Origin of the sequence: Marinicella meishanensis, assembly GCF_019931145.1 — a bacterium.
Taxonomy (GTDB): domain Bacteria; phylum Pseudomonadota; class Gammaproteobacteria; order Xanthomonadales; family Marinicellaceae; genus Marinicella; species Marinicella meishanensis.
Genome location: NZ_JAIOUV010000006.1, coordinates 230,687 through 288,357, shown reverse-complemented (window position 1 = coordinate 288,357; position 57,671 = coordinate 230,687). Strand labels below are relative to the sequence as shown.

52 protein-coding genes and 3 tRNA genes (2 of these 55 running past the window's edge) are annotated in these 57,671 nt (G+C 52.4%); 19 read left to right on the top strand and 36 right to left on the bottom strand.

The genetic code is table 11. From position 1 onward, the window contains the following. The 9 genes from K7G70_RS18105 to K7G70_RS12140 form a co-directional block, all read right to left on the bottom strand. Nucleotides 1-499: the 5' portion of a thrombospondin type 3 repeat-containing protein gene (locus K7G70_RS18105; RefSeq protein ID WP_223788927.1), read on the bottom strand. 2,591 nt of this gene lie to the left of the window's left edge; the window shows 499 of its 3,090 coding nt (coding positions 1-499); the start codon lies at nucleotides 497-499; its stop codon lies beyond the left edge, outside the window. Between the two features lie 2 nt (nucleotides 500-501). Further along, entirely contained in the window at nucleotides 502-1,404 is a 903-nt protein-coding gene (locus K7G70_RS12175) for a hypothetical protein (RefSeq protein WP_223788926.1), read from the bottom strand. Further along, complete coding sequence (locus K7G70_RS12170) at nucleotides 1,401-1,883, bottom strand: putative periplasmic lipoprotein (RefSeq protein WP_223788925.1); 483 nt, start codon at nucleotides 1,881-1,883, stop codon at nucleotides 1,401-1,403. Before K7G70_RS12170 ends, K7G70_RS12175 begins: the two co-directional genes overlap by 4 nt. Nucleotides 1,884-1,894: 11 nt before the next feature. Next, entirely contained in the window at nucleotides 1,895-3,154 is a 1,260-nt protein-coding gene (locus tag K7G70_RS12165; protein ID WP_223788924.1) for a hypothetical protein, read from the bottom strand. A 9-nt stretch (nucleotides 3,155-3,163) separates the two neighbouring features. Continuing rightward, nucleotides 3,164-3,808: a penicillin-binding protein activator LpoB gene (locus tag K7G70_RS12160; RefSeq protein WP_223788923.1), complete on the bottom strand. Its 645-nt coding sequence runs from the start codon at nucleotides 3,806-3,808 to the stop codon at nucleotides 3,164-3,166. Nucleotides 3,809-4,761: 953 nt separating this feature from the next. Further along, nucleotides 4,762-5,940 carry a trans-sulfuration enzyme family protein gene (locus K7G70_RS12155; protein WP_223788922.1) on the bottom strand — a complete coding sequence of 393 codons (1,179 nt, stop codon included), beginning with the start codon at nucleotides 5,938-5,940 and terminating at the stop codon, nucleotides 4,762-4,764. Between the two features lie 41 nt (nucleotides 5,941-5,981). Beyond that, nucleotides 5,982-7,358, bottom strand: a complete 1,377-nt coding sequence (locus K7G70_RS12150; RefSeq protein ID WP_223788921.1) for a pyridoxal-phosphate dependent enzyme — start codon at nucleotides 7,356-7,358, stop codon at nucleotides 5,982-5,984. Between the two features lie 58 nt (nucleotides 7,359-7,416). Beyond that, the gene (locus tag K7G70_RS12145) at nucleotides 7,417-8,388 is read right to left on the bottom strand and encodes an OmpA family protein (RefSeq protein ID WP_223788920.1); all 972 of its coding nucleotides are present in this window, start codon (nucleotides 8,386-8,388) and stop codon (nucleotides 7,417-7,419) included. Further along, the gene (locus K7G70_RS12140; RefSeq protein WP_223788919.1) at nucleotides 8,385-8,792 is read right to left on the bottom strand and encodes a hypothetical protein; all 408 of its coding nucleotides are present in this window, start codon (nucleotides 8,790-8,792) and stop codon (nucleotides 8,385-8,387) included. The genes K7G70_RS12145 and K7G70_RS12140 overlap by 4 nt, the downstream gene beginning before the upstream one ends. 66 nt (nucleotides 8,793-8,858) lie before the next feature. Here K7G70_RS12140 and K7G70_RS12135 point away from each other — a divergent pair, with 66 nt between their 5' ends. Next, the gene (locus K7G70_RS12135; RefSeq protein ID WP_223788918.1) at nucleotides 8,859-9,551 is read left to right on the top strand and encodes a lytic transglycosylase domain-containing protein; all 693 of its coding nucleotides are present in this window, start codon (nucleotides 8,859-8,861) and stop codon (nucleotides 9,549-9,551) included. A 159-nt stretch (nucleotides 9,552-9,710) separates the two neighbouring features. Continuing rightward, on the top strand, nucleotides 9,711-10,232 hold the full coding sequence (locus K7G70_RS12130; protein WP_223788917.1) for a CPBP family intramembrane glutamic endopeptidase: 522 nt from the start codon (nucleotides 9,711-9,713) through the stop codon (nucleotides 10,230-10,232). On the opposite strand, the gene tadA is transcribed toward K7G70_RS12130, so the two are convergent. The 3 genes from tadA to guaB are packed head-to-tail and all read right to left on the bottom strand — an operon-like array spanning nucleotide 10,217 to nucleotide 13,750. After that, nucleotides 10,217-10,714: a tRNA adenosine(34) deaminase TadA gene (gene tadA, locus K7G70_RS12125; RefSeq protein ID WP_223788916.1), complete on the bottom strand. Its 498-nt coding sequence runs from the start codon at nucleotides 10,712-10,714 to the stop codon at nucleotides 10,217-10,219. The two genes, K7G70_RS12130 and tadA, sit on opposite strands and share 16 nt — an antisense overlap. Further along, nucleotides 10,705-12,258 (bottom strand): glutamine-hydrolyzing GMP synthase, encoded by a 1,554-nt coding sequence (gene guaA / locus K7G70_RS12120; protein WP_223788915.1) that lies wholly within the window; start codon nucleotides 12,256-12,258, stop codon nucleotides 10,705-10,707. Before guaA ends, tadA begins: the two co-directional genes overlap by 10 nt. Before the next feature lie 31 nt (nucleotides 12,259-12,289). Then, a complete protein-coding gene (gene guaB, locus K7G70_RS12115; protein WP_223788914.1) occupies nucleotides 12,290-13,750 on the bottom strand; it encodes an IMP dehydrogenase in 1,461 nt (486 codons plus the stop codon). 51 nt (nucleotides 13,751-13,801) lie between these two features. Here guaB and xseA point away from each other — a divergent pair, with 51 nt between their 5' ends. From xseA to K7G70_RS12100, 3 genes are read left to right on the top strand one after another with little or no spacing between them, the layout of a single operon-like run. Continuing rightward, nucleotides 13,802-15,142, top strand: a complete 1,341-nt coding sequence (gene xseA, locus K7G70_RS12110; RefSeq protein ID WP_223788913.1) for an exodeoxyribonuclease VII large subunit — start codon at nucleotides 13,802-13,804, stop codon at nucleotides 15,140-15,142. Nucleotides 15,143-15,191: 49 nt separating this feature from the next. Then, entirely contained in the window at nucleotides 15,192-15,635 is a 444-nt protein-coding gene (locus K7G70_RS12105) for a hypothetical protein (RefSeq protein WP_223788912.1), read from the top strand. Then, nucleotides 15,625-16,209 carry an IMPACT family protein gene (locus K7G70_RS12100; protein ID WP_223788911.1) on the top strand — a complete coding sequence of 195 codons (585 nt, stop codon included), beginning with the start codon at nucleotides 15,625-15,627 and terminating at the stop codon, nucleotides 16,207-16,209. The genes K7G70_RS12105 and K7G70_RS12100 overlap by 11 nt, the downstream gene beginning before the upstream one ends. Before the next feature lies 1 nt (nucleotide 16,210). Here the strand turns inward: K7G70_RS12100 and K7G70_RS12095 are convergent, their stop codons facing one another. The 4 genes from K7G70_RS12095 to K7G70_RS12080 form a co-directional block, all read right to left on the bottom strand. Beyond that, nucleotides 16,211-17,254, bottom strand: coding sequence for a lipoprotein N-acyltransferase Lnb domain-containing protein (locus K7G70_RS12095; protein WP_223788910.1), 1,044 nt, complete (start codon nucleotides 17,252-17,254; stop codon nucleotides 16,211-16,213). Nucleotide 17,255: 1 nt separating this feature from the next. Then, nucleotides 17,256-18,101, bottom strand: coding sequence for a CorC family transporter (locus tag K7G70_RS12090; RefSeq protein WP_223788909.1), 846 nt, complete (start codon nucleotides 18,099-18,101; stop codon nucleotides 17,256-17,258). 116 nt (nucleotides 18,102-18,217) lie between these two features. After that, on the bottom strand, nucleotides 18,218-19,303 hold the full coding sequence (locus tag K7G70_RS12085; RefSeq protein ID WP_223788908.1) for a TFIIB-type zinc ribbon-containing protein: 1,086 nt from the start codon (nucleotides 19,301-19,303) through the stop codon (nucleotides 18,218-18,220). A gap of 17 nt (nucleotides 19,304-19,320) precedes the next feature. Continuing rightward, nucleotides 19,321-20,430, bottom strand: a complete 1,110-nt coding sequence (locus K7G70_RS12080) for an SPFH domain-containing protein (RefSeq protein ID WP_223788907.1) — start codon at nucleotides 20,428-20,430, stop codon at nucleotides 19,321-19,323. Nucleotides 20,431-20,487: 57 nt separating this feature from the next. On the opposite strand from K7G70_RS12080, the gene K7G70_RS12075 reads away from it, so the two are divergent. After that, nucleotides 20,488-20,970, top strand: coding sequence for a GNAT family N-acetyltransferase (locus K7G70_RS12075; RefSeq protein ID WP_223788906.1), 483 nt, complete (start codon nucleotides 20,488-20,490; stop codon nucleotides 20,968-20,970). A 57-nt stretch (nucleotides 20,971-21,027) separates the two neighbouring features. Here the strand turns inward: K7G70_RS12075 and K7G70_RS12070 are convergent, their stop codons facing one another. The 3 genes from K7G70_RS12070 to K7G70_RS12060 form a co-directional block, all read right to left on the bottom strand. Then, nucleotides 21,028-25,185, bottom strand: a complete 4,158-nt coding sequence (locus K7G70_RS12070; RefSeq protein WP_223788905.1) for a S8 family serine peptidase — start codon at nucleotides 25,183-25,185, stop codon at nucleotides 21,028-21,030. A gap of 174 nt (nucleotides 25,186-25,359) precedes the next feature. Continuing rightward, complete coding sequence (locus K7G70_RS12065; RefSeq protein ID WP_223788904.1) at nucleotides 25,360-27,288, bottom strand: CBS domain-containing protein; 1,929 nt, start codon at nucleotides 27,286-27,288, stop codon at nucleotides 25,360-25,362. A gap of 48 nt (nucleotides 27,289-27,336) precedes the next feature. Further along, nucleotides 27,337-29,181, bottom strand: a complete 1,845-nt coding sequence (locus K7G70_RS12060) for an SLC13 family permease (protein WP_223788903.1) — start codon at nucleotides 29,179-29,181, stop codon at nucleotides 27,337-27,339. 218 nt (nucleotides 29,182-29,399) lie between these two features. On the opposite strand from K7G70_RS12060, the gene K7G70_RS12055 reads away from it, so the two are divergent. From K7G70_RS12055 to kbl, 3 genes are all read left to right on the top strand, one after another. Next, on the top strand, nucleotides 29,400-31,055 hold the full coding sequence (locus K7G70_RS12055; protein ID WP_223788902.1) for an AMP-binding protein: 1,656 nt from the start codon (nucleotides 29,400-29,402) through the stop codon (nucleotides 31,053-31,055). Between the two features lie 116 nt (nucleotides 31,056-31,171). Beyond that, nucleotides 31,172-32,194 (top strand): L-threonine 3-dehydrogenase, encoded by a 1,023-nt coding sequence (tdh, locus tag K7G70_RS12050; protein ID WP_223788901.1) that lies wholly within the window; start codon nucleotides 31,172-31,174, stop codon nucleotides 32,192-32,194. Between the two features lie 10 nt (nucleotides 32,195-32,204). Beyond that, on the top strand, nucleotides 32,205-33,371 hold the full coding sequence (kbl, locus tag K7G70_RS12045) for a glycine C-acetyltransferase (RefSeq protein ID WP_223788900.1): 1,167 nt from the start codon (nucleotides 32,205-32,207) through the stop codon (nucleotides 33,369-33,371). A gap of 63 nt (nucleotides 33,372-33,434) precedes the next feature. On the opposite strand, the gene K7G70_RS12040 is transcribed toward kbl, so the two are convergent. The 7 genes from K7G70_RS12040 to K7G70_RS12010 all read right to left on the bottom strand — a co-directional run bounded on the left by K7G70_RS12040 (nucleotide 33,435) and on the right by K7G70_RS12010 (nucleotide 41,689). Then, nucleotides 33,435-34,718, bottom strand: coding sequence for a DUF1501 domain-containing protein (locus tag K7G70_RS12040; RefSeq protein WP_223788899.1), 1,284 nt, complete (start codon nucleotides 34,716-34,718; stop codon nucleotides 33,435-33,437). 13 nt (nucleotides 34,719-34,731) lie between these two features. Next, entirely contained in the window at nucleotides 34,732-36,546 is a 1,815-nt protein-coding gene (locus tag K7G70_RS12035; RefSeq protein WP_223788898.1) for a DUF1800 domain-containing protein, read from the bottom strand. 259 nt (nucleotides 36,547-36,805) lie between these two features. Continuing rightward, on the bottom strand, nucleotides 36,806-37,189 hold the full coding sequence (locus K7G70_RS12030; protein ID WP_223788897.1) for a DUF423 domain-containing protein: 384 nt from the start codon (nucleotides 37,187-37,189) through the stop codon (nucleotides 36,806-36,808). Beyond that, the gene (locus K7G70_RS12025; protein WP_223788896.1) at nucleotides 37,182-38,177 is read right to left on the bottom strand and encodes a DUF4340 domain-containing protein; all 996 of its coding nucleotides are present in this window, start codon (nucleotides 38,175-38,177) and stop codon (nucleotides 37,182-37,184) included. The genes K7G70_RS12030 and K7G70_RS12025 overlap by 8 nt, the downstream gene beginning before the upstream one ends. Next, on the bottom strand, nucleotides 38,167-40,014 hold the full coding sequence (locus K7G70_RS12020) for a Gldg family protein (RefSeq protein WP_223788895.1): 1,848 nt from the start codon (nucleotides 40,012-40,014) through the stop codon (nucleotides 38,167-38,169). Before K7G70_RS12020 ends, K7G70_RS12025 begins: the two co-directional genes overlap by 11 nt. A gap of 2 nt (nucleotides 40,015-40,016) precedes the next feature. Next, nucleotides 40,017-40,751 carry an ABC transporter permease subunit gene (locus tag K7G70_RS12015; RefSeq protein WP_223788894.1) on the bottom strand — a complete coding sequence of 245 codons (735 nt, stop codon included), beginning with the start codon at nucleotides 40,749-40,751 and terminating at the stop codon, nucleotides 40,017-40,019. Next, nucleotides 40,748-41,689, bottom strand: coding sequence for an ABC transporter ATP-binding protein (locus K7G70_RS12010; protein WP_223788893.1), 942 nt, complete (start codon nucleotides 41,687-41,689; stop codon nucleotides 40,748-40,750). Before K7G70_RS12010 ends, K7G70_RS12015 begins: the two co-directional genes overlap by 4 nt. 380 nt (nucleotides 41,690-42,069) lie before the next feature. Between K7G70_RS12010 and K7G70_RS12005 the strand changes: the two genes are divergently transcribed. The 5 genes from K7G70_RS12005 to K7G70_RS11985 all read left to right on the top strand — a co-directional run bounded on the left by K7G70_RS12005 (nucleotide 42,070) and on the right by K7G70_RS11985 (nucleotide 48,327). Further along, nucleotides 42,070-43,125 carry a M14 family metallopeptidase gene (locus tag K7G70_RS12005; protein WP_223788892.1) on the top strand — a complete coding sequence of 352 codons (1,056 nt, stop codon included), beginning with the start codon at nucleotides 42,070-42,072 and terminating at the stop codon, nucleotides 43,123-43,125. Between the two features lie 9 nt (nucleotides 43,126-43,134). Further along, the gene (locus K7G70_RS12000) at nucleotides 43,135-43,905 is read left to right on the top strand and encodes an SDR family NAD(P)-dependent oxidoreductase (RefSeq protein WP_223788891.1); all 771 of its coding nucleotides are present in this window, start codon (nucleotides 43,135-43,137) and stop codon (nucleotides 43,903-43,905) included. Between the two features lie 158 nt (nucleotides 43,906-44,063). Further along, on the top strand, nucleotides 44,064-45,887 hold the full coding sequence (locus K7G70_RS11995) for an assimilatory sulfite reductase (NADPH) flavoprotein subunit (RefSeq protein ID WP_223788890.1): 1,824 nt from the start codon (nucleotides 44,064-44,066) through the stop codon (nucleotides 45,885-45,887). Between the two features lies 1 nt (nucleotide 45,888). Further along, a complete protein-coding gene (locus K7G70_RS11990; protein WP_223788889.1) occupies nucleotides 45,889-47,592 on the top strand; it encodes an NADPH-dependent assimilatory sulfite reductase hemoprotein subunit in 1,704 nt (567 codons plus the stop codon). 9 nt (nucleotides 47,593-47,601) lie between these two features. Further along, nucleotides 47,602-48,327 carry a phosphoadenylyl-sulfate reductase gene (locus K7G70_RS11985; RefSeq protein ID WP_223788888.1) on the top strand — a complete coding sequence of 242 codons (726 nt, stop codon included), beginning with the start codon at nucleotides 47,602-47,604 and terminating at the stop codon, nucleotides 48,325-48,327. A gap of 16 nt (nucleotides 48,328-48,343) precedes the next feature. Here the strand turns inward: K7G70_RS11985 and K7G70_RS11980 are convergent, their stop codons facing one another. Continuing rightward, nucleotides 48,344-49,060: a hypothetical protein gene (locus K7G70_RS11980; protein ID WP_223788887.1), complete on the bottom strand. Its 717-nt coding sequence runs from the start codon at nucleotides 49,058-49,060 to the stop codon at nucleotides 48,344-48,346. A gap of 7 nt (nucleotides 49,061-49,067) precedes the next feature. After that, nucleotides 49,068-50,426 (bottom strand): signal recognition particle protein, encoded by a 1,359-nt coding sequence (gene ffh / locus K7G70_RS11975; protein ID WP_223788886.1) that lies wholly within the window; start codon nucleotides 50,424-50,426, stop codon nucleotides 49,068-49,070. A 101-nt stretch (nucleotides 50,427-50,527) separates the two neighbouring features. Here ffh and K7G70_RS11970 point away from each other — a divergent pair, with 101 nt between their 5' ends. Continuing rightward, a complete protein-coding gene (locus K7G70_RS11970; RefSeq protein ID WP_223788885.1) occupies nucleotides 50,528-51,280 on the top strand; it encodes a cytochrome C assembly family protein in 753 nt (250 codons plus the stop codon). 2 nt (nucleotides 51,281-51,282) lie between these two features. After that, nucleotides 51,283-52,548, top strand: a complete 1,266-nt coding sequence (locus tag K7G70_RS11965; RefSeq protein WP_223788884.1) for an HlyC/CorC family transporter — start codon at nucleotides 51,283-51,285, stop codon at nucleotides 52,546-52,548. Nucleotides 52,549-52,553: 5 nt separating this feature from the next. On the opposite strand, the gene K7G70_RS11960 is transcribed toward K7G70_RS11965, so the two are convergent. After that, the gene (locus tag K7G70_RS11960) at nucleotides 52,554-53,738 is read right to left on the bottom strand and encodes an MFS transporter (RefSeq protein WP_348525083.1); all 1,185 of its coding nucleotides are present in this window, start codon (nucleotides 53,736-53,738) and stop codon (nucleotides 52,554-52,556) included. 313 nt (nucleotides 53,739-54,051) lie between these two features. Here K7G70_RS11960 and K7G70_RS11955 point away from each other — a divergent pair, with 313 nt between their 5' ends. Further along, nucleotides 54,052-55,035: a polyprenyl synthetase family protein gene (locus K7G70_RS11955; protein WP_223788882.1), complete on the top strand. Its 984-nt coding sequence runs from the start codon at nucleotides 54,052-54,054 to the stop codon at nucleotides 55,033-55,035. 80 nt (nucleotides 55,036-55,115) lie between these two features. On the opposite strand, the gene K7G70_RS11950 is transcribed toward K7G70_RS11955, so the two are convergent. From K7G70_RS11950 to K7G70_RS11930, 5 genes are all read right to left on the bottom strand, one after another. Continuing rightward, nucleotides 55,116-55,191, bottom strand: a tRNA-Glu gene (locus K7G70_RS11950). Nucleotides 55,192-55,253: 62 nt separating this feature from the next. Continuing rightward, nucleotides 55,254-55,329: transfer RNA gene (locus K7G70_RS11945), tRNA-Glu, on the bottom strand. A 49-nt stretch (nucleotides 55,330-55,378) separates the two neighbouring features. Then, nucleotides 55,379-55,454 (bottom strand) — tRNA-Ala (locus K7G70_RS11940). Between the two features lie 140 nt (nucleotides 55,455-55,594). Further along, on the bottom strand, nucleotides 55,595-55,951 hold the full coding sequence (gene queD / locus K7G70_RS11935; RefSeq protein WP_223788881.1) for a 6-carboxytetrahydropterin synthase QueD: 357 nt from the start codon (nucleotides 55,949-55,951) through the stop codon (nucleotides 55,595-55,597). After that, on the bottom strand, nucleotides 55,952-56,350 hold the full coding sequence (locus K7G70_RS11930; protein ID WP_223788880.1) for a Fur family transcriptional regulator: 399 nt from the start codon (nucleotides 56,348-56,350) through the stop codon (nucleotides 55,952-55,954). Nucleotides 56,351-56,421: 71 nt separating this feature from the next. Between K7G70_RS11930 and K7G70_RS11925 the strand changes: the two genes are divergently transcribed. Beyond that, entirely contained in the window at nucleotides 56,422-56,757 is a 336-nt protein-coding gene (locus tag K7G70_RS11925; RefSeq protein ID WP_223788879.1) for an outer membrane protein assembly factor BamE, read from the top strand. A gap of 3 nt (nucleotides 56,758-56,760) precedes the next feature. Here K7G70_RS11925 and K7G70_RS11920 read toward each other — a convergent pair whose 3' ends face one another. Together K7G70_RS11920 and K7G70_RS11915 are read right to left on the bottom strand one after the other, a co-directional pair. Further along, on the bottom strand, nucleotides 56,761-57,042 hold the full coding sequence (locus tag K7G70_RS11920) for an RnfH family protein (RefSeq protein WP_223788878.1): 282 nt from the start codon (nucleotides 57,040-57,042) through the stop codon (nucleotides 56,761-56,763). Next, nucleotides 57,029-57,475 carry a type II toxin-antitoxin system RatA family toxin gene (locus K7G70_RS11915; RefSeq protein ID WP_223788877.1) on the bottom strand — a complete coding sequence of 149 codons (447 nt, stop codon included), beginning with the start codon at nucleotides 57,473-57,475 and terminating at the stop codon, nucleotides 57,029-57,031. The genes K7G70_RS11920 and K7G70_RS11915 overlap by 14 nt, the downstream gene beginning before the upstream one ends. A 92-nt stretch (nucleotides 57,476-57,567) precedes the next feature. Here K7G70_RS11915 and smpB point away from each other — a divergent pair, with 92 nt between their 5' ends. Continuing rightward, on the top strand, nucleotides 57,568-57,671 hold the 5' portion of the coding sequence (smpB, locus tag K7G70_RS11910) for an SsrA-binding protein SmpB (protein WP_223788876.1). The gene runs 370 nt beyond the window's last position; 104 of the gene's 474 nt are visible here — the first part of the coding sequence; it begins with the start codon at nucleotides 57,568-57,570; its stop codon lies off the right edge, out of view.

The following is a 57,671-nucleotide window of genomic DNA, read 5'->3' as shown; positions in this document are numbered from 1 at the left end:
GTTCCAACAAGGCGTCTTGTTGTCGTTGTAAGCCAGCCAACTCGCCGTCCTTACCCGGCAACACCCGGTGCCGGTAGTTGGACTGGTCTTGGATATAACGACTCCACACCGCCCTGATTTTTTCATTGATTTTGATGTTTGAGCGGTATTCAGCCCCACTGTTTTTCCAATCGGCACGGGTGCGCGTGGGGTATTCTGCCCGCCATTGTTCGAAAGCCGCTTCTCGTTCGGCTTCCAAAGCCGCCAAATCTTCGTTCAATTGCTGTTGCCGACCGAGGATCTTGCCCAGCCCCACCAATTGCCGATCGGCCACGTTGGTGACTTTGTGCTCCAGGTGGTGCTTGATTTTACCGGACAGCTTCCACCAATCACTGCGGTTTTTTTGCAGCTGTTGTTTGATGGTGTCGATGGCCTGTTGCCGTTCACTGCTGGCCCAAACCGGAGCTGGCAGCACCAGCAACAACAACCACAAAAGATGGAACCGACAGCGGGCAGGCATGATCAATTCCCAGGCGCTTGGCCTTTGGGCGGCAACACCCGTTTTTTCTTCTTGATCGGGGCTTTGGGCTGACCGCTGACTGCGGTGCTCTGACTCCGTGGGGCAAATGGCCGATTCAAGGCTTTGGCCAACAACGGCGCCGCCATTTGAAAACCCACATCGCCGTGCTGCAACAACACGGTTTGCAGTTGCTCGTAGCCGTCGCCACCGGCCACCCACTGCTCTTTGACTTGGTAATATTCAGGTCCCTGGCCCACATGCTGTGAAACCGTTTCAAAGGTGTCCAGGCGGGTCACATTGACCTGCACCCGATCCACCCGCTGACCCAGCACTGTGATGGATCCGGCATCCAAGATTTCCACCAACACATCCACCTGTTGCATGATGGCATCAGCTTCCACTTCACGCAAATCGGTGCTGCGGTCGATGGTGCCTGACAGTTCATTCTGCCGTTGCGCCTGGCGCACAATTGAGTCGTAATTGACCATGCCCATGTTGGCCGCTTGCATGTAATCGGTGAAGCCCTGATAAAAAGCCCGCATGCCGGGGGTCACGTTGACTTGAATCACCTGGCGATTTTCCGTCATGCGGTGGGTGTCACGGGTGTCCTTGGCTTGGTGGCTGCCTTGGTAGGCCCGGTTCATGGTGGTGATGGTGTCGCGGGTATCGGCCTGCCATTCAGACAAGTCACTGCCCAAGCGTCGGCCCAGTAACAACAAAATTTTGGGGCTGCCCATTTGGCGGTATTGCTCACCCAAGGCTGGGCTGGCATAGCGCTGCGAGGCGGTGGTGCTCGGCTCTTGATCCGGGTTCATCACCGGGGGTAAATCTTGCCGGTATTGGGCGGTACCCAACAGCGGCCAGGCCAACAGCCAAGCAAGCAGCCAATGAATCAACGTTTTCATAACTGTTCCCTCAATTCAATCAAGAAGGTGTCAGGCATGGGCTGTCTGATCGAGGCTTCTTGGTAATTACCCAGAGTTCGGGCAGGTAAATACAGGCGCTTCCACCCAGTCACTGGTTCAGCAATCACTTGCTGGGCGTCCAAATACTGGGTTCTGGCCTCCAAAATGATCGGATAATCGGTGCAATTCACAATCCGGGCATACACATTCAGCTGCCCGGTTTCACTGCGCATGGCTTTGACGTCTTGCACCACGATGCGCCGCAGCAAGGCGGTGTCGGTGATGCTGACAGTGGACAACGCAATCGGATGCAGGGTGCCTTTGATGGCAGGCACCAACACACCATAGCCACGTGGTGACGAGCCATATGGGGCCTTGGAGAAGTCACAGCTTGGGAAGGTGACTGGCGGGGCGGTTCTGGGCTTGGAGGCACAAGCGGCCAACAGGACCAATATCATCAGGATGGAAATGTTTTTCATGAGACACCTCTTCATTGGTTGATGTGCCGCAGGTTCAAATACCCCGGCTCGCTGTGGATGTAAAGCACATCACAAGAACCATCGGACTCGATGCCTTGTTGTGCCTGATGCAGGAACGTGCTGGTCATGTCCCACGGGTTTTGTTGCTGGGCATCGACAAAATGGAACTGCACAGCAGCTTGTTGTATGGCTGCTTTGTCGTGGGCTTGGAGGTACACAAAGGCGGGTAGATTGTCCCAGTATCGGATGTCAGCGGTGGGTTTGGTGGCCCGTGACACGCCTTTGGACACCAGGCCAAACAAGGCCATCACCGCCCCGGCATTACCTAAATTGCGGTTGTTGCGACTCAAACCGGTGTTCATCAAAGCGGCGCCGGTGTCGGTCAGGGCCGAGCCCATTTGATTGGTGTTTTCTTTGAACACCGCTTTGCCTTGGTTGATCACGTCAATGGTGCGGCCGCCGCGGGTGGTGGCCTGCCAGTGGATGTTCTCTGCCGTGGCAAAATGCCGGTTGTCTCCGTTCAACTGTAAAATCGGGCGACGCAAACCAGCGGCTGATTCAATGCTGCTGGTGTCAAAGGCCATCATCTCATTGTATTTGCCCTTGCGGAACTTCGCCGGTCCACGGCCTGAAGTGGCCAAAACCAGCAGGTTTTCGCCGTTGACCGGTCGCCGCAATGACGCATTCAAGGCTTCGGCCTGACTGAAATAATCATCCGCTTGCGAAGGGTTGTTGTTGCATTGGGAGGCCCAACCGGCGAGGTAGAAATGGCTGGCAAAGTCTTGCTCATAGGTTTGCTCCTCGGCCATAGAATCATGCAACAACCCGCCCAACATGCTGGCCCGGGCATTTTCATAGTCATCGTGGTGCAGGTATATCAACCCCCGGTAAAAGTACACCATGGCCCGTTCATACGGCTCACCTTTGAAATCTTTTAAGGCTTCTTTTTTGAATTTGGAGCGGGCTTTTTTGGCGGTTTTGTTGTCGGCATAGATGGTTTCAATTTTGTTGATGGCCCGATCGAACAACCAAGCGGCCAGATCCAAGTCACCGTTTTGCATGGCCAACAAGCCGATGCGCATTTCATTGAGCACTGAATTGCGTGCGCCTTGTCGCAGGTAGACTTCGAAGTAAGGACGGTATTGCGGTGGTTTGTCCTGCATGAAAGCATCCAGTTGAGACGCTTCCACCGCCCGCTCATGGGCGTATTTGGGGGCCGAAGAACAAGCCACCAACAGGGCCGTCAGGACCATTGTGATCAGCGGTTTCATCATCACCTCCTAGCGATAGATCGCATCGTCCTGGGCAAATTTTGAAAACTCAAAATCATCGGCCCAGACGATGGTGCCGTATTCCAGGTCGATCAATTCAAAAGTGATCTGCGAATAGCGTTGGATGGCACCGGTGTTGCGATCACGGGCATCCAAGGACTTGATGCTGCCGGTCAATCGATAATCACCGCCGGCGGTGGCTTGGGTCATGCCGGCAGTGCCCTGGTCCACTTGGCCATCGCGTTTCAATTGTCGCTCCTTTTCGACCATGGCGATGTTTTGCCGGGCCACGAACATCATGCGACCTTGCGAGGCCCTAATCAAGCCGGTGCGCAAACGATCTACGATCAGGTTCTTGTTGATGGGCTGCGAGCTTTGGTTTTCGAAATAGGCCGCATCCATGATGATGCGGGGCGGCCGGCTGCGGTTATTCAGGATGCCACTGGAGATGATGCTGCGCATCATTTGCTCGGTCATGGACAGGATGTCCTGGGACTCAACCCCCACCCCACTGACGATGCCACGACTGCCCGGATCCACATAAGTGGTGGGCCGACCCGCCACATTGTCCACGGGCCGATGGTTGCTGCTTCCCCCACAAGCCACCAAAGCCCATGTGGCACCCAGAATGAGAATGATTGATTTGAATTGCACTGCTCGCTCCCGATTTTGCTGTTGTTATACACAGATTCGGAAAGCAGCTGGGAAACGGCTCAAAAAAGTTTGTTTTTTTATTTGGGGGTTTATTCTTATGATGTATAGAGTCATGTTGTTAAGTTAGCAAATATGGCCAATATACACCGACATCCTCGGGCTTGGCTTACATGGATGTAAGTCCTAGAATCGAGACGGGATCGGAGATCGTGACCCGGGGATCCATTAACCCCAAACCCGTCATCCTCGGGCTCGACCCGGGGATCCATTAACCCCAAACCCGTCATCCTCGGGCTCGACCCGGGGATCCACTATTCAAATGAATGCAGTTGGAATGAATGGCCATATCAGAACTCAGCCAAAGAGTGAACTGATGACATGAAAGGGACGTCTGACCTGCTGCGCAGGTGTCGTCGACTGAAGTCGACGCTCCAAGGCAGCCAGCTACCTGGGTGAATACAAATAACTCAAAGACCGCCATCCTCGGGCTTGATCATTGCCACATCCTGCTCGCACGACACACCCACATCTTTGTAGGCGACCTTGGGATCTGCCTTTATTGGAAGAAAATCGAATGAAGAGATTCTTAAATTTTTGGATTAAGATCAAACACCAAACCCGTCATCCTCGGGCTCGACCCGGGGATCCATTAACCCCAAACCCGTCATCCTCGGGCTCGACCCGGGGATCCATTATCCCCAAACCCGTCATCCTCGGGCTCGACCCGGGGATCCATTGTTCAAATGAATGCAGTTGGAATGAATGGCCATATCAGAACTCAGCCAAAGAGTGAACTGATGACATGAAAGGGACGTCTGACCTGCTGCGCAGGTGTCGTCGACTGAAGTCGACGCTCCAGAGTGGTATTGATTGAAATGATTCAGGCATAAAAAAACACCCTGAGGCAGGCTCAGGGTGTTTTCATGAAGGTGTTGCCGTTCGTCAGCTCAAGATCAACCCAAGGCGTGATCCAGCTCGGCGATCAGGTCTTCGACGTCCTCGATGCCGACAGACAGGCGCACCAGGTTGTCGGTGATGCCGATTTTGGCGCGTTGTTCGGCGGGGACTGAGGCGTGGGTCATGATCGCAGGGTGGTTGATCAGGGATTCAATGCCGCCGAGTGATTCGGCCAAGGCGAACAGGTGGCATTTTTCCATCATCGCCGCGGTTTCGGCCAGGCCGCCTTTGATCAATACGGTGATGATGCCACCAAAGCCGCGCATTTGTTTTTTCGCCAATTCATGTTGTGGGTGCGATGGCAGTCCGGGGTAAATCACTTGTTCCACCCGAGGGTCATTCTCCAACCACTCGGCAATGGCTTGGGCGTTTTGGCAGTGTTTGTCCATGCGCAGTGGCAAGGTTTTGAAGCCCCGCAAGGCTTGATAGGCATCGAAGGGACCCGCCACGCCGCCGATGGCGTTTTGTAAGAAACCCACCTGCTCGGCCAATTCAGGGTCATTGACTGCGACAAAGCCGCCGACCATGTCGGAGTGGCCATTGATGAATTTGGTGGCCGAATGCATCACCAAATCCACGCCCATGCTCAAAGGGTTTTGTAAATACGGTGAGGCAAAGGTGTTGTCGACCACGGTCAACAAACCGTGTTGTTGGGCAAAGGCCACAATCTTTTCTATGTCCACCACCTTGAGCATCGGATTGGTGGGGGTTTCTACCCAAATCATCTTGGTATTGGGTTTCAGAAATTGGTCCAAGCGATCAATCTCGGCAGTCAAATCCACGTAGTCAAAATCCAGGTTGGCCGAGCGTTTACGCACCATGCGGAACAAGCGGTTGGTGCCACCATACAGGTCATCCATGGCGATCACGTGGTCACCCGAGTCCAGTAACTCAATGATGGTGGCCGTGGCCGCCATGCCCGAGGCAAAGGCAAAGCCATGACTGCCATTTTCCATTGCCGCCACCGCCCGCTCATAGGCAAAGCGTGTGGGGTTGTGGGAACGGGAATATTCAAAGCCCTGATGTTTGCCGGGACTGCTTTGCACGTAAGTCGAGGTGGTGTAAATCGGTGGCATCACCGCACCGGTGGTTTCATCGACAAACTGGCCGGCGTGGATGGCTTTGGTTTGCAAGCCTTGGTATTCGCGGCCTTTCTTGTATTCGTTGTTGTTCATGGCGTTCTGCTGATTGGGTTGGAAGGTCTGATATCAGGTCATCACTGGTTGATATCAACCCTGCGCAAGTAATTGAGTAAGTCAATGCGGGTGATCAGACCCAAAAATTGGTTGTTTTCTTTCACAATGGCCACTTTGCCGTCATCAAAAATCGGCATCAATTGGTCCAATGGCGTCTTGACGCTGAGGAATTCCAGGTTGCTGGTCATCGCCGATTCCACCGTGTCATCGAAGGCTTTGGCATCCCCAAACACCTTCAACAGCACATCCGACTCATCGATGATGCCAACGATCTGATCGCCTTCCATCACCGGCATTTGTGACACGTCATACAACTTCATGCGCTGGTACACGGTGGCCAGGGTTTCTTGGGGGCGCATAACGATCGTGTCGTTGGACTGGTAGGGGCGCGAAATCAAGTCACGCAAATCGCCGTGTTGCGGCGTTTCGATGTAACCATTGTCCATCATCCAATAGTCGTTGTACATCTTGGACAGGTATTTGTTGCCGGTGTCACAAACGAACACCACCACATTTTTCGGCTCGGTGGCTTCTTGGCAATAATTCAACGCCGCTTGCATCAATGTGCCGGTCGAAGAGCCACCCAATATGCCTTCCTTGCACAACAATTCCCGACCGGCGGCAAAACTGCGCTGGTCACTGATCGCATAGGCTTTGGTGACGTGGCTGAAATCACTGATGCTGGGCAGAAAGTCCTCACCAATGCCCTCCACTTTCCAGCTGCCACTGTCTTCACTGAGCACACCTTCGTTGATGTATTGGGCCAGGATGCTGCCCACCGGATCGGCCAAAATCAATTCGGTTTGGGGGTGGTGTTCTTTGACGTATTGGCTCAAGCCGGTGACCGTGCCACTGGAGCCGACCCCAAACACGATGGCATCAACCTGGTTGTCCAACTGTTCAAAAATCTCTGGCGCGGTGGTTTGGTAATGGGCTTTGGGGTTGTTGGGGTTGGCAAATTGATTGATGAAGTATGCCCCCGGGGTTTCCTCTGCAATGCTGGCGGCCAAATCTTGATAGTACTGGGGGTGGCCCTTTGCCACATCGGACCGGGTCAGGACAATCTCTGCACCCATGGCTTTGAGGTTGAAGATTTTTTCCTTGCTCATTTTGTCTGGAATCACCAGGATCAATTTGTAGCCTTTTTGCGCCGCCACCAAGGCCAAACCGATGCCGGTGTTGCCCGCGGTGCCCTCGACCAGGGTGTCACCGGGTTTGATGTGCCCTGCTTTCTCAGCCTCTTCAATCATTGACATGCCAATGCGGTCTTTGATGGAACCGCCTGGGTTCATGTTTTCCAATTTTAAATACAGCTTACATGGTCCGGTGTCCAGGTGGTTGACTTTGACCATGGGCGTGCGACCAATCAGGTCAAGCACTGAATTGACTACTTGCATGTGTGTCCCCAGTTGTTTTCGAGTTGTTTTCGAATTGTGTTCCAGTCGTCGCTGGTGGTTATTGTTGATTCAGAATGATGATGTCAACACGGCGGTTCTTCGCCTTGCCTTCTTCGGTGAAATTATCGGCCACTGGCAGTGATTCGCCCATGCCGATGGCTTCGATGCGTGAGGTGTTGATGCCATAATCCACCAACAATTCTTTGACCGCATCGGCCCGTTGTTGAGACAGGTTCAGGTTAAACGCATCGCTGCCAGATGAATCGGTGTGGCCTTCGATGCGAATTTTGCGATCGGGATAGCCATCAATGAAATCCAACACTTTGGTGAAGTTGTTGACCGCCGCTTGTTTGATGTTGGCTGAGGCCGAATCAAACACAAAGTCGCCCAAAGTCATCACCAAGCCATCGGCGGTTTCGCGGGCCGCCAGGGATTCCAGTTGCTTGCGCAAGGCATCGATTTCTTCAAACGCCAAATCGGCTTCTTGTTTGGCCAATTCGGCCACTTTTTTCTGGGCCTGGGCATATTCTTTGGCCGCCGCCAATTCGGCTTGGGTCATTTCGGCTTCGTTGGCTTTTTGGTTGGCCAACTCCAAGGCCCGCTGTTTTTCCAGGCGTTCACGTTCCACCTCTTCTTCCTGCAAACTGAGCAACAGTTGCGCCCGGTCGGCTTCCAGGCGGGCCACGGTCGCCTCGGTTTTCAAGGTTTCGATGTTGAGGGCTTCCAAGCTGTCATTTTCGGCCGCAATTTGGGCATCCAAATAGCCGGATTCAGCGGCCATTTTTGCCATGTTCAAATGGTGGCGGGCCATGTACACGGCGTGTTCTTTGACTTTGCCCCGCTGGTTATACAGGGCTTCAATGGCGGCCTTGGCCTGGGCTTTTTCGGACGTGCCATAAGGCCGGTATTTGTCGTCGGTGATGAAGTTATCAAATTCCAAGCGCAAGGCTTCCAGTTCCAGGTTTTTCTTTTGCGCCAAGGCATCGACTGCCACCAACATCAATCCCAACAGCATCATATGTTTAATCATTGCAAGCGCTCCTTCAATTCCATCAGATAAACCTGGGCTGATGAGACCTGATCTCGCAAGTCCAGCAAATCATTGTTCTTTTGTTTCAATTCAGCCCGCTTTTTGGCCAGCTGGATGTCGGCATAAATTTGTTCGGTGAGCTGGGCTTCGGTGCGTCGATCGCGGTCAGCCTTGGCTTTTTTCGCCAGCTGCAGTTTTTCCTGAATGCCTTTGATTTCCAGGGGGGCGGCATCAGCCACCGCTGAATTGGCCACAGCGGCCACATCGGCTTCCAATTGGTAAAAGGTGTCGTCGTCAATTTTTGTCGCCCCGGGTGAACCGCAGCCTGACAAACCGGTCAAAATGAGCAAAATCAGGGCCAATGAGCCCGTTTTTGTCGTTTGGAGCCTGATATTCGGCTTCATCAGTTTGTTAAAACCCTTTGATTTCTTTATAATTTGATGATTCATAAACTGGTTGTTACTTCACATATGCCTTTGCTGCGTTTGACCCACAATCGATTGATCTGGTGCTTGCTGTTGTTGTTCATGAGCCAGTTGGCCGTGGCCAGCAAAAACATGAAAGTTTATAAGCATGTTGATAAACAGGGAATTATACACTATTCATCGAAAAAGCCTGCGGGTAAATCCTACTCCATCCTCAATGTCCGCTGCCCCGAGTGTCGGGCTTGGAGAAACTCCATCAACTGGAACACCACGCCATTGATCGAGAACAAATTCAACCTGGAAATTGCCAGCGCAGCACGCAAGCACAACATCAAAGAATCCCTGTTGAAAGCTGTGATTCACGCCGAGTCGGCCTTCAAACCCAAGGCAGTCTCGTCAGCCGGAGCCCAAGGTTTGATGCAGCTGATGCCCTTGACCCAACAAACCTATCAGGTCAGCAACCCATTTGATCCATTACAAAACATCAATGGCGGTGCCGCTTACTTGCGCCACTTACAAAACACCTACAGCAGCATGGATGTGTATTTGGCGGCGTATAACTCAGGTGAAACCGCGGTTGAACGCTATGGCCGCACCATCCCACCATTTCCAGAAACCCAAGAGTACGTGCGTCGGGTGAAAATCCTGTATGCCCGCTACCAGCGTTCGGCCCAACAAGCCGCCGCCACGGGTCGCAACTCGAACAGCACCACCTTCTCCAGCGCCTCCAGTCGCTGATTGGCCACACTGAAGCAAACAGACCCAACCCAGACCATACCATGGTGGCAGGCCTCATTGTCACTGGCCCACACACTGGGCTTGGTGTTTTTGTGGTTGTTGTGGACTGGATTGTTTTTGTGGCTGCTGCCCCGCCTACCACCCAGTCCAATGACCCCAATGTTGCTTTACCAATCCATTTCCTTGGGCTTGGTTGCTTGGACCATTTGGCGCTTTGGGCGGCCGCTCAAGAGGGCCTCAGGCTCCGATCAGCCAATCACCAGCTGGTTGCTGGTCGCTGTGCTGCTGGCGGTGTTGTTGTGGGTTATGGACCAATGGTTGATCACCGCCTTTGGTGGTGAACAAGCCAACGACATCAAGCGGTGGCAAGCGGCCCAACAAAATTTTTGGTTGATTTCCGTGTTAATCAGCACCGTGTGCCTGACGCCTTGGCTGGAAGAATGGTTGTTTCGTGGGTGCTTATTCAGGGGCTTTCAGACCCACATGCCCGTGTGGTTGGCGGCGGTGATCAGTGCCATGTTGTTTGCTTTGATTCATTGGCAGTGGCCGGCTTTCATCAGTTTGTTCTTGGCTGGCTTGCTGTATGCATGGTTGACTGTGCGCAGCGGCCGTTTGCTGCCAGCGGTGCTGGCTCACATGACCCACAACGCCCTGACCTTCGGGTTTTATTCGTTGTCTTGACGTTGTTGTGCCTTGTGCTGCAAGCGACGGGCGGCAAAAAAGTCAGTCAACATCTGACCACAGGCGGTGGCTTCCACCCCACCCTGTGCGTCGACCCGATGGTTGTGGTGGTCTCGCTCTAACAGCTGATCGACACTGGCCACCGCACCGGTCTTGGGATCACTGGCGCCATAGACCAAGCGTTTGATGCGGGCATGGATGCAAGCACCAACACACATGGAACACGGCTCCAATGTCACGTACAAGGTACAATCCACCAAACGGTAGTTGCCCACCCGCTGTCCGGCTTGGCGCATGGCCAGCACTTCGGCATGGGCGGTGGGGTCGTGTAAAGTGATGACTTGGTTGTGCGCCGCAGCGATGACTTCACCGGCCAACACCACCACCGCGCCCACCGGCACTTCGCCGGCGGCAGCGGCCTGCTGGGCCTGGGCCATGGCCAGTTGCATGAATTCGCGGTCTGTGGCGGGGCTTATTCCCATTCAATGGTGGCAGGTGGCTTACTGGAAACATCATAAACCACTCGAGAAACCTTATCTATCTCATTGATAATTCTACGAGAAACCAAATCAATAAATGCATATGGCAGGTGCGCCCAACGGGCTGTCATGAAATCGATGGTTTCCACCGCCCGCAAGGCGATGACATACTCATAACGGCGGGCATCGCCCACCACGCCCACCGATTTAACCGGCAGGAACACGGCAAAAGCCTGGCTGGTTTGGTCATACAAATCGTGGTTCCTGAGTTCCTCGATGAAGATGTGATCGGCCCGGGCCAAGATGTCGGCGTACTCGGCTTTGACTTCACCCAAAATTCGCACCCCCAGGCCGGGACCTGGGAATGGGTGGCGGTAGACCATTTCCGGTGCCAGGCCCAATGAGACACCGAGTTTGCGCACTTCATCCTTGAACAAGTCTTTCAAGGGCTCAATCAATTTCAGCGACAAATCTTCGGGCAAACCACCCACATTGTGGTGCGATTTGATGACGTGGGCTTTGCCGGTGGCCGAACCCGCTGATTCAATCACATCCGGATAAATGGTGCCTTGGGCCAGCCATTGGATGTCATCCAACTCTTGGGCTTGTTGTTCGAAAATGCGGATGAACAACTCACCAATGATTTTGCGTTTGCGCTCCGGATCGGTGGCCCCGGCCAGGGCGTCGAAATACTGATCCTGGGCATTGACCCGAATCACGTTGATGTCCATTTTATCGGCCATGGTTTGCATCACTTGATCGCCTTCCTGATAACGCAACAGGCCGGTGTCAACAAACACACAAACCAGTTGGTCACCGATGGCTTTGTGCATCAAGGCCGCCACCACCGAAGAATCAACCCCGCCGGACAAGCCCAACAAGACCTTTTCATCGCCGACCAACTCGCGGATGCTGTCGACATGGGTGTCAATGATGTTGTCGGTGCGCCACAATTTTTCACAGCCACAAATGTGGTGCACAAACTGACCCAGGATTTCCCGCCCGTCGACGGTGTGCTCGACTTCGGGGTGGAACTGCACACCATACAGCGGCAAGTCTTGGTGGGCAAAGGCCGCATAGGGTGTGGAGCTGGTATGGGCAATGGATTCAAACACTGGGGCCACGGTGTGCACTTTGTCGCCATGACTCATCCACACGTCCAATTGCTGGTGCTTGACTTGATCAAACAACACCGATTGTCCGGTCATGTTGACTTGGGCATAGCCAAATTCTTTTTCATCGGAGCCAGCCACTTCACCGCCAAAATGTTGGTTCAACAGCTGCATGCCATAGCAAATGCCCAAAACGGGTACATTCAGGCGCAGCACCACCTCATTCAAGGTGGGGGCATTGTCCATGTGCACCGATTCCGGGCTGCCCGATAAGATGATGCCCTGAGGGGCAAAATCCTCGATCGCCTGGGTTTCGGCATCCCAGGCATAAATTTCACAGTATACGTTCAACTCACGCACCCGGCGGGCAATCAACTGGGTGTATTGTGATCCGTAATCCAGGATCAGGATTTTGCTGTGTTTGATGTCCATCATGGCCAGGCCCTCATGTGCAATGTGTTTGGGTTCAGGTGCGGGTGCGGTAGTTGGGGGCTTCTTTGGTGATGTGCACATCATGCACATGCGACTCTTTGACCCCTGAATTGGTGATGCGAACCATGCTGGGCTTGGTCTTCATTTCTTCGATGTTGCGGCAACCCACATAACCCATCGAAGCCCTCAAGCCTCCCATCAATTGGTGCACCACTGGGGCCAAAGCCCCTTTGAATGCCACCCGGCCTTCGATGCCTTCAGGCACCAGTTTTTCGGCATCCACTTCGTCTTGGAAGTAACGGTCTTTGGAACCTTTGTCCATGGCGCCCAATGAGCCCATACCGCGGTATGATTTAAATGTCCGGCCCTGATACAGTTCCACTTCACCGGGCGACTCTTCAGTACCAGCGAACATGCCACCCATCATGATGGTCGATGCGCCGGCCACAATGGCTTTGGCCAAATCACCTGAATAACGCACGCCACCATCGGCAATCAAAGGCACGCCGGTGCCCTGCAAGGCTTTGGCCACGTCATCAATGGCAGAAATTTGCGGCACCCCAACCCCGGCCACAATGCGGGTGGTACAAATGGAGCCAGGTCCCACGCCCACTTTCACCGCATCAACCCCTGCTTCGACCAAAGCCAAAGCGGCTTTGCCGGTGGTGATGTTGCCAGCAATCACATCGACGTCGGGGTATTGTTGTTTGATTTCCCGCACCCGCTCAATCACGCCTTTGGAATGGCCATGCGCGGTGTCCACCACCAACACATCGACCCCGGCTTTGACCAAGGCATCAACCCGGGCCACCGAATCACCACCCGGACCCACGGCCGCAGCCACCCGCAATTGTTCACTGCGGTCCTTGACGGCCAATGGAAAATCTTGTGATTTTTGGATGTCCTTCACGGTGATCAGCCCTTTCAGTTTGAAGGCGTCATTGACCACCAGCACCTTTTCAATGCGGTTTTGGTGGAACAATTTCAACACCTCGCTGGCCTCGGCGTCTTCGCCCACGGTGACCAAGTCTTCTTTGCGGGTCATGATGTTGCGCACCGGATCGTCCAACACCGTTTCAAAGCGCATGTCACGGCTGGTGACGATGCCCACCAATTCCTCGCCATCGACCACCGGCACCCCGGAAATGCGGTGTTTGCGGGTGATGTCCAACACCTCACGGATGGTGGTCATGGGATTGACGGTGATGGGGTCTTTGATCACCCCGGATTCGAATTTTTTGACTTTGACCACTTCAGCACACTGTTCCTCGATGGACAGGTTTTTGTGGATCACCCCGATGCCGCCCAATTGGGCCATGGCGATGGCCAAACGGGCTTCGGTGACGGTATCCATGGCGGCAGAAACCACCGGAATATTGAGTTTGATGTTGCGGGTCAGTTGGGTAGACAAATCAACATCCTTTGGTAAGATGTCTGAATAATCCGGGACCAGCAATACATCGTCGAAGGTTAAGGCATCGTAAAGAACTCTCATGGTGGCCACCTCTGGGTCGGAAAAATTAGCGGCGTATTCTAACACAAAACCATGTCTTCAACACCAGGAAATACAGCACAAAATCCATTCACCCCGAGTGCCTTGAATCAAATGTTAAAAAAGCATTTGACCACTCAGTTCAACAGCTTTTGGCTGACCGGTGAAATCTTTGAGCATTATCGCTCCCCGGCAGGTCACAATTACTTTTCTTTGAAAGATGCCCAGGCCACCATCAAATGTGTGTTGTTCAAGCAACAACAAACCCTGCCATTAAAGCCAGGCATGCAAGTCATGATATTGGGCCAAATGACGGTTTATACCCCCAAAGGTGACATGCAAGTCAATGCCTTGCGGGTCACCGAAGCCGGGCAAGGTGATTTGGCCCAGCAATTCTTGTTGCTGAAAGACAAACTGGCCAAGCTGGGCCTGTTCGATGCCTGTCGCAAACAAGCCATTCCGCAAGTGATCGGCAGTCTGGGGATCATCACCTCATCCCAAGGGGCCGCCTTGCAAGACATTTTGCGTGTATTCATCAAACACAACCCATTGTTGGAAGTCAGCGTCTATCACACCCCGGTGCAAGGGGCCGATGCACCGCCGCAAATCAACCACGCCCTGCGCACCGCCGATGCCGCCGAGCATGATGTGCTGTTGCTGACCCGGGGCGGTGGCTCCAGAGAAGATTTGTGGGCCTTCAACGATGAGTTCCTGGCCCATCAATTGGCCCAACTCAACACCCCGATCATCAGTGCCGTGGGCCATGAAACGGATGAATCGATCAGTGATTTGGTGGCCGACATGAGTTGCATCACACCCACGGCGGCTGCGCACCTCATCGCCGGTGATTTTGGCCAGCTGCAACAAACCCTGTTGCACCAGTCACGCCTGCTGCACTTGCTGACACAAGAACGGCTTAGGGTGTTTCAACAACACCTCGATCGGGCTGAGCACCAACTGGAAAAACGCCACCCTGAACGGGCCTTGGCCAGACTGCAGGAACGGCAGTCAAACCAATCTCAGAAACTGCAACAAGTGATCAAGCAACGATGGCAAGCCCAGCACCACCGCTGGCAACAAGCCCAACAACGCCTGCTCAGCGCCTTACCCAATTTGGCTTTGCAACGACAACTGCTGCAAAACATGGACCAACAATTGCACTGGCACATCCGCCAACAGCAAGCACATGCCAGCCAACAATTGGCCTTGAAAGCCAGTGAACTGAATCACCAAAACCCGCTGGACATCTTGTCTCGTGGTTACAGCGTCACCACCCGCCTGGACGATGACCGGGTGATCAAAGACGCCGCCGACGTGAATCTGGGTGATGAGGTAGCAACGCGGCTGAAATCTGGTAGAATACACGCCAAAATTTTTGAACGTTTTGATGATTAGGTGATCTAATCGCTCCGTTTGAAACACCACACTACGAGGACTTAAAAGCATGACTACCCAATCTAAATCTGTATTGGTACCCTTTTTGATCGTTGCCGGCTTGTTGTTTGTGGCCGCATTGGGCTGGAAATTCATGGCCGGAGACGGTGACGAAACAACTGCCAAATCGGCCACAGTGAGTGCCGATCTGCAACCTGTTGATGAAGTCAAACCCACCGAACAATTGGTGGCTGAACCCACCGTCACGGTGGTCCAGCCGGAGGTGGATCGCGAAGCCTTGCAGGCCATGACCCAACAAGAAAAAGAAGCGGCCATGGCCGAAGCACGGATGCACATGAGCATGGCCATGCGTTACCAAACTGCCGATAAAGCACTGGAAGCCCTGGAACGTTTCCACAATGACGGCAACCTGGAAATGGTCAGAAACATCGTTGGCTTCATGGGCAAGGCTTATCCAAACACCGCCATCCCGGCCAAATTTCTTGACCAATAAGGTCATCACCCAAACCCACACCAATGAAGCGGTGATCAAAAAGAGCCTCTTCATTGGTGTTTGCGGCCCAGTCGACTCCCCCACAGACTTTTTCCACTTCCTGGAACAACATCAAGACCTCAATGCCACCCACAATTGTTGGGCCTACCGCATTGGCAGTGAATACCGATTCAATGATGACGGTGAGCCGTCTGGCACAGCAGGCAAGCCCATTTTGGCCGCCATCGATGGTGCCGGTTTTGACTGCATTGGGGCTTTGGTGATTCGCCATTATGGTGGCATCAAACTCGGCACCGGTGGTTTGGCCAGGGCCTATGGTGGCACCATCGCCAAAAACCTGCAACAGGCCCCTTGCGCCCATCATGTGCCGATGGACACGAGTCAGGTGTTGGTCCCCTTCGCTTGCAGTCAACCGTTGTTCAAATTGGTCAGCGATTTGGGCGGTGCGGTGATCAGTCAAGAGTTTCAGGCCACCGGTGTGCAGTGTGTCGTGTCCATCCCGACCTCGGCCAGCAAGCCTTTCAAGCAGAATGTGCAAAACCTCAGTAAAGGTCAAGCGGTGTTTGCCGATTGAATCAGGTCTGGTGGGGCACAGACAGCCGACGCCAAGCCAAGCCAGCCGGTAACAACAGTGGCAACAAATACCAGGCCCCCAGCCAAACACTGATCAGCAACCACAACAGCCACCCCAATCCCACCGCCAATTTGAGCCGCGGCCACCAGGCCGTGAACCAACCCAAGGGGGTGAACAACAGGATGTTGGCATTCCAAGCCATCACTTGATGGGGCGTCAACCACCACCCAGCCAACAGCACCACGCCGATCAAGCCATGCACCCAAAACCAGGCTTTGGCCGCCGCAACCCAGGGGCGTGACAACAACAAAGTCCACAACAGCAGCCAGGACAGCAAGGCCCAATGGGTCAGCCAGTAATACCTCAAACCTTGGGCATGATGGGCATCAAACAGCAAATCCCGTTCACCCACTTGGGGCAAGCCCATTTGCAGCAGATGCCGTTCCAAATGTACCGGAAATGCCATCAGTTCCCAGTCTGTGCGGGGCGCATAGGCAGCCGGGCCATAGCCCATCGCCAAGCCCAAATTCATCAAACCTTGATGGCGGGCAGGAAAAGTGAGGTCAAAATAACTGCTCTCAGTGGTTTGTTGACTGTCCTGCTCCCAACGATTCGGCCAAGCCAGGATCAGCAAATCGCGGATCTTGGTGGCACAATTTTGCAAAAAGTAGTCGTAGCGATAGGTTTGGTTTTCCGGTCGGTAATGCCATTGCAGGTAATGGCTGATGGCCGCCACTTGAGCAGGCTCCAAGTCCAAGGTGATGACACTGAAATCGCGGTTTTGTGATCGTGCCAAATGGTGTTCGTGGTTGCTTGAACTGAGTCCCAGCTCATACATCATCTGGTTGTTGATGAAGGCCTTGATGGTTTCCAAATCGAAACTGAAATAACCAAAACCGTACACCTCATCATCAATGGCAATGGCGGTGTGGCCATAAGCTGACCAGAACGCATCACCCGGACCGATGGTGATCAGCCGCACTTGTTGGGCCGCTGCTGGCACGGCACCAAGCACACAAATCAACAACAGCAGCAGGCGTTTCAAATCAATTCAAGTCAATTTCAACGAATTCAATGCGCCGCTTGTCTGCCTTCACCACTTTGAAAGCGATTTCGGCCACTTCGATCACCTCACCGGTCTCGGGTAAACGCCCTGCTTCACTGGCCACCAAACCGCCAACCGTGTCATATTCGGTGTCATCGAAGTCAAAATCGAACTGTTCATTGAATTCGGTGATGGTGGTCAAGGCATTGATGCGAAAGACTTGTTCACTGACCTTCATCACATAAGGGTCTTCTTGATCGTCGTATTCATCATCGATTTCTCCCACGATTTCTTCCAGGATGTCTTCGATGGTCACCAAACCAGCCACCCCACCATATTCATCAATGATGATCGCCATGTGGTTGCGCGTGGTGCGAAACTCATTCAACAAGATGTTGACTTGTTTGGACTCAGGAATCACCACCGCCGGCCGAATGATTTGCTTCATATTGAAATCGGCTTCACTTTTGACGAAAGATTTCAACACGTCTTTGGCCAGCAAGATGCCTTCCAATTCATCTTTGTCTTCACCCACCACCGGGAAGCGTGAATGGCCCGATTCGACAATGATCGGCAAGATGTCTTCGATGTCCGAGGCCAGTGGAATCACCACCATTTGGGCGCGCGGCACCATGACTTGGCGCACTTGCAGCTCAGACACCTTCAAAGCACCTTTCATCATGCTCAAAGCGTCGGCATCAACCAAATCGTTGTGATAGGCTTCTTGGAGAATTTGTATCAGATCGTCGCGATTTTGCGGCTCATCGGTAAACAGGTTGGCCAATTTGCTCAGCCAAGACTTCTGAACGTCCGGATCAGAATCTTTCCTACTCTGGTCTTCTGTCATTAAGGTTTTTTAAAACACCTTGTCGTTGTTGTACATGTGCTAAGTTTAAAGCCTGTTTTCGGTCTTGTCTATCGCTATTCGGTGATCAATCCGGCAAAATCCCGGAATGGTCGTGGCTATTGGTTGAAAATGGCATAACCACCACCCAACAAAGCCAACAGTGTCAGCACAAAAGCGGTGATCTTGATCCAACTGTAAGGCCGTTCTCCGTGGGCTTTGCCGTTTTGCCCATTGATCACATAGCGATAGGTTTTTTGCTTGAAATTAAAGGCCGAAATCCACATGGGCGCCAACAACAGTTTGTAACCCACTTGGCGGTAATCTGAGTCGACGTGGTGGATGCGCTGGTGATCACCACCGATGTCACGCCGGATGGTGGCCCGTATGGTGAATAGCATCACCTCTTTGGCCATTTGAAACCCTTCAGGCAGACCAATTTGATACAGCTCAGAACGAAAGCCGCTGAGGTATTTTTCGTTGTAATTTTGGGTTTGGCCCATGTCCCATTCAGACAAAAAACGCTGGAATTTGATTGGCAAAGTGTTGGTGCCCAATGCAATCACATCATCGAAGCTGTTGTGTACCCGACCTGACACATGACGCCACCTGATTTTGACCACGGTTTTGGTTTTCATCACGGTTTTGCCGTTGACGGTGGTTGGCACGCGCATGGTGGTGCGGTAATTGTCACCCCGTTGGCCACTGTAGCGGCTGTTGACTTCGGCATCAAATGCCCACAGCGGCATGTAGGCACCCAGAATCGGCCGCGCCTGGATGGCCTTGCGCTTCAGTGCGCTGGGGGCAAACCACAATCCACCAAGCCATTTTTTGAAGGAGGCCTCGGCTTGGTGTTGGTGAATCATGAATGGCATCACCCCATCAGGCTGCAGCTTGCGTGACAAGTCCACCGGCACCACCACATTCAAATCACAATAAGGGCATTCCTCGGCATGGACGTTGGCGGGCAGCATGAAATTGGCTCCGCAATTGTCACATTGCAGTTCATGACTGACGGTTTGCGGATCAAAATAACTCAAGTCACTGATGGCCGCCTTGTAGTCATGCGCCAAATACAGGTCCAATGGCGACGCTTCAATGGGATCAACGGCACCACAGCTGACACACTTCAAAGTGTGCAAGCCAATGGCATAATCCAAATCCGAACCACACTCATTACACTTGAAGTGTGTGTAATCTATCATCAATGAATGCCTTCAGGTCAACTGGGCATCGGTGGTGGTTGGTTGTTCAACAAAGGCAACACATCACTGAGACTTTCAGCAGTCGCCCAATCATCCATACCGGCGGTCCACATCAAGGTGTCGCCATCGATTTGGTGCTGGCCAATCATGTCAGCCACGGCCGCCAAATTAATCGGTCCAACCCGCTCGCCATCAACGATGGCAAAGTAGTGTTTAACCACTTGAGTCGGCACTGGCGGCGGTGGCGGCTGTAGCGGGTCGGTGTCATCGCCTTTGGTCAATGCTTGCCCAAATGACTGGGCCATGCCAAAGCCCATGCCCATGGCCATGCCACCGCCTGCGGCACCGGATTCATTGTTGGCGGCATCGCGCATGGCTTGGGCTTGTTGGTAGCGGGTGAAACGGTTCAAATCACCCACCGCGATGGAACTGGCCCGTTCATCCAAGGCTTTTTCCACCGACGCCGGCACCGACACATTTTCCACCAACATGGTTTCCAGCTGCAGGCCATAAGCCGCAAACATGGGTTCGATTTGGCTGGTCAAAAACCGCCCCAAATCATCATAACTGGCAGCCAAGTCCAACACCGGAATGCCCGACTGGCTGACCACTTGGGCAAAGCCCGTGACCACCAGGTTTTTCAATTGGCCAATGATTTCCTCCAACACAAAATGGCCATCGGTGCCGACAATTTCAGACATCATCTTGCGCGGATCATTGATGCGGAAGGCATAGCTACCAAACGCCCGAATGCGAATCACGCCAAATTCTTGGTCACGCAAAATCAAGGGGTTGCGCAAGCCCCATTTCATGTCGGTGAAGACCTTGGTGTTGAAAAAGTACACCTCGGCTTTGAATGGGCTTTCAAAACCATGCTTCCAGCCTTGTAAAGAAGACAAAATGGGCACATTGGCGGTGGACAGTTCATACAAACCTGGGGTGAACACATCGGCCACCTCACCTTCATTCACCAACACCGCCAGCTGGCCTTCTCGCACGGTGAGCATGGCCCCATTTTTGATTTCATTGCCATAGCGTGGAAAGCGGTAAACCAGGGTGTGACGCGTGTCATCAGTCCACTCGATCACATCGACCAATTCACCAAATAATTTATCCCAAATACCCATAAACGCTGTCCTTTAAGTAAAATAAAGATTATACATCATAACCACCTTGGAAACTCAGTGCAAAAAGTCACCACACTCACCCACCAAGCCCATTTGGCACCCCATTTTAAGCGCCTCAATGAAGAATGGCTGGTCAAGTATTTCGAGATCGAACCGATTGATCAACAGGTGCTGTCTAACCCACAGGACATCATCGACCACGGGGGCCAAATCATCTATGCCCTGTTGGGTGATGAGGTGGTGGGTTGCGTGGCATTGAAACACCATGGCGAAGGCGTCATTGAATTGACCAAAATGGCGGTTACAGCAGTCCACCAAGCCCATGGCATCGGGGCCAAACTGATGGCCCAAAGTCTGCAAGAATTCGCCAAACTCGGTGGCAAGCAATTGTATTTAGAAACCCATTCTTCCTTGCAACCCGCTATCAAGCTCTATGGCCGTTGGGGCTTTGTCAGCAAACCATACCCTTTTGCTTCAGAATACGCCCGCAGCGATTATTACATGGAATGGGCCGGTCACATCGAAGCCTTCAATGCATGACCCCAACCACTTGGATTGGGGTCTTGTCAGTGATCACAGACTCGGTAACAACAGGAATCAGTAACAGCCGCGCCCTTTCAATTGGGTCAACTTGGCTGCGGTGACTTGGCCATTTTGATACCCAGGCAAATCCGCTTGCCAACTGACTGACAAGGTGTTGAGCACACTGAAGTCCAATTGCAAGGTGCCCCATGGCACACTGTCGACATCGGCTGAATCGAATTGCGGCGGAAAATCAGGACCAGAGAACAGGCTGACTGGCACGGTTGCGGTGTCGCCATTCAGTTCACCGGTGCCGATCAACCAAATTTGGTTGCCGGCGTTGTCATAACTGTACCAAGTCATCAACACCACTTCACTGCCTTCTTCACCAATGATTTCCACCACATAGCCATGGCCTGATTGGGCCGGGTCACTGTAAGAACCGCTCAAACAAGAGCGTGGCGAATCACTGATGGCCGCCAGTTTGGTCATCGGCATGCTGCCGCTGCTGAACCCAGCCACATCACTTTGCCAGCTGATCTGACCGTTATTTTGGGTGGTGAAATCAAAAGTCAAGCTGCCCCAGGGTTCAATGTTGACGTCACTTGGATCGAAATTGGGCGGTGCAATGCCACCAGAAGTGGTGAACATTTCAATGGTCGCGGCATCACCCTCACTCAGTCCAGTGCCGAACAACCAACGGGGTTGGCCATCCACATAGGCATACCAGAATGTGGTCACCCGGTCTTCACCCGAGCCGCCGCCATCGGACACCTCAACAAACAAGCCATGACCTGACTGTTCGGCATTGAACCATGGGCCAGCGGCGTTTTTGTTCAATCCTTTCAGTTCACAGACACCCGGAGCACTGGCGTTGTCGATTTGGATGTTGTCCACATAAAAACCAAATTGTTCCACCGCTGGATCCGAGGAGAAGGCCCACCGGATCTTGACTTTATCGCCGGCATAAGCCGACAGGTCACTGCTGAATGAGGTGAATTGATTTTGATCGCCACTGAAGGCCCCTTGAGTGGCAGGAAAACCACAGGCATTGACTGGCGTTCCTTGTGGTTCGGTGTCTCTGAACGACGAAGGATAGCCACCATCGGGAGGCAGGTCTTGCCAACTGTCGCCACCATCGGTGGAAATCTGCACCACGATGCCATCCCAAAACTCTTCCATGTTGTAAGCGGCATCATAGGTCAAAGTCGATGATCCAGACTGCAATTCAATTTCTGGTAAAGTCAGGTAGGCACAGGTATCGGCCTTGTAGCGGGCACCATCTTCGGCATTGTGGAAACTTTGTTCACCGGTGGAACTGCGGAAACTGGTGATTTGCCACGGTGTGCCTAAAGTGGCTTGGGTGGTGCTGTCCGGGTCATCCACGTAGTCACCGGGTTCAAACACGGAACCGGTGGTGAACACACCAATGCCGTTTAACTGTCTGGATTCATTACCGATGGGATCAACCGCAGTGACTTTGTAGAAATAGGTCTCATTGTTGGCCACGGTGCTGTCCATGTAATTCAAGCCCAACACCCCACTGGCCACGCGGTTGTGGTCGCCAATTTGAAAATCAGCCACCGCATTCCGATAAACGTTGTATTTCATGTTCGCGTTGGCCTGACATTGACTGCTGCCTGCGGCCCAATCCAACGTCACGGAACAACCTGCGGAACCGGTGTTGTTGACATTCACCGCAGCGGTGTTGAACTGCGGCTCAATGGCGCACAAGGCATTGGATTCAATTTCCACGCACGCGCTGAATTCACCTTCGCCACAGGCGTCCACCCCTTTCACGGCATAACCGTAGGTTTCACCATTGACTGAGTTGCCATCGGCAAATGTCAACAGGCCACTGCCACTGGTTTGACCAATGAAGCGGTAACGGGCATTCGGCGCGGCACAGCCACCGGGCTTCTTATAAATTTGGTAATCAGTGACCCCACTGATGCTTTGGATGTTGATCACCGGTTCCAAGCGATTGGACTCGCTGAGGCTGATTTGTGGGGCACCACTGACCTGTGAGTTGCACTGTGCCTGCGAGGTCACCAAGGCAAAACCTTGTTTCTGGGTGTCCAAATCATTGCTGTGTCCATTGACCAACCCCGCTTTGACCACCACCTCATAAGTGCCAGCCTCAGGTTCGGACAAATGGATTTGCTCCACGTTGTTCAAAGCATCAGCTGCCCCGCCCTCCTTGGACTCGCTGTTGGACCAGTTGTTGCCTTTGAACACCTGTCCATTGAAACGCACTTCCAGGTTCAGGTCATTGATCAAGGCCTGACCAGAAGACGTCAGTGGCGGCGGATCGAACCAAGTCAAGGTGGCGCGAAAGGGCTCTCCGGCCGCCACTTGTACATCGAACTTGAGTTCGTCACCTGATTTCAAACCATCGGCATTGGGCATGTCCCAAATGCGCAGGGTGCGGTCATCACCATCGAAATACAGGTTGTTGTCCAAGAAAATGCGGCCCCAGCCCTGGTCAATAGATGGTGATCGGGTCAACAAAGTCCCATTCAACAAGGTGGACTTCAACAGTGAGCCCGAAGGTTCAATGGCATGCGCGCTGTTGCGGTTGCCGCTGGGGTAAAAGCCGTCGGTGAAGTATTGTCGCATCAACGCCAAACCACCTGAAACCGTGGGTGTCGCCATGGAAGTGCCCGATTTGGCGGACAGGCCGTTGTTGGTGCCACTGGGTGGCACGCTGTTGTCCAAATCACCATCGGCCGAAATGATGCCCACGCCTGGGGCCATCACATCGGGCTTGATGCGGTCATCATGGGCATATCCCCGCGATGAAAATGACGCCGTTTGTAAAGATGAACCATGACCCAAGGCCCCGACAGTGACCACATTTTTGGCGTGACCTGGGTGCGACAAGCCTTGATTCGCCTCATTGCCGGCAGACACCACAATCAACAGGTCTTCCAATTCATAACTGGCCAAATCAAACTGATAATCGCTGAAGTAATAGGCTTCATCAGCCGGGTCTTCCACCGTGAAGCCATAGCTGTTGGATGAGATCGAGGCACCAGCGGCGGCCGCTTGCAAATGCATTTCGTAGCGGGTATCGCCAGCGGTTAAACAACCGGTTTCGGTGTTGCCAATGTCTTGAAACAAAATCTGAGCATGCGGTGCCATACCATCGCCGTTGTCGTAGTTGGGTGAGGTGGCGGTGGCGGCGGTACCAGAATCACCGGCCACGGTGCCCGCCACGTGGGTGCCATGAAATCCGGTTGGGGTGCCATCTTCACCGCATGACGAATCATCGTCATAGGCAGAAGCACCGGGTTGGATGTAATAGGCTATGATTTTGTGATCTTCATTGATTTCGCCCACCTGGCCCACAGGTGGGGTGGAGGCATCGGTGTATAGTTTGCCGACACTGCCTGAACCGGTGTTGTATTGGCTGAAAAAGTCTTGGTTGCGGTCCAAGCCACTGTCGACCACCGCCACAATTTGCCCCGTACCGATCAAGTCCTGATCCCAGATGGTGGCGGCAGTGATGTCTGGATTGTTGGCTTGAATGGGGCCAACCGAGTCAATGTTGTGGTACTGATCTGGCTGGTGTTTGGCGACCCACATGACATCTGCCATGGCCACCAATTTCAACAAATTATTTTGTCGGTCATGGTCCACCGACAATTGCAGATACGATTGTTGCTTCAGGTCTCGCGCAGCCAACACGGCAAAGTCTGGCGCCAGCTTGGCAATGGTTTGTAGCAACCGCTCACTGGACACCCCTGGAAAGCCCATCAGCTCCAGCTTCATGGGTGATTGGGTGGCTTTGTCCTGGCTGGACTTGGCAGACTGCCACAATCCTGGACTGAGCTTATAGGCGTTGCGGTAATTTCCGGCAAAACGGAACGATTTGTCTTGTTGTACCGCCTGCTTTTGTTTGGGGCTCCAGCGCACCAAATAGGCCTGGCTGGGCATGTATCCCAGCACATCCACACCCATCGCCGTCAAACGCTGCACGACTTGGGAGTCGTCGCGGTGAAATTGCACCAAGCCATAGGGGCTGTGAGCGGTGCTTTTTTCTTGAATCAAGCCGTGTACCAATTGCTCTTGCAACGGGTCAAAACTGGCGGCATTCAACTTCAATTCCACGCGTTCATGGTTCGCATTGGCTGATAAGGACTTATCCAAAGGCAGACTGATGACTGAAAAATCAGTGGCCCAACCATTGGCTGACAATAACAAAAGGGTAAATATAAAAGCAGTTCTCATGGGTAATTTTTCTCAGATTAGCTCAATAAGCAGACACAAACCGGGTGATTTCGTTCACCGATTGATGCCATGTACCAACGCCGCCAGTGCAGACGTGCTCGGGTTCAGTGACTACAATTGTTCATGCTGACCAAGTCTTCCATTTTAGCCAATCGGCCCCAAAAAACCAATCAATCAAGCAGAATCTGATGCTTTGTTTTTGTAAGCCTTGAGGTCGGCTTCCAGCACATGACTGGCCACTTTGATCAAGTCGTATTCAGTGATCACCCCCACCAGCTTGTCATTTTCCACCACCGGCAAGCAGCTGACCCGTTTTTCTCGCATGATCTGAATTGCTTCTACCGTGGTGGTTTTGGGGTGAGCAAAAATGGGCTGGTCATTCATGATTTCCTTGATCGCCGTGGCTTTGTGGTCATCGCCGTCGACGATTTTCTTGAGGATAGAACGGTGTGACACCAAGCCGACCAACTCCCCTTCGTCATTCTCCACGGGCACGTGCCTGACCCGCTTCCAGTCCATGATGCTGGCGGCCAAATCCATTGAATCATCGGGCCTCACAGTGAGTAACTTGGTGGTCATGAATTGACCAATCAACATGAATCCGGCCCGCCAATCGGTGCGTTGTGACGCGGTCGCCAACGGCCATTCATGAATCGGCTTGTCTTCCAACTGCTGTTGGTGCATTTCGGCCACCACCGAACGGACTTTCTCATCGGGGTGGATGTCTTTGTTCATTTCCGTGATGGATTTGATGGCCCAACGGGCACCGGTTTGTTTGCTGTCTACGCGTTTCACGATGGTGCCCAAGTAGCGTTCGATGTCATCCTTGTCGATACCCGCGGACTGCAAGCCGGAAGCTGCCAGGGGCAACAATTCTTGCTTGATCAAGCGGGTGGCTGAAATGCTCTCGCCATCAATCCAATTGAAATGGCATTCCAAGCCTGTGCGACAGGCTTGCAGGAAGTTATTGCGCGCATTGGAAAAGCGCATGACTTGGGTGATGTCACTGATTTTTTGGCTCATGCCTGACATCAGACCAAAGTAAAACGCGGCATTGGACACCTCATCAATGACCGAAGGACCCGATGGCAACACCCGATTTTCAATGCGCAAATGCGGGATGTTGTCTTTCACCCCATAGCAAGGTCGGTTCCAACGGTAGACGGTGCCATTGTGCAGCATCAAGGCTTTGAGCTTGGGCATGATGCCGGCATTGACCATGCCCACGGGGTCCTCTTCATATTCCGAGGTCAACACCACCGAAAAGCGTGAAATGTCATCACGAAACACGTCCACGATGCTTTCAATCCACTCATTACCAAAATGCACCCGGGGCTGGGTGCCGCGTTTTTGGTGGGTGGTGGAACGGGTGTCAATGGAGTTTTGAAACACCGCAATTCTGGACTCATGCCACAAGCGGTAATGGTGAATCAACCCGGAATTCACCGACACCGCCATCAGCGGGCCGGTCACCGCCTGTGACAGATTGTACATGTCGACGAATTCATTGCCGCTGACTTGAAAATGCACCTGAAAACTGGTGTTCATGGCTTCCAGCAGGAAATTGTCATGGGTCACCGACAACTCATCCACCCCACGAATGTCCATGCGAAAATCAGAACCCCTGATTTCTTTCAGGCGGTCATTCAATTCATAATAGCGGTCTACCGGTGTGATGCTGTCCATGGTCAAATCCAGTTGTCGCAAAGTCGGCAGAATCCCGGCCAGAATGATTTTGGATTCGTGTTCACCCGCATGTTTTTTGGCGATGGAAATCACCTCTTTGATTTCCTCTTCCATGGCTTGCAAACACTTGCCTTCAAAACGCCTTGGTGTGAGGTTGGCTTCGATGTTGAACAGCGCGATTTCATTGGTGAATCGAGGGTCCTTGATGTCACCCAGGATGTCCAAGGCGGTGAGGTTTGGGCTGTAGTCCTGGTCAGTGATGAACATTTCTTGTTCGGCCCCGATGCGCCGGGCACCGGATTCAATCATGCCCTTTTCGATCATCAGTTCCAGGGCCCTCAGGTCATTGAGCACGGCCCGGGTAAACAGTCGTTTGGCTTCGTTGTCGCCGCCTCTGGCGATGTTTTGTTCACCCATTTGACTCCTCTCTTTTTTGGTTATGATCTGCGGATGTTTTCAGTCATTTTAATACAATTGATAGATCCACGTCAGCATGCCAGTGAGCATGGCCCATACAATCAAGGTCAATGGCACACCGACTTTGACAAAATCGGCAAATTTGTAACCCCCGGCATTCATCACCAACAGGTTGGTTTGATAGGCCATGGGTGTGGCATAGCTGAGGTTGGCGCCGAACAACACCGCCAACACAAACGGTTCAACCGGCATGCCCAATCGTTGGGCAATGCTGACGGCAATTGGCGTACCGATCACAGCCGCCGCATTGTTTGAAATCACGTTGGTCATCACCGCCATGGAGAACATCAAAATGCCCAACACCACGCCAGGAGGGAAACCGGAGGTGGAGACCACGAATAAATTGGCCAGATAATCGGCCCCACCCGTGGCCATCAAGGCCGCACCCAAAGCCAGTGACGCCACAATGATGAAAATCACCTGGGCACTGAGGGCATGGGTGGCATCGCGCCAGCGCAGACAGCCGGTGGCGATCAACACAAAACAACCGAGCACCGCGCTGATGGAAATGGGCACCACATTGAAGGCGGCCAAACCCACCACGCCGGCCATCACCGCCAAAGCCAGGGGTGCTTTTTTGGTGTGTGGTAATTCTTCCCCGCCATCCAGCACCAACAGCGAACCGGTGCGTTTCACCGATTGAATGGCTTGGTGGGTGCCTTGCACCAACAGCACATCACCCGGCCGAAAAATCAAGTCATCCATGCCTTTGGCGGTGGCGGCGGTTTCTTTACCTTGGGAGTGCACCGCCAATAAGGTCAAACCATATTTACTGGTCAGGCGGGAATCCCCCACCCGAACCCGATCGAGCAAAGAGCCGGAGGTAATGACCAGCTCGGCAATGGATTGGTCGCCGGCTGACAGGGGGTGTGATTCATCCACCGGGTGTTCACCGGCATACAGGGAACCACCCAATTCAATTTCATACTCGCGCAGGTTATCAGCAGTGTCGGACACCACCAGCCGATCTCCGGCTTTGATCACCACATCGGGCAAGGTGGCAATTGACAAGGACTCACCCCGCACAATGCGCTGGATGGAAATTTTACCGTCCACTTTTTCCCGGATTTCTGCCAGGGTTTTGCCATCGGCAAAGCCCCCCTCGTTGATTTGAATTTCGGCCGAAAACATGCGCGGCGAGGTGTCTTTCAAAGGCGGTGTGCGGTCAGGGATGATTTTGGGTGCCACCAGCCACAGGTACATGATGGCCACCACCCCGGCAATGGCCACCGGAAAAATAAAATCAAACATGCCAAATTCAGGCACGCCCAGCCCTTCGGCCACTTTCACCACCAACAAATTGGTCGAGGTACCAATGGTGGTGGCCATGCCACCCAACAAAGTGGCCAAACCCATCGGCATCAAAGTGCCTGAGGAAGACTGACCAGTGCGCAAGGACACACTGATCAAAACCGGCAACAACAACACCACAATCGGCGTGTTGTTCACAAACGCACTGAGCACCGCACCGGTGATCAGGGTCAACAACAAAGACAATGAAGGGCTGACTTTCCATATTTTGGCCAGGTACCGGCCGATGGGCTCCATCGCCCCGGTGCGGACCAAGGCTTGACCGGCCACCATCAAGGCACACACCGCGATCAGGGCTTCGTTACCAAATCCCAGAAAAAAGGTTTGAATCGGAAAGACGCTGCCGTCATTCAATTGGTAAGGGAAAATGTGAAACCCCAGAATCAAGGCACACAGCACAAACAAGCTGGAGGTTTGCAATGGAATGCGGTCATTGGCAAACAGGATCAAAGCCAATAAGGTCAACATCAACACGCCCAAGGCGTGTGGTTGCAAGGCATTGGCCAACAGTTCAGATTCCATATACGCTTCGGTTAAGGGTCCGCTCAAAGTCTATCAAATTGGTAGATAAAAGTCATAAAAATAGTTATCATGATATGAATTTTTACGCCCAGGTCACCTGGCCCGTGGTGTAATTGTTGAGGCGGTTAAGACCGTATTTTCAGTGGGGACTGAAGGCACATCTGAACGGGTCGATTCATCCCCTGCCATCTATAATTTTGACATCGATAAGGGGTGCTATGACTACCGAAAGACCTTGGCTCAAACAATACAAACCAGGCGTGCCAGCCGAAGTGGGCGAGTTGCCTTACCAATCTGTGGCGGACATGATGATCGCGGCTTGCGACAAGTACAGTGACCGCGAAGCCTATGTGAATTTTGGCAAATCACTGACCTACCGGGAGTTGGACCAATACAGTCAACAACTGGCAGCCTACCTGCAAAGCAAGTACCAAACCGGTGATTCCATCGCCATCATGATGCCCAATGTCTTGCAGTACCCGATTGCGGTGCTGGGCATCCTCAGGGCCGGTATGGTGGTGACCAACGTCAATCCCTTGTACACCCCCCGGGAATTGAAACACCAACTCAATGATGCCGGAGCCAAGGCCATCATCGTGATTGAAAACACCGCCTGCACTTTGGCAGAAGTGGTGCAAGACACCGGCGTTGAACAAGTCATCACGGCCACCATCGGTGAAATGATCGGCGGCTTGAAAGGGTCGATCATGGATTTCATGATCAAGCGGGTTAAAAAAATGGTGCCACCCTTCGATTTACCGGGTGCGATTCGCTTCAAAGCCGCACTGAAAGCCGGTCAGTCATTGACTTATACGCCGGTGCAGAGAAAGCTGGATGACATCGCTTTCTTGCAATACACCGGCGGCACCACTGGGGTCTCCAAAGGCGCCATGTTGACCAACAAAAACATGGTGGCCAATGTGACCCAAACCACGTTGTGGATTTCCAGCGAAATCACCGAAGGGCAAGAAATCGTGATCACGGCTTTGCCGCTGTATCACATCTTTGCCTTGACCGCCAATTGCCTGACCTTCATCCAGTATGGTGCGAAAAACATCCTCATCACCAACCCCCGCGACATGCCTGGGTTTGTTAAAGAATTGTCACAACACAAGTTCACCGTGTTGACCGGGGTCAACACCTTGTTCAATGGACTGTTGAACACCCCGGGTTTTGCCGAACTGGATTTTTCGGCGTTCAAATTCTCTCTGGGCGGTGGCATGGCCGTACAAAAAGGCACGGCCACCAAGTGGAAAGAAGTCACTGGGGTGACCTTGGCCGAGGCCTATGGTTTGACCGAAACGTCTCCGGCAGCCTGCATGAACATCGTGCCGATGAAAGAATACAACGGCACCATTGGCTTACCGATCCCGGGCACCGACTGTCAGATCCAAGATGATGACGGCAACCCCTTGCCCATCGGCGAAGCCGGCGAGTTGTGCATCCGCGGTCCACAAGTCATGTTGGGCTATTTAAACCGGCCTGAAGAAACCGCCAAAACCATTGTTGATGGCTGGCTCAAAACCGGTGATGTGGCGGTGATGGATGAACAAGGTTACTTCAAAATCGTCGACCGCAAAAAGGACATGATCTTGGTTTCAGGATTCAATGTCTATCCCAATGAAATTGAAGACGCGGCCTGTTTACATGACGACATCATAGAATGTGCCGCTGTCGGCGTGGCAGACGACAAATCGGGTGAAATCGTTAAATTATTTGTGGTCAAAGGCAATGATGAGATGTCTGAGAAGGATGTGATTGACCATTGTCGCACCCATTTGACGGGCTATAAAGTACCGAAACTGGTCGAATTCAGGGAGGAATTGCCAAAAACCAATGTCGGCAAAATACTGCGCAAAGATTTGCGTGAATGACCCGCATGGGGTCAGCATTCATGGCGCGCATGAACTTTGAAAAAAGTTTATAATACACGCCCCTGAAATTCACCAACCACCGGCCCAGCGCCGGTGGTTGCGGTTCAAGATATAACATGAAAGCACTGGTAAAGATACGCCCGGAAACCGGCATTTGGATGGACGAGGTGGCCCAACCCGAGATGGGTCATAACGACGTCCTGATCAAAGTGGAAAAAACCGCCATTTGTGGCACCGACCTGCACATTTACAAGTGGGATGAATGGTCAGCCAAAGTGATCAAACCCCCGTTGGTCATTGGCCATGAATTCGTGGGCCACATTGTGGACATGGGCAGTGAAGTCAAAGGCTATGAGGTGGGGCAGCGGGTCAGCGCCGAAGGTCACATCGTCTGCGGTGTGTGCCGCAATTGCCGTGCAGGCACCCAACACCTGTGCCCGAACACCCAAGGCATTGGCGTCAATCGCAATGGGGCTTTTGCCGAATACATCAGCATGCCGGTACAAAACTTGTGGCCCGTGTCAGACCGCATCCCATCCAAATTGGCCGCTTTTTTTGACCCATTTGGCAACGCCGCTCACTGTGCCCTGGAATACGACATGGTGGGCGAAGATGTGCTGATCACTGGGGCTGGACCCATCGGCATCATTGCCACCGGCATCTGTAAGCACGTGGGTGCCCGTAATGTGGTGATCACTGATGTCAATGATTACCGCCTGGATTTGGCCCGCTCCATGGGCGCCACGCGAACCGTCAATGTGGCCAAAGAAAAACTCGCTGATGTGATGCATGAAATGAACATCACCGGTTTCGATTTGGGCATGGAAATGTCCGGCAACCCCATGGCCTTCAATGACATGCTTGACAGCATGTACAATGGCGGCAAAATCACTTTGTTGGGCATGTTGCCCGACAGCACCCAGATCAATTGGGACAACATCATTTTCAAAGGCCTTTCGGTCAAAGGCATCACCGGTCGCAAAATGTATGAAACCTGGTACAAAATGACCCAATTGTTACACTCGGGCTTTCCCTTGGAAAAAGCCCTCACCCATGAAATTCACATCGACGATTTTCAACACGGATTTGACCTGATGTCATCAGGCCAATGCGGCAAAGTCGTCTGCAGCTGGAGCTGATACACATCACATGAAAAATTATTCTGCCATCATCCAAGGCATCAAAGACGACGGACTGTATAAATCCGAGCGCATCATCACCAGCCCACAGTCGTCTCACATCGAGTTACCCGGTGGACAAAAAGTCATCAACTTCTGTGCCAACAACTATTTGGGCCTGGCCGATCACCCGGCCATCATCAAAGCCGCCAAAAAAGCCCTGGACACCCACGGCTTTGGCATGGCCTCGGTGCGCTTCATCTGCGGCACCCAAGATTTGCACAAACAACTGGAACAAAAAATCAGTGATTTTTTTGGTACCGATGACACCATCCTCTACACCTCCTGTTTCGATGCCAATGGCGGTTTGTTTGAAACCATTCTGGACCAAGACGATGCGGTGATCAGTGATGCCTTGAATCACGCTTCCATCATTGACGGGGTGCGCCTGTGCAAAGCGCAGCGCCACCGCTACCCCAACAACGACATGGCGGCCTTGGAACAAGCCCTCAAAGACACCCAGTCCTGTCAACAACGCTTGATCGTCACCGACGGCGTGTTCAGCATGGATGGCACCATTGCTGACCTCAAACGCATCACCGAATTGGCCGAGCTCTACAACGCCCTGGTGGTGGTGGATGATTCGCATGCCACCGGCTTTGTCGGCCCCACCGGCCGCGGTTCGGCCGAACTGGCCGGGGTCTTGGATAAGATTGATGTGTTCACCTCAACTTTGGGCAAAGCCCTGGGCGGCGGTTCTGGCGGTTTCACCACCGGGAAAAAAGAAATCATTGAGTTGCTCAGACAGCGATCCAGACCCTATTTGTTTTCCAACACCCTGCCCCCACCCTTGGTGGCAGCCAGCATCAAGGTGTTTGACTTGCTGTCAGAATCAACCGCTCTGTTGGAACGGTTGTCGGAGAACACCCGCTATTTCCGGGAAAAAATCACAGCCATGGGCTACACCGTCTCGGGCGACGCCCACCCCATCACCCCGATCATGTTGGGCGATGCCAAATTGGCCCAAACCATGGCCGACCGCTTGTTGGAGTTGGGCATTTATTGCATTGGTTTCAGCTACCCTGTGGTGCCCAAGGATCAGGCCAGAATCAGGCTGCAAATCTCCGCCGCTCATTCCAAAAATGATCTGGACTTGGCCCTGGATGCCTTTGCCCAAGTGCAGCAAGAATTTCTCTGATTCACAAAAAAGCCAAGCGATGACGTGTCAACGCTTGGCTTGATGCATGCTTGAATTCTTACCTTACTCGAATCCAGCTTTGAAGATGATGTCAGATGAGGTGAAGTCCATGCTGACGTGGTTCTGGTAGCCTGGGAACACGTGGTTGAGGTTTGAATTGCCCAAGATTTCTTGCACAATCGTGCCATACACTTGTCTGAAGTCAACCACTGGGGCAATGTCTTCGCCACCAAACAACTGTTCATTGCTGAGACCGACGAATTCACCATAGGATTGTCCGCCATTGATTTTGCCACCAATCACAAACATCACATTGCCTGAGCCGTGATCGGTGCCACTGCCACTTTGGCCATTTTGTCGGGCACGCCGGCCGAACTCACTGTGCACCACAATCGTCACTTGATTACCCAGACCCGAGGCATTGAGGTCTTGCCACAAGGCTTTCACGGCATCGGACATGTTCTGAACCCGGCCGTAAAAGTTACCGCCACCACCATCTCCTTGGCCGTTGTGGGTGTCCCATCCACTCAAATCAGCGGTGGCCACATTGATGTCCAAATCCTCTTTGATCAACTGCGCGATCAACATCAATTGGTCACCAAATGATGAATCAGGATAGACCGCGCCACCAGCTGGGTTGTAGTCATCCAGGTCCAGGGCATCGATGATGGCCAAGGTATCCATGGCGCCTGTTACGGACAAATCCAATGCACTGTTGCCTTGATACATGTTACCGATGGCTTCGGCGTGTTTCTCTGCCAAAGAACCTGAGTTGGGATGATAGCCACCCACTTGATCCACCGTTAAGGCGTTGTAATAGGCTTGTAAGCTGATCGGATTGGAATCATTGGACACCAACACCGGAATGATTTCGGTACCGGTGATGTGCGGGGTCGACTCCAGATGACGGGTCAACCAACCACTGGTGGTTGACAAACTCGCTGGGGTACCCAGTTCACGCAATTTCATGGCATCAAAATGGCTTCTGGTGACATTTTCTTGGGGTAAACCCGTGCCATGGATGATCGCCAAATCGCCGTCCACATACATGTCTCGCAAGCCAGAGGCTGCCGGATGGAAACCCAGGGCTTCACCGACATCCAACACCGCATTGCTGCCAGTCAAAGGCACTTGGATGTTGGGCCTTAATTGTTCATAAAAGGTCCGGTTGGGTCCTGAGATGGGCGGGATCACATTCAAGCCATCCATGCCTCCCCGCATGAACAAATCAATGATGATGGGCTGACTACCCGGTGAAGTACCACCGGCCCGGGCGAAATTCACCGTGGAAAATGCACCCAAAGCGGCAGCCGATTGTAAAAATGCTCTTCGTTTCATTTTTTTCATGTCTGTGCTCCCGTTATCGTTGCATGAAGTAAGGTGATGCCAAGATCAAACTGACCGCACCACGCAGTCGTTCATGCCATCGGTAAGGCCATGAATTGTCTTCCAAGTCTTCCATGGGGATGGTCAAATCTCGAGGCCAACCCGGGAAGGTTGTTTGATCGGGTGGCTGTTGCGTCAGGAACGTCACCACGCTTTCAAACACCGGATCACCCATCCAACCACCGGTTGGGGCTGTGTTGAAAATCCGCGTCATCCACCAACTCACCAAATTCTCTGGCGTCATGTCATCCGGATTCGGGGTAAAGACTGAAACCGTCAACTGCCGCAATGGCGTGATGTAATTGCCTGAATTGCTGCGGTCCATGACCCAGTCCACTGTTTTCCAGGTTTGGATCAAGGCCGTCGAACTCATCCAATAATTCGATTGCACCGGAAAACCATCGGGTGGCTGCCATTCAAACGGATAATGTCCGGTGTCGTCCATGCGCCATTCGAAGTTGTTGCTGTTGTCATCATCGGGTTTGATGGTGAAATTGGTTTGCACCGCCCGCATGGCAGAAACCACGGTGTCAAAGGGCCGTTTCAATTTGGTTTGCCAATTGGCAGGATTGACAAATTCAGCGTGGTTGAACAATTCGGTGAAGACCAATTCCAATTGATTCGCTTGGTAGCGGTTCTGGTAGAACACATCTGCCACGTCATCAATCAGGTTTTGCGGTGGGTCATCTGCGACAAAGAAACGCGCCAGTTTGCCGGCAATGTGTTTGGCGGTTCCTGGGTGGTTGGCCAACAAGCGAATCACGTCGATGCCATCTTGCATGCCTTGGTTGGCAGGGATGTTGATCATGCCACCACTGAGCACTGATTTTTGGAACCGGTCATGGCGGTCATCATCGTACATGAAGGCGCCGGTGTCGCCGGTGCTGCTGGAGTCATTGACCCGCCAACCGGTCAAACAGCGGGTGGCTTCATACACATCATTGTCGACATAAAACTCTTGCACGATGCCATCACTGCCCCACGGGCCACCCCGTTCGGTAACTTGAATGGTGGGCACTTGATTTTGGTCTTCCAAACCGTAGTAGTTTTCCACGCCCAAGGTGTGCAATTCGATCAACTCCCGGGCATAGTTTTCATTCGGCTCTGAGACAGAGTTGTTGTAATTATCCAAGTAATACAACATGGCTGGATGACGGGCTGTGGCGTATAAAAACGCCTGGAAGTTGCCCAACATGTGGGTTCTGATCACATCCCGGTCCCAGCTGGTCAAAGTGGACCTGGCGTAAAAACTGTCGCCATTCAAACTGAAATGGTTGTGCCAAAAATCGGCAATGCGCTCACGCAAGGGGAACAATGTGTAAGTCGCTCTGAGGAATTTCAGGCGTTGCATTTCATAGCGCGGCCTGGATGAGCTGCGTTCGCCAGATCCTGGATTGACATGGTGGTGGTTCCACAACAAAGCCAAGCTCTTGTCCAAAGTGACGTAGTTGCCTGCCTGTGCAATGCGGGTGTCCACCGGTCCATCGACGCCGCCGGCCAATTGTTGGGCCACGAAGTTGGACAATCGCTGGGTGTCATTGGCGCCCAGCTGATTCCAGTGGAATTGGTCAAACACCCCAGGGGTGATGCCATATCCCAGTCTGGAGTAAACCATGTGAGAAAATCTTTGCTGTGGCAGGTTGGCTGCCTGGATGGCATCCACCAACTTGTGACGCCTGATTCCAGACGAATTGGTGGCGGTGTGGGAGGTCATTGGCAAGGCCGCCAACAAGGAGGTTGCCACCCCACCTGCCAGCAGTTGCCTGCGTTGTTGATTGGTCTTTTTCATCATACCCCTGATTGGTTGTCGTGATTCTGATTGTAGGAGAAAATTGTTGGGTATCTGTGATTGCGGTCTCAAATTCCCCTTAATGAGAACGCTACTTAGATGTCTTTAACACTAATTTTCTGCGCTTTAGGCGTTCAAAGATCTTAACACAACAACCACAAGGGGGCATTTTTATCGGGTGAAAAAATTTGTCACCTGCCAGCCAAAAACTTTTCAGGCAGGCATGATGAGGCCCCATTTGGCGCCTCAAAGCATGAAACTATTTGTTTTGTTTGATTTTACTGAATCCATGGATCACCAGGTTCAACCAGGCCAGGATGATCAAACTGCCACCCACCGGAGTGACCCAGGAGATGGCGGTGTTGCCGTGCCAGATCAACAGATACAAGCCACCACAGAACAACATAATACCGAAACTCAAGGCCAAGGCGGCAAACCGAATCATCACCCCTTCGGTTAATTGTGTGGCCAGCCACATCAACAACACCGCATGACTCAACTGGTAAAACACCGCCATCTGAAACAAGCTGTATGATCGGGCATCATTCTCAATGCCGAACAGGTGTGTTCCCATGGCCCCCAAGGCGACAGCCGTCAAACCATAGACGGCTGCCACCACCAAATAAATGGCCTTGTTATTCAATAACTGGATCCACAGGATCATCTTCAGACTCGGTTGTTGCAGCGGCCTCTGCTGCGGTCACAGGCTGGATGAAATCAGACAGTTGTTGGTTGAGGGCGGTGAATTTGTACGGTGCAATTTGCATCATCCATTCGGCATACTCAGGATGTTGCGCTGAGACCACCTGCAGCCAATGCTGTTCATCGGCAGCTTGCTGCACGACCAGAGTGATCTCGCCACCACCAAACATACCATAGGTGGCTGACAACAAGGTCGTTTTATCGGTCAAATCCACCGGCTCGGCGGCATCGATCATCAAGCGAGTCAAGCCCCCGGCCAAACTGTCAAAGGCCGCATTGGCATGCACTTCTTGCCCAGCAGGGAGGTTCAACAATTCCCATGGACTGGCCACATCGGCCCGTTCAATATGGACCGCTTCACCGTCTTCTGGGCTGATCAGCACCGATTTGATTTGTTCGGCTGGCACATCCAACACCGTTTTCAATTGCCATGAATCCAAGTTGAATGTGATGCGCTCCAAACCGCTGACGGTGTACGTCTGATCGGCCTCGGCAAAGCGCACAAAAGTCAAACCGGCGGTGGTCACTTTACCCACATGAATGGCTTGCATCAAACCATTTTGATCATGCAAAGACACTTTCAAATCGCTGGTGGACAAGAACACTTGGGCATGGTTGTCCGGATTGGCGGTTTTGGCTTCGACGATCGCGGCATTTTTGAATGATTGCAACAACATAAACAAGGGGTCAATGTTGGCATAGAAACCCCCATTCAACACCCAGCGCTGGCCTTGACGTTGTAATTCGATGCGTTCACCCCCTTGTTCCAGCACCACCTGTTTTATGGCGGTGATGGGATCATCACTGGCTTGCCAGTCTGGCAACAAAGCCGTCGATGGCGCGGTTGATGACCCATCGCGCAAGACCCAGAATGCGCCGGTGGCCACCAACAACAGAATGATCAACAATACTTTCATGTTACTTAACATACTGACGCTCCTTTCGCTTTGATTTTCGCCATGACAAAAACACAATCAACACCGTCAATAAGATCGGTACCAAAGCAATGTTGATGAATTTCAACCGGGTACCCAAGGCCTCGATGTCTTTGTTCAAGTTGCGTTTGACTTCCCGCAGGCTCTTGCGCACTTCCAGCTTGCGTTGTTTGAAGCGGTTGATTTCTTGTTGTTGCTCCTGACTGATGATCAATTGATTCTCTTGTCCTTTGATGCGCTGCAGTTCATTCAGTTTGTTTTCGGTTTCACGCAACTGTTGCAACAATTGGTTTTCCGTTTCGCGGTACTTCTGTTCACTGACCCGCCTGATCTCTTGCACCTTATCAAAGGGCCGATTGGAAGTGCCACGGGCGCGAACCTGGATCAAATCAGCACTGCCGGTCATGTTGTCGATCAAATTATTGACCAATGCACCGTTGTCAGCAAAGTTGGAGTAAATCTGCCGACCAAAAAAGTTTTGGGCCCTGACCCACATGCGGTCGAACAACACATCCACGTCAGCAAACAACACCACTTGAGGTTGTTCGATTTGCGCCAGAGCCTCAGACTGCCCTTCTATTCCGGTGGGGAAGGCGCTGTTGATTGGACCATTCAAGCGCGCCGCAATCACATGGCTTTGCTCATCCGCTGCAAAATTTTGGAACAGGGCATTGGGATTGAACAACAATGACATGGCGTCGTTGTTGGTCATCATGCTCAATTCAGATGAGGTCAAAATGGGCAGCAAATGCCCTTCTTCGGCGGTCAATGCCCCAGCCAGAGCGGTGTTCAAGGTGTTCAGGTCCGAAGTCACGATGTCACTCTCATTCATGTTGCCCTGACTCCATGAGCTGATGCCCAAATGCCGAATGGTTTGGCCTTGGGAAGCTTGGATGGAAACCGCGTGCTGGTTGTCCAACAACACCTTGGTTTTGTCAAATCCAACACCCCAGGCATGGAACAACACCGCCAAATCAGACGAGCGATCGGCCTGCAGTTGGGCCATGGGGTTTTGCGGATCGGCCGGTACCTCCTCGGCTTGGGCCATGGGATCAACAAAAGCCATCAAGCGCCCCCCGCCCATGACGTACTGATCGATGGCAAACAAGGTTTGCTCGGTCAGATTTTTCGGGTGCACCACCAACAACAAATCAACGTCATCGATGCGATCGGTGTCACTGGCCACCGGCACCACTTGGTACATTTCTTGCAGCTGTGCGAACACGATCTGCCCAGGCACCTGGCCCGCTTGTGGATCAAAACTGCCGAGCAACGGCAAATCACTCATCACACCCACGGTGCGTTTTGCCGGGTGGTTGAGGTTATACACCAATTGCGCCAAGTCGTATTCCAGGAATGCCTCGCGGTCGGGTTGCAAGAATGGAATCACTTCGACATCATCAATGGCATTGGTGCCGGCGATGCCAAAAAAGACATTTTCACCCCCCTCGCCCACCGGCAATGCTTGCAGGCCATATTGTGAAGCCTGGTCTTCCTCTTCAGAAAAAGTCACCGGATCGATGAAACTGACGGTGAGCTTGCCACCACCATAACGTTCCAATTCTTCCAAAAAGTCCACCACCCGGCGGTGGTAGGTCCGCAGCAAGGGGATGTTTTGGGTCGCTTGATCAGAAAAAAACAACCGCAGGTGGATGTTTTCGTCGATGTCTTGCAGGATGTTGACCGTACCCTCATTCAAGGTGAACAGGTCATTTTCAGTCAAATCGACCCGCAGTCGCGAAAACAACCCGCTTTGCGCGATGATCACCGCTGCCAGGAAAAAGATGGCAGCCAACATGAATAATTGTGTTTTATGAGCTTGTTTTTGCATGATTAATTCGCCTTTTTCATATCAATTACCAAAGTGGTGGCATACAACCACAACCCAATCACCATGCCAAAATAGCAAACGTCCCCCAAATCCAACACCCCTTTGGTGATGGAATCAAAATGGGTCAGAAAGCTGGTGGAAGCGATGGCATCGACCATCACCTGTGGCATGAACAAAGCAAAAAAGTTCAGCACCATCGGGAAGCCCGACAACAAGAACAGGAAGCAAATCACCACCGACAGTATGAATGCGATGACTTGATTCTTGGTGGCGGCCGACAGACAACTGCCAATGGCCAAAAAGCCACCAGCCAGTAAAAAGCTGCCCAAATAACTGGCCACGATCAAGCCATTGTCGGGATCACCCAGGTAGTTGATTGAAATGACCATGGGAAAGGTCAGCAACAAGGCCAAGCCAATGAACAACCAGGCGGCCAGGAATTTGCCGATCACCCAATCCATTTTCTTCACCGGCAAGGTCATCAACAACTCGATGTTGCCGCTGTTGCGTTCTTCGGACCACAAGCGCATGGCCACCGCTGGCACCAAGAACAGGTACAGCCAAGGATGAAAGTTAAAAAACGGTATCAAGTCAGCCTGACCCCGTTCATACAAATTGCCAAAATAAAAGCCGAACACGCCGCTCATGATCAAAAAGATCACGATGAACACATAGGCAATCGGGGTGGCAAAATAACTGTGCAGTTCGCGTTTGACGATGGATTTGATTGAGCTCATTTGACCACCTCCCTTTCTGCGGTGTTGATGGTGATGTTGCGGAACACCTCATCCAAGCGCCCAGCCTCCATTTTCAAACTCTTGACTTGGATGGACTCCTTGCGCAAGAAATCGCTGATTTCATCAAAGATGAACAGCCCTTGGGTGGGAAACACGGTGGTTTCCTTTAATCTCGCATCATAATTCACATCAAGAACGCAGTCCATACCCTTGATTTTATTTAATAATTCCGTATCCAAATCAGACACAAAGCTGACGGCATGGTGGTATCGAGACATGTTTTCCATTTCGGTGGGTGTGTTGTCAGCCACCAGTTCACCGCCAGCGATGATGATGGCTCGGTCACACACCGCATGGACCTCTTCCAGGATGTGGGTGGACAAAATGATGGTTTTGTCTTTGGACATGTCGGTGATCAAAGAACGCACCTGGTGTTTCTGATTCGGGTCCAAACCATCGGTGGGCTCATCCATGATCAACACTTCGGGGTCATGGATGATGGCTTGCGCCAGTCCCACCCGGCGTTTGAAGCCTTTGGATAAGGTTTCAATTTTTTGGTAATAAACCTTTTCCAGATTAACCCGGGAAATCACCGATTCAACAGCGGGCTTGATTAGATTGGCGGGCAGTCCTCGACAGGCCGCGATGAAAAATAAAAATTGGCCGACTTCCATTTCACCATAACTGGGGGCACCTTCTGGCAAGTAGCCAATCTTCCTTTTGACGCCAATGGGGTCGTCGGTGATGTCGGCGCCACAAACTTTGATGGTGCCGGCGGTGGGCTCGAGAAATCCGGTGATCATTTTCATGGTGGTGGATTTGCCGGCGCCATTGGGGCCCAAAAATCCGAGAACCTGTCCTTGGTGGGCCGTGAAACTCAGGTCATTCACTGCCGTGAACTGGCCAAACTGTTTACTTAAATTCAAACATTCAATCATGTCAATTCTTCGGTTGATTCAAAACACAGGGGTCCTGGCATACCTTTGACCAAGCCCCTCCCATAAAAAAAACCCAAACCATGACAGCATGGTTGAGGTCATCAGGCTTAAACGCCTTTCAAACTTGGAGTCATGAGCGGGTGATTTCAAGCCGCAAATGCAGAATTTTTCTCAAACCACAGCATTCGTCGCCAAAGCGGCTGTCAACCGCTGCGGTTTAGCCCATGAACATGACAATGGCATTACCTATTGACTTGTCCGTATCACTTGTCTATCATCGCTTGCCAGGCATCGATTTTCCACCTTGACAAGCCGTGTACGGCCCCATCGTTGTCTGCGTTGTTTGAACCTGATACCTTCCCAGGAAGCTGCTTGACCCGATGTTAACCATACTAGATCAATTACCGGACGGCATATTGGATGTGGATGCCACCGGCATGCACGAATTTGTCGCCGACCACACCTTGGTCCACCTGCCAGGAAAAATCACCCGACCTTTGTTCATTTCCATCTTGCAACACGGCGATGAAACCACTGGCTGGGACGCAGTCAAAGCCCTGTTGAACAACCACCAAAAACAATTGCCACGCAGCATTTACCTGTTGTTCGGCAATGTCCAGGCCGCAGCCAAGAACACCCGTCAACTGGACCAACAACCCGATTTCAACCGCTGCTGGCCAGGCTTGCATCGACAAGACCATGCGGTGGCCCGCAAGTTGGCTGAAATCACCGATTTGATGGCCGAAATCAAGCCCTTTGCCAGCATCGACATCCACAACAATTCAGGTCGCAATCCACATTACGCAGGGATCAATTCGCTGAATGGTGAATTTGTTAATCTGGCCTCTTTGTTTTCCGAAACCATCATTCACTTCACCAGTCCAGACGGCATTCAATCAGGCGCCTTTGCCCGCTTCTGCCCATCGGTGACGATCGAATGTGGCATGTCTGGCACCGCCGATGGCATCGAGCAAACCCTGACATTCCTGGAAAACCTGATCCATTTGTCCACCTTGAAACAAATCCCCGGGGTGGCCGAACACCAGCAAGTATTGAACATCTTTTCGACCGTCAAAGTGAAACCTGAAATCAGCATTGCCATAGACGGGGTGTTGCCTGATGAGGCCCCTGAAGGTGTTGATTTCGTGATCAATGACGACTTGGATTATTTGAACTTCCACCTAATTGAACCAGGCACGGTGTTTGGTCGCATCACCCGGGAAGATTTGCCCATGCCATTTGCAGTCACCGACCAAATTGGCCATGACATCACCGCCCACTACTTCGAACAACATGGGCAAGAAATCCGACTCAAACAAAAAGTGGTGCCAGCGATGATCACCCAAAGCATCAAAGCCATCCGCCTGGATTGTCTGTGCTATTTGATGCACCCTTTGAAACAAGAATCCACTCCGGCCATGCCGGCATCTGACTGAGGACATATTATGAATTTAGCAACCACCAAAGCCGTCATCACTGGTGGCGCATCAGGCCTGGGCTTCGCCTGTGCAGAACACATTGTCAAGCAAGGCGGACAGGTGACCTTGATTGACATCAACCCACAAGCCGGCGCAGACGCGGTGGTTCAACTGGGTGCCGAATCAGCCACCTTTGTGCAAGCCGATGTCAGTGATGAAGGCCAAATACAACAAGCCTGTGATCACGCCAAACAATTCATGCGCAGCATCAATGTGGCCATCAACTGTGCCGGGGTGTTGGCCGGTGGCCGGGTGCTGGGTCGCGAAGCCCCCATGGCTTTGGACCATTTCAACCAAGCCATTCAGGTCAATTTGGTCGGCAGTTTTAACGTCGCCAAAGCCGCTGCCAATCTGATGCAACACAACGAAGCCGATGCCGATGGCCAACGCGGCGTGATCATCAACACCGCCTCGGTGGCCGCCTTTGAGGGGCAAATCGGTCAAGCGGCCTATTCGGCCAGTAAAGGGGGCATTGTTGGCATGACCTTGCCGATGGCCCGCGAATTAACCCGTTTTGGCATCCGCGTGATGACCATCGCGCCAGGTGTATTCTTGACCCCCATGGTCGCCGGCTTGCCCGATGACATCAAAGCCGCGTTGGGCGCTTCCGTGCCTTTCCCATCACGTTTGGGCGAGCCCACTGAATTCGCCCGCATGGCTGAACACATCATTGAAAACACCTATTTGAATGGCTCCACCATCCGCCTGGATGGCGCCGTCAGACTCGAACCCAAATAAACCTGGTGGCCACGCCACCCAGCATCGCGAAGGTGGTGTGGTCCTTGACCCGCCTAAGCTGACATAACATTCTGCTATAAGCATATCAGTTTCTGTCAGTTCTCAAATTTAATTCAGCCGTCTAAACTGCCGTTTTATCCATTTGAACAGTGACGGTTGTGAAATTAGATACCTTGGCCCGTTTGCAGTGGCCAGACTCCCCCAACACCGAGCAGCATTGGCAACAGCTCAATCAACTGCTGAGCCAGCTGAGCGCTGCAGAAAAACTGTGGCTGGCCGGTTTTTTGGCCGGCCAAGCCCAATCACCAGAGCAGGCAACCACGACCAACCAGGTCGCGGATCAAGCCTCGGAACAAGCGGTATTGACCATTTTATATGGCACCCAAACCGGCAACAGCGAAGGGGTGGCGCGTGACCTGCAATCACAAGCCGCCAACGCCGGTTTGGCCACTGAAGTGCTTTCGCTGGCCGATTTTTCCGTCAAACAATTGCCCAAGAAATCCCATGTGGCCCTGATCATCAGCACCCATGGCGAAGGTGAGGCACCCGATGATGCCGAAATCTTCCATGAACAACTCTTTGCCAAAAAAGCCCCATCATTGGCCCACTTGCATTACAGTGTGCTGGCTTTGGGCGACAGCAGTTATGAGCTGTTTTGCCACACCGGCAAGGAATTTGATGAACGCTTGCATGAACTGGGTGCCAAACGGCTGCTGCCACGGGTGGATTGCGATGTGGACTATGAGAGCTTGGCCCAACAATGGCAACAAGACTTGTTACCGGTGTTGGAAGAGGCTTTGATGTCGGCAGCGCCAGCTCAAAACAACATCACCCCCCTGCCCCTGGCCCCAGCCAAGGCGCCAATGACCCGGGTCGATAAGCACCATCCGGTGGCAGCCGAGGTGTTGGCCATACAAGCCATCACCGGCCGCGGTTCGGGCAAAAACACCCAACACATCGAATTGGGAATCGATCCGACCTTGATCCAATACCAGCCGGGAGACTCATTGGGCATTTGGGCCCACAACGACGCCGCGGTGGTCGATGCCTTGTTACATCACTGGCAATTGCAGGGCGATGAACCACACACCTTCAAAGAGCAGCACAAAACCATCCGAGCGTTGCTCACCGAACACATTGAAATCACCCAAATCAGCAAACCCTTGGTGCAATTCATGGCCCAACACATCAACGATCCGGCCTTACAAACCTTGGCCCAGTCGCACCAACAGTTCCTCGAATACTGTGAGGGGCGCCAGTTGTTGGATTTGTTGCACCAGTTCGATGCCGAGAATCAACTGGGTGTGGAGCGCCTGTTGCCCGAACTCAAAGCCATCACCCCACGGCTGTATTCCATCGCTTCCGCCCAGTCGGTGCTGGATGATGAAGTGCATTTGACCGTGAATTTGGATTCAGCCACTGCCCATGGTCATCATGGTTTGGCCAGTGGCTTGTTGTGCCAACGCCTGGCGGTCGATGACCGTGTTTCGGTTTATGTGGAACCCAACAAACATTTCAAATTACCCGATGACCCCAAGGCGCCGGTGATCATGATCGGACCTGGTACTGGGGTGGCGCCATTTCGCGCCTTCATGCAACAACGCCAAGCGCAAAGCGCACCAGGCGACAACTGGTTGTTCTTTGGCAACCCCCACTTTGCCACCGACTTTTTGTACCAAACAGAATGGCTGAAGTGGCTGAATGACGGCACTTTGACGCGCTTGAATGTGGCATTTTCCCGTGACCAAGCCGACAAGGTATATGTCCAAGACAAACTGCGAGCCCATGCCGAGGCCGTTTGGCAGTGGCTGCAACAAGGGGCCCATTTGTATGTCTGTGGCGATGCCAACCGCATGGCCAAAGACGTGGAACAAACCCTGCTCGACATCATCAGCCAGCACGGCGACATGAGTCAGGCTGAGGCCTCCGCCCATTTGCAAGGATTGAAACGACAACAACGCTACCAGAAAGACGTGTATTGAGATGAGTAACGAAAACCAAACTTTAGAAGCCGTTGAACACATCAAGCAAGACAGCAACTACCTCAGGGGCACCATCGCCCAGGAGCTGCGCAATGAAGTGACTGGCTCCATCACCCCGGACGACACCCAGTTGACCAAATTCCACGGCATCTACCAACAAGATGACCGCGATTTGCGCAAGGAACGCGCCAAACAAAAGCTGGAACCCTTGTACAGCTTCATGATTCGGGCCCGCGTGCCTGGCGGTATCTGCCAACCCGAGCAATGGTTGGCGATTGACGACATGGCCGATCGCTATGCCAATGGCAGCATCCGCATCACCACCCGTCAGGCCTTTCAGTTTCACGGGGTGATCAAAGGCCGACTGAAAGCAACCGTGGCGGCCATCAACCAACAATTGATGGACACCATTGCCGCTTGTGGCGATGTCAACCGCAATGTCATGTGCACCGCCAACCCGGAATTGTCCAGCATTCATCAGTCGGTGTATGCAGTGGCCCAAGCCATCAGTGACCACCTGACCCCACAAACCCGTGCCTACCATGAAATCTGGCTGGATGGTGAACAATGGACCGCGGACGATGAGGCCGATCATGAACCGATTTATGGTCAAACTTACCTGCCCCGTAAATTCAAAACCGCGGTGGTGATTCCTCCCGATAATGACGTCGATGTGTTGGCCCATGATTTGGGCTTCGTGGCCATCATCAAAGACCAACAATTGACCGGCTTCAATGTGACCGTGGGCGGCGGCATGGGCACCACCCATGGCGACCCCGCCACTTTTCCCTTGTTGGCCCAAACCTTGGGTTTTTGTACCCCCGATCAGGTCTTGTCAGTGGCTGAAAACATCGTCAAAATTCAACGCGATCATGGCGACCGCAGCAACCGCAAACACGCCCGCTTCAAATACACCGTGGATGACCATGGCATCGACTGGGTGCGACAGCAGTTGACCAGCCGCATGGGCGTGCCCCTGGCCGACCCACAACCGGTGCAATTCACCCACAACGGCGACCGCTTTGGCTGGCGGCAGAATCAAGATGGCAGCTGGAACCACACCCTGTATATCACCAACGGTCGGGTTAAAGACAGCGCCGACTTGCCTTTGAAACAAGCCCTGCGAGCGGTGGCCCAAGTCCACCGCGGCGATTTCCGCTTGACGGCCAACCAAAACCTGATCATTGCCCGGGTGCCGGCACAGGACAAAGCCCTAATCGAGCAAATTTTGCAACACCACGGCTTGCTGGATGCCCATTCGGCCACCCGGCAACTGTCCATGGCCTGCGTGGCGCTGCCCACATGTACGCTGGCCATGGCCGAAGCCGAACGCTACTTGCCCGACTTGATCACCCAGGTTGAACAGCTGCAAGCCAAACATGGCATCGCAGACCGTGGGGTGATGATTCGCATGACCGGTTGCCCCAATGGCTGTGCCAGGCCTTTCATCGCTGAAGTGGGTTTGGTGGGCAAAGCCCTGGGCCGCTACAACCTGTATTTGGGTGGGCGTCCTGATGGCACCCGCTTGAATCAATTGTTTGCCGAGAACATCGATGAAGCCTCCATCATCCAACACTTGGATGCTTTGTTGGGACAATGGTCACAGCAAGGCCAACCACAGGAGCCATTTGGTGACTTTGTGATTCGTCAGGGCCATGTGCAAGTGGTGCAGCACGGCATCGAAGTCCACATCCAAAACAAGTGAGGTCAGACGATGAACCACAGCTGTCATGATTTACACCGCCAAACACCACCGGCGTATCACTGCATGGACCACATGAACCGGGATTTTGCTGCTTTAACCACCACCCAACGGGTGGAACAAGCCGCCCAGTATTTACCTGGTCATTGGGCCATGACCTCGAGTTTTGGCATCGATGCTGCGGTCAGTTTACACCTGATCAACAGCGTCATTCCGGGCATTCCAGTGATCCTGATCGACACCGGTTATTTATTCCCAGAAACCTACCAGTATGCGGAGTTATTGACCGACCGCTTGGGTTTGAATCTGCAGGTTCACCAAAGTCCGGTGTCGGCGGCCCGCTTTGAGAGTCAACATGGCCCATTGTGGGAGGCCGGTTTGCCTGGCTTGGAACGGTACAATCAGCTGCGCAAGGTGGAACCCCTGCAACAGGCTTTGGCCGCAGGCCACATTGGCAGCTGGTTTGCCGGCGTCAGGCGCAGCCAATCGGCCCACCGTCAGCAGCTGCCGTGGATCGAATTCAAACAGGACCGGTACAAAATTCACCCACTGCTGGATTGGACCGATCGCGACATGTACCAATACCTGCAACAACAGCGATTGCCCCAACACCCCTTGTTCGATCAGGGCTACCTCACCGTGGGTGACACCCATTCAACCAAATCATTACACGAAGTGGATGAGCTGGATCAGTTGCGCTTTTTTGGTTTGAAACGAGAATGCGGCATCCATGAATGAATGCCAATGGCGAGATTCACAGTTGGTTGATGATGTGTTCAGCCATCAGCCACTGTGCAGACCAACTGTTGGCGGGCGCTTGGACGGTTAACACGAACAAATCATGGTGCTGTTCATCAATGTAGTACTCGGTGACCACCAGCTGCCGGTCGGCATTCTGGTATTTGACATTGAACACTTTGAAATTGGGGTGGCTTTTGTACTGGCTGTCCAACAGCGTAATACCCGGGTTGTCTCGCAGCTGTTGATACAACTGCAGGGCCAAAGCAAAGGCCCCCTGTCGCTGGTTGCGCAGGGTGTTGGCATACACCGCCAAGCGCACCCCTTGGTTGAAATCACCCAAGCCTTCGAAGGCTTGCAAACTGATCAGCCATTGTTCATTTTGTTGGGTTTGGATGCGCAGCTTTTGCCAATGTTTGGGAATGAACCGGGACCAATCAGCAGCGAAATAAGGACTGCGCGATTGGCGTTGATTCTGTGGTGGCACAGGCCGCATTCCTTGACGCGGCTGCACTTGGGCGGGTTTGGCTTCGCGAGGTGGCGGGGTGGTGGCAGTCTGGGGACGTTTGGTCACGGGAGTTTTGGGCCGGGTTTCAGGCAACTGGGTGACGCTGCAGCGGCGGTCTTGTATGACCACCCGACCATCAGGCTGTTGACAGCGGTACATGGTTGGTTTTTTGGCAGCAGCCGTCAGCACCGAGCCCAACAGCAGCAGCCCAACGGCCACCCTCATGGCTGGCTTAAAACGGCATGCCGCCAGGCATTTTTCCACCCAACTTCTGCATCATTTTAAGCATCCCCTTGCCTTTGAATTTGCGCATCATTTTTTGCATTTGGTTGTATTGTTTCAACAATTTTGACACGTCTTGGATGCTGGTCCCAGAACCATTGGCAATGCGCCTTTTTCTGGAGCCTTTGATCAGTTGTGGATAGCGTTTTTCCTTAATGGTCATGGAGTTGATCACTGCCAGCATGCGGTCAGTGGTTTTGTCGTTGACCTGGTCCTTGACGGCATCCGGCAGTTGCCCCATGCCTGGTAATTTATCCAACATCGAGGCCATGCCACCCATGTTTTGCATTTGCACCAACTGGGCCTGAAAATCTTCCAAGGTGAATTTGTTGCCCTTGGCCACTTTCTTGGCCAATTTTTCGGCTTCCTTCTTATCGACTTTGCGTTCAACTTCTTCCACCAACGACAACACATCACCCATACCCAGGATGCTGGAGGCAATGCGGTCCGGGTGGAACGGTTCCAGGGCGTCCATTTTCTCGCCCACACCTTGAAACTTGATCGGTTTGCCGGTGATGGTTTTCACCGACAACGCCGCCCCGCCGCGGGCATCGCCATCGACCTTGGTCAGCACCACCCCGGTCAGCTCCAAGGCGTCGGCAAAGGCCTTGGCGGTGTTGGCGGCATCTTGACCGGTCATGGCATCCACCACAAACAAAGTTTCGGTGGGGCTGATGCTGTGCTGTAAAGACTTGATTTCGGCCATCATGGCTTCGTCCACCGCCAATCGACCGGCGGTGTCGACGATCAGCACGTCGTAATAGCCTTTCTTGGCCGCTTGTAAGGCGGTCATGCCAATGGTCACCGGATCGTCAATCACTGAGGATGGGTGCCAATCAACCCCCACTTGCTCAGCCACTGTTTGCAGCTGCTCAATCGCTGCCGGTCGGTAGACGTCAGCTGAGACCACCATGACTTTTTTCTGCTCGCGCTCTTTCAGGTAGCGGGCCAATTTACCGGTGGTGGTGGTTTTACCGGCCCCCTGCAGGCCAGCCATCAATATAACCACGGGAGGTTGGGCATTGAAATTGATCCCTTCAGTGGCTTCACCCAGGACTTTGATCAACTCTTCCTGCACCACTTTGACCATCACCTGAGCCGGCTTCAAACTGGTCAAAACCTCTTTGCCCAAGGCCCGTTCTTTGACATCATCAATGAATGATTTGACCACCGGCAAGGCCACATCGGCCTCCAACAAGGCCACCCGCACTTCGCGCAAAGCTTCCTTGATATTGTCTTCAGACAGGTTGGCCTGTCCCCGGATTTTCTGTATGCTCTTGGCGAGTTTGTCGGTCAAATTATCAAACATGTTGTTGATTATCCTGTTGGTAAAAAATACAACCTGCTATTATAATGTGAATATCTGTAAATAGAAACGTGACGGTCAATTATTATTGCCGCTTCCCTGATATGACATACCTCTTCCTGGCCACAGCGGTGTTACACCTGTTGGCACTGTTGACCGTCAAAAATTACCTGACTTCGGTGGTGCTGTTTATCTTGGCCAGTTTGTTGCAAACCATCATCACCGGTCAATTGTTGCTGACCACTGATGGTTGGGTCTTCAATGCCCAAAACGCCTGTTTGGTGGTCAGTTGGATGGCCAACATCATCGTCCTGTTGGCGGCATTCAGGCTGCCTTGGGTTCGAGGTATCTTGCACTTGGTCGCCATTGTCATCCTCGGCTGGATTTACTTTTTACCACACACCACCGCCTCAAAACCCCATGTTTGGGCCATAGACTTGCACATCCTGTTGTCGGTGTTGGCCTACTCATTGTTGTTTGTGTCATCGCTGGTTTCGATCAATTTGGGCTGGCAAATCAAACAAATGAAAAAAAACGTGTTCATCTCACAAAGCATGACCATCAACAGTTTGTTGCGCAATGAAGAAAAACTGTTCAAGCTGATTTTATTTGGCTGGTTGTTTTTGAGCTGTTCTTTGATCACCGGGGTGATGTTTGTGCAAGGGTTCTTGTCACAAGGCATGGGTCACAAGATCGTCTTTTCTTTGGTGGCTTGGATGCTGTTTGCGATCTTGATCGTGGGCCGCCTGACCAAAGGTTGGCGCGGGCGCACCGCCATCAAATTGAACCTGTTGGCCATGAGTTTGCTGATGCTGGGCTTCTTGGGCAGTTACATCGTATTGGATTATTTGGTGTAAGCTTGCTGGATCAAATACCCACAAGTTATTTAGTGATCACCATCGGCGTCCTGCTCTTGTTGTCGGCATTTTTCTCCAGTTCGGAAACGGCACTGATGGCCTTGAACCGGATTAAGTTGAAAAATGATGCGAAACAAAGAAAAGGCGCCTATCTGGCCAAAAAACTGCTGGAAAAACCCGATCGGCTGATTGGCTTGATCTTGATCGGCAACAACTTCATCAACATCGCCGCCACCGCACTGACCACCATTGTGGCGATCAAAATCGCTGGCGACAAGGGGGTTGCCTACGGCACCGCCTTTTTGACCTTTGCCATCCTGATTTTTTCTGAAGTCACACCCAAAACTTATGCCGCCTTGCACCCGGAAAAAATTGGCTACACCGCGGCTTTTATCCTGACCCCCTTACTCAAAGTTCTGTATCCGGTGGTCTGGACCACCAACTTGATGACCAATGGCTTGTTGCGCTTGTTGGGCGTGCCCAAGAACATCGCCTCTGAGGCCTTGTCCAGGGAGGAACTGAAAACCCTGGTCATAGAGAACGACCTGATCAACCCCGATGTGCACCAAAAGATGATGATCAACGTGATGAACCTGGATCACATCAACATCGAAGACGTGATGGTCCCACGCAATGAAGTTCAAGGCATCAACATCAATGACGACTGGGATCTGATTGAAAAACAGCTGGTCAACACCTACCTGACCCGCTTGCCGGTCTATGTTGACAACATCGACCAAGTGATTGGCATCCTGCACATCCGCACCATCCTGACCATGTTGAAGAATCAAAATTTGGATGTCAACAAACTCAAGCGCATCTTGCGCAAGCCCTACTTCGTGCCCGAAACCGCCAGTTTATCGGCTCAGTTGCGCGAGTTCCAAAAGAAAGAACGGCGCATGGGCTTGGTGGTCGATGAATACGGCGACTTGGTGGGCTTGGTGACTTTGGACGACATCCTGGAAGAAATCGTCGGCAAATTCACTTCAGAGCCGGGGGATCGCGGCTTGAAGATCATCAAGCAAGGCGACAACCAATACGTGGTCAAAGGCCGCATAGCCGTCCGCTCCCTCAACCGCCGCTTGCAGTGGACACTGCCGACCGAAGAAGCCACCACCATCAATGGCTTGATCACCGAACACATCCAGGATTTACCGACCAAAGATTTGGGCGTCAACATCGATGGTTATCACATGACCATCTTAGAGACCACCGAAGACAACATCATCAGCCGGGTGTTGATTGAACCGCCGGCCAATCCGGCTTGACTCCACTACCGCTGAGTAGTGCCCAATGGCCGTTGGCGGCGACTGAACAGCAACCACATGCCAACCAATGACACCAACAACAGCAACAGGGCCATGAACGGCAACACCCACGCTGGGTTGAATCCCAGGATATAACCGCCGATTGCACCACCCACAAAGGCCCCCAAGAACTCACTGGTGGCAAACACCCCCATGGCAGCACCCCGGTATTGCTCATCTGCCATGCGTGACAAGGCCGATGGCATGGCCGCTTCTAAATAGTTGAATAAGCCGAAATACAGCACCAAGCAAGCGGCCATCAACCACAGCCATTCAGGGGTCATATTGATCAACAACAAGCTGATGCCCAGCAGCATGAATCCAGCGGTCATGAATGGCCAGTGCATGTTCAGTTTTTCCTGACCTATGATCAGCGGCAGCATGATGGCCAAAGACAACAACAACACTGGCAAATACAGCTGCCAATGAGATTCCAGTGCCAAATCAAACTGCTGTACCAAGACCAATGGCACCACCAAAAACAAGGCCGTCATGGACGCATGCAGCGCAAACACCGCCACATCCATCCACAACAACTCCTTCTGTCGCACACAATGCAGCATTTCTTGGAAACGATAATCCCTGGCTTGCCGTTTGGGCGGTTCCTCAACCACCCACAGCAACACAAACAAGGCCAGCAGGGCCAAGCCAGCAGTCAGCCAAAACAAACCGCTGAGCCCAACCATTTGAGCCAGAATCGGCCCGGTGATGAAAGCCAACATGAATGACAGACCTATGGAACTGCCAATCACTGCCATCATTTTGCCCCGTTGTTCAGGACGGGACACGTCTGCCACCAAAGCCAGGCCGGTGGCAGCGATGGCCCCCATGCCTTGTACCAATCGACCAGCAATGATCCAATAGATGTCGGTGGCCATGGCCGCCATCACCGAACCGATGATGAACAAGCCCAAGCCCAAAGTCATGATTTTTTTGCGCCCCCAAAGGTCCGACATGAAGCCCATAGGTATTTGCAACAAGGCCTGGGTCAAGCCATAGACACCGATTGCCAAACCCATCAACACCGGCGTGGTACCAGGCACTTCTGCGGCATAAATGGCGAACACCGGCAAGATCAGGAACAAACCGTACATGCGCAGAGCAATCATGAACGCAATGGCCCATGCCGATTTTTTTTCGAGTGAATTCATCTTAGACATACCGGTGGCGAATGGTATCAAAATAATCAGGTCAGACCAATCAATAATTCCCCCAACAAGGCAAATAAACGCACGGCCGGTCTGGATAAGGCTGCTGAGCTCTGTCAGCCGCCATGGATTTGTGCGGCCCATGTGATTCCTTGCCGACACACTGTTGACACAATGGGATTAGACTTGAAATCAGTTCTCTCCCACCACACAGACTTGGATTGGTCTCGGCAACAAAAATGAATGAAGAGCCAAGCGGATTCCTTTATAATGGCGGGCGAATATTTTTGCCGCGAGAAACAGCACACCCACCACCATGACCAACACCGTCAACCACATCAACGACGTCATCAAACTCACCGACCCGGGCATGCAGCGGGTCAATCAACACCTGCGTCAACAACTTAACTCTGAAGTCATTTTGATCAATCAAATTGCGGAATACATCATCAGCAATGGTGGCAAAAGGCTGCGCCCCATGTTGATGTTGTTGATAGCCGACGCGCTGGCTTATGAAGGTGACCAAAACATCAATTTGGCGGCGGTGATTGAGTTGATCCACACCGCCACACTGCTGCATGATGATGTGGTGGATGAATCGGAAATGCGCCGCGGTGAAAAAACATCCCATGAGATTTGGGGCAATTCAGCCAGTGTGCTGGTCGGTGATTTTCTGTACTCCAAATCATTCCAGATGATGGTCAAAGCCAACCGCATGGAAGTGATGTCGATCCTCTCGGATGCCACCAACAAAATTTCAGAAGGTGAGGTGCAACAGTTGTTACAGATTGGCAACATCGACATCAGCGAAGCCGATTACTACCAAATCATCGACAACAAAACCGCCAAGCTGTTTGAAGCCGCGTGTGAACTGGCCGCGGTGATTGCCGAACAACCCAGTCAAGTGCAGCAAGAGCTGGCGGCATTTGGCATGTTGTTGGGTGCCGCTTTTCAAATTGCCGATGATGTGCTGGATTACACCGCCAGTGACGACGATTTGGGTAAAAACTTGGGGGATGACTTCAGCGAAGGCAAATTGACTTTACCCCTGATTCATTTGTTGAAAAACGGCACAGGTGAGCAGCGACAAACCGTCATTGAAGCCATCAAACAACCGGATCAAGCCGATTTCAAAGCAATCAAGCACATGGTCATCACTGCAGGGGCCATTGAATACACCATCGAACAAGCCCAATCCAGAGCCGCTGCGGCCAAACAGAAACTGGCCTCCCTGCCCGACAGCCTAGCCAAACAAGCCCTGCTTTTCTTGTGTGACTTTGCCTGGCAGAGGAATCAATAACAGCAGGATGCTGTAAAGACTGGTTGGGTTGGATGTGCCGTCAGGCCACCTCAGTGGCCAAAGATTGCTGAATTGAATGTTGGCGTCCCATAGGGGACTCGAACCCCTGTTGCCGCCGTGAAAGGGCGGAGTCCTAGGCCACTAGACGAATGGGACGCAGGACATTCAAATCATTTCAGCCAAACCTGGATCTGGCACGAAGATTGGGTGGTTGTGATTGGCGTCCCATAGGGGACTCGAACCCCTGTTGCCGCCGTGAAAGGGCGGAGTCCTAGGCCACTAGACGAATGGGACGCAAAGGACTTTCACATTGCTTTGTATTTGACAAAGCCTCTTAAAAAAGTGGTGGAGCTAAGCGGGATCGAACCGCTGACCTCAACACTGCCAGTGTTGCGCTCTCCCAGCTGAGCTATAGCCCCACAAAGAGGATGCGTATTATCGGCATTAATCACGGCAGAGTCAAATATTTTTCTGCAGAATTTGTGATTTTTTTGCCGCCTGCCCGAACCAACTCACGGTCAGTGGCCCGGGGGTTGGCTGCAGCCCCAGCAGACCGCACTCAAGGCCCTCGATACACGCAACCGGATGTGCACGTTTCACACACCTCGACTTGTGACAATGGCGCCAAACTGGGTTTCAAATGATCCCAGATCCAAATCGCCAAGTGTTCACTGGTGGGATTTTCCAAGCCCACCACATGGTTCAAACAAGCGTGATCCAATTGTTCAAAAATCGGTTTGAAAGCTTGCTTGATGTCAGCAAAATCAACAATCCAGCCCAGCTGCGGATCCGGCTCTCCAGAGACCGTGATGATCACCTTGAAGGAATGGCCATGCAGTTTGCCACACTTGTGACCGACAGGCACATGCGGCAACCAATGGGCTGACTCCAGGTAGAATTCTTTGTAAATGTCCATTTATTTCTTTTTGACGTACAACACCAATTTGTGGTCGATCAATTCATAGCCTTTGCTTTCGGCAATTTTGACTTGCAACTGCTCCAGTTCCGAGTCAAAAAACTCGATCACTTTGCCATAGTCCACATCCACCATGTGGTCGTGGTGTTCTCCGGTGTCCAACTCATACACGGCTTGGGTGTTTTCAAACAGATTCTTGCTCACCAAACCAGCTGATTCAAACTGATTCAAGACCCGATAAATGGTGGCCAAACCAATATCATGATCGGCCGACTTCATCTCATCATACAACTCTTCTGCGGTGTAGTGCTTGCCTTTGTTTTGGGTTAAAAACTCCAGAATTTGTAGGCGGGGCAAGGTGACTTTGAGGCCGGCTTCTTTGATTTCTTTTTTGCTCATCGCAAGAATTAACTGTTATTTAATTGATTTTATTGTATCATTCCGGATTGATTTTTGGACTAATAATTAAAATGAAAGTAATCATCGTCGGCACCTTATTGGCGATCTTTGGCCTCACAGGATGTTACAAAACACCGGTACAACAAGGCAACATCCTCAAGCAAGAAGACATTGATGAAGTCAGACCTGGCATGACCAAACAACAGGTGGTGATCATCTTGGGCACCCCCACTGTGGCAGACCCATTCAACCAAGACCGCTGGGACTACATCAACACCACCAAAATCAAAGGTGAATTCAAAAAAGTAAAAAAGCTGAGCTTGTTTTTTGAAAACAACCAATTGGTCAGAACCGAAGGCAATTACTTTCCCAACAAAGACGACGTCACCACCACCGACGTCGATTGACCTTCATTTTTTTTCGGCAGCCGCCGCGCGTTTTCTTCTGACGGCCTTGGGATCGGCGATCAAAGGTCGGTAGATCTCTACCCGATCCCCATCCTGTACCACATGACTCAGTGGTTTGATTTGACTGAACACCCCAACTTTCATTTGCTGCAAGTCAATTTCAGGGTGTTGTTGCTGGACGCCTGAGGCTTCTATGCAGGCTTCTATGGTTGATCCATCAGGCACTTCCAGCTGGATCAATTCCTGCGCTTCAGGGGTTGCATAAATCAATTCAATTTGTGCCATACACCACCCCTGCCCTGGCCACAAAATCACCGACCAATTGCGCCGCCACCTGATCGAACCCTTTGGCAAACACCCGCCCCAACAGTCGCGACCTGACTTCATACTTCAATTGCAACTCCACTTTAGAGCCCTGCTCAGGATAAGGGGTGAACAGCCATTGACCATGGAGCTTGCGAAAAGGCCCTTTGACCAGCGTCATGGCCATGCGAATGTGGTCCTCATGGTGGGTGATGGTGTTCTCGGTGGCAAATTCCACCTGCACCCCTTTGATCCTGATGACCATTCCCGCGGTGTAGCCATCGGCAAATTGATCATCGATGAAGCCGGTTCGGCACCATTGCAAAAATTCAGGGTATTTTTCTATGTCATTCACCAGCGCCAGCATGTCTGTGGCTTGATGTGGCACCAAGGCCGATTTTGAAATCTCTGTCATGACTTGGGTTGATTGCTGACTGTTTTCATTTCTGTGCTGCAATTTGCCGTATAATTCAATAAAATTTAGGCTCGCATTGATCAAAAAAGGATATGGGTAAAACAAAGAAACAGGATAATACCATTGTCGTCAATAAAAAAGCATCTCATGAATACCATTTTATTGAAGATTTTGAAGCCGGTCTGGAACTGCAAGG

Coding starts and splice junctions, on each gene's coding strand:
- K7G70_RS12175 (WP_223788926.1), bottom strand. CDS start 1,404: ATGAAAACGTTGATTCATTGGCTGCTTGCTTGGCTGTTGGCCTGGCCG.
- K7G70_RS12170 (WP_223788925.1), bottom strand. CDS start 1,883: ATGAAAAACATTTCCATCCTGATGATATTGGTCCTGTTGGCCGCTTGT.
- K7G70_RS12165 (WP_223788924.1), bottom strand. CDS start 3,154: ATGAAACCGCTGATCACAATGGTCCTGACGGCCCTGTTGGTGGCTTGT.
- K7G70_RS12155 (WP_223788922.1), bottom strand. CDS start 5,940: ATGAACAACAACGAATACAAGAAAGGCCGCGAATACCAAGGCTTGCAA.
- K7G70_RS12150 (WP_223788921.1), bottom strand. CDS start 7,358: ATGCAAGTAGTCAATTCAGTGCTTGACCTGATTGGTCGCACGCCCATG.
- K7G70_RS12145 (WP_223788920.1), bottom strand. CDS start 8,388: ATGATTAAACATATGATGCTGTTGGGATTGATGTTGGTGGCAGTCGAT.
- K7G70_RS12140 (WP_223788919.1), bottom strand. CDS start 8,792: ATGAAGCCGAATATCAGGCTCCAAACGACAAAAACGGGCTCATTGGCC.
- K7G70_RS12135 (WP_223788918.1), top strand. CDS start 8,859: ATGCCTTTGCTGCGTTTGACCCACAATCGATTGATCTGGTGCTTGCTG.
- K7G70_RS12130 (WP_223788917.1), top strand. CDS start 9,711: ATGTTGCTTTACCAATCCATTTCCTTGGGCTTGGTTGCTTGGACCATT.
- tadA (WP_223788916.1), bottom strand. CDS start 10,714: ATGGGAATAAGCCCCGCCACAGACCGCGAATTCATGCAACTGGCCATG.
- guaA (WP_223788915.1), bottom strand. CDS start 12,258: ATGATGGACATCAAACACAGCAAAATCCTGATCCTGGATTACGGATCA.
- guaB (WP_223788914.1), bottom strand. CDS start 13,750: ATGAGAGTTCTTTACGATGCCTTAACCTTCGACGATGTATTGCTGGTC.
- xseA (WP_223788913.1), top strand. CDS start 13,802: ATGTCTTCAACACCAGGAAATACAGCACAAAATCCATTCACCCCGAGT.
- K7G70_RS12105 (WP_223788912.1), top strand. CDS start 15,192: ATGACTACCCAATCTAAATCTGTATTGGTACCCTTTTTGATCGTTGCC.
- K7G70_RS12090 (WP_223788909.1), bottom strand. CDS start 18,101: ATGACAGAAGACCAGAGTAGGAAAGATTCTGATCCGGACGTTCAGAAG.
- K7G70_RS12085 (WP_223788908.1), bottom strand. CDS start 19,303: ATGATAGATTACACACACTTCAAGTGTAATGAGTGTGGTTCGGATTTG.
- K7G70_RS12080 (WP_223788907.1), bottom strand. CDS start 20,430: ATGGGTATTTGGGATAAATTATTTGGTGAATTGGTCGATGTGATCGAG.
- K7G70_RS12070 (WP_223788905.1), bottom strand. CDS start 25,185: ATGAGAACTGCTTTTATATTTACCCTTTTGTTATTGTCAGCCAATGGT.
- K7G70_RS12065 (WP_223788904.1), bottom strand. CDS start 27,288: ATGGGTGAACAAAACATCGCCAGAGGCGGCGACAACGAAGCCAAACGA.
- K7G70_RS12060 (WP_223788903.1), bottom strand. CDS start 29,181: ATGGAATCTGAACTGTTGGCCAATGCCTTGCAACCACACGCCTTGGGC.
- K7G70_RS12055 (WP_223788902.1), top strand. CDS start 29,400: ATGACTACCGAAAGACCTTGGCTCAAACAATACAAACCAGGCGTGCCA.
- tdh (WP_223788901.1), top strand. CDS start 31,172: ATGAAAGCACTGGTAAAGATACGCCCGGAAACCGGCATTTGGATGGAC.
- kbl (WP_223788900.1), top strand. CDS start 32,205: ATGAAAAATTATTCTGCCATCATCCAAGGCATCAAAGACGACGGACTG.
- K7G70_RS12040 (WP_223788899.1), bottom strand. CDS start 34,718: ATGAAAAAAATGAAACGAAGAGCATTTTTACAATCGGCTGCCGCTTTG.
- K7G70_RS12035 (WP_223788898.1), bottom strand. CDS start 36,546: ATGAAAAAGACCAATCAACAACGCAGGCAACTGCTGGCAGGTGGGGTG.
- K7G70_RS12025 (WP_223788896.1), bottom strand. CDS start 38,177: ATGTTAAGTAACATGAAAGTATTGTTGATCATTCTGTTGTTGGTGGCC.
- K7G70_RS12020 (WP_223788895.1), bottom strand. CDS start 40,014: ATGCAAAAACAAGCTCATAAAACACAATTATTCATGTTGGCTGCCATC.
- K7G70_RS12015 (WP_223788894.1), bottom strand. CDS start 40,751: ATGAGCTCAATCAAATCCATCGTCAAACGCGAACTGCACAGTTATTTT.
- K7G70_RS12010 (WP_223788893.1), bottom strand. CDS start 41,689: ATGATTGAATGTTTGAATTTAAGTAAACAGTTTGGCCAGTTCACGGCA.
- K7G70_RS12005 (WP_223788892.1), top strand. CDS start 42,070: ATGTTAACCATACTAGATCAATTACCGGACGGCATATTGGATGTGGAT.
- K7G70_RS12000 (WP_223788891.1), top strand. CDS start 43,135: ATGAATTTAGCAACCACCAAAGCCGTCATCACTGGTGGCGCATCAGGC.
- K7G70_RS11990 (WP_223788889.1), top strand. CDS start 45,889: ATGAGTAACGAAAACCAAACTTTAGAAGCCGTTGAACACATCAAGCAA.
- K7G70_RS11985 (WP_223788888.1), top strand. CDS start 47,602: ATGAACCACAGCTGTCATGATTTACACCGCCAAACACCACCGGCGTAT.
- K7G70_RS11980 (WP_223788887.1), bottom strand. CDS start 49,060: ATGAGGGTGGCCGTTGGGCTGCTGCTGTTGGGCTCGGTGCTGACGGCT.
- ffh (WP_223788886.1), bottom strand. CDS start 50,426: ATGTTTGATAATTTGACCGACAAACTCGCCAAGAGCATACAGAAAATC.
- K7G70_RS11970 (WP_223788885.1), top strand. CDS start 50,528: ATGACATACCTCTTCCTGGCCACAGCGGTGTTACACCTGTTGGCACTG.
- K7G70_RS11960 (WP_348525083.1), bottom strand. CDS start 53,738: ATGAATTCACTCGAAAAAAAATCGGCATGGGCCATTGCGTTCATGATT.
- K7G70_RS11955 (WP_223788882.1), top strand. CDS start 54,052: ATGACCAACACCGTCAACCACATCAACGACGTCATCAAACTCACCGAC.
- queD (WP_223788881.1), bottom strand. CDS start 55,951: ATGGACATTTACAAAGAATTCTACCTGGAGTCAGCCCATTGGTTGCCG.
- K7G70_RS11930 (WP_223788880.1), bottom strand. CDS start 56,350: ATGAGCAAAAAAGAAATCAAAGAAGCCGGCCTCAAAGTCACCTTGCCC.
- K7G70_RS11925 (WP_223788879.1), top strand. CDS start 56,422: ATGAAAGTAATCATCGTCGGCACCTTATTGGCGATCTTTGGCCTCACA.
- K7G70_RS11920 (WP_223788878.1), bottom strand. CDS start 57,042: ATGGCACAAATTGAATTGATTTATGCAACCCCTGAAGCGCAGGAATTG.
- K7G70_RS11915 (WP_223788877.1), bottom strand. CDS start 57,475: ATGACAGAGATTTCAAAATCGGCCTTGGTGCCACATCAAGCCACAGAC.